We start from the raw sequence: 57,671 nt of genomic DNA on the forward strand, positions 1-57,671 counted from the left end.
GCAGGCGGCGCACCGGGACAGGGTCGGACGAGCGGTTCCGGCGGACCGGGGCAAGGCCAGGCTGGCGGACCCGGTCAGGGTCAGCAGAGTCCCGCGGGCGGACCGGGAAAGCAGGGCCCGGCCGGCGGGCCGGGACAGGGCTCGGGCGGGCCGGGACAGCGAGTCGGAGCCGGTCCGAACGGCCCGGCTCAGCAGGGTCCTGCCGGTGGCCCCGGTACGCAGGGCCGTGGACAGGGCCCTCAGCGTCCCGGCGGACCGAACCCGCAGGGGGCGGGTCCGCAGGGTCCGGGGGCACCGGGCCCGAACGCCCAAGGCCCGGGCGGGCACGGACCGCAGGGGCAGGGTTCACCGGGGCCGCAGGGCCCGGGTGGGCACGGTCCAGGGGCACCCGGACAGCGTCCGGGTGGGCCGGGGATGTCCGGAGCAGCCGCAGCGCTCGGCGCGCAAGGCCTGAAAGGCCCTGCGGCGCAAGGTGGTCAAACCCCGCGCCCCGGCGGCGCGCCGTCACCTGCCGACACCAAGATGACTGCGCCGGCACTGTCCGCACAGCCGAACGGGCCGGGCGCACCGGGTGGGCCGAACCAGCCGGGCGGACCGGGACAATCGGGTACGCCGAACCAGCCGGGCGGACCGCAGTCGGTCACCGCGCGCCCGATGGCACAACCGCAGCGGGTGCCGGCGGCGGAACCGGATGCGGCGCCGGGGCAGGCCGCGCGCACTAAGCGCTGGTTGTTGCTCGCCGGCGGTGCGGTCGTGGTGGTGATCGTCGCGATCGTGGCGGTGGTCGCCCTGGCCACCGGCGGTTCCGACAATTCACCGGAGGCAAAGGTCAAGGGCGCGGTCAACAGCTACACGAACGCATTGGCGTCCGGGAACCTGAGCCAGCTCCAGTCCGCGACGTGCGGCAAACTGCACGACTTCTACCAGAACATCGCACCCGATCAGTACGCCGGCGTGCACAAGCTGGCGGTGGATCAGAAGAAGATCCCGAAGGTCGCGGGCGTGGACGGCGTCCAGATCACCGGGGACAAGGCCGTCGCTCAGGTCGACGTCTACACCGATGCCGATCCGAGCCGCTCGACCGTCCGTACCTTCGATCTGCAGCAGACCGACGGTGGCTGGAAGGTGTGCGATCCCGCCGGCGCCGCGCAGTAGCCGCGCCGGAGTCGATGATGTGCGTCACCTCGGTGTCACATCGCGCCGGTTGCCGGCGATGCACATCACAGACACCTGGTCAGCGGTCCGGTACGCCGATAGCATGGCTCGGATTGTCACGCCGCCGACCCTCCACTGATCCGTTCCGGGGTGGTCGACCGGTGCTGTCGTTTACGCAGTAAGAATCGAGCAGGGAGCAAGGGACATGCCGGAGCTGGCACCCGACGCGCCGGCATCCACGGCACTGGCCGGTCGGCACTACCGGATTCGGGACCGCTACGAGGTGGGCAGGGAGAAGGTCCGCGAATTCGCGCGAGCCGTGCAGAATCATCACCCCGCCCACCACTTCGAGGCCGACGCCGCCAAGCTCGGCTGGGATGCCGTCATGGCGCCGCCGACCTTCGCCTCGGTGCTCGGCATGGCGACCACGCAGGCCCTGCTCGACAGCGTGCTCAGCGAATACGACCTGTCGCAGATCCTGCAGACCGATCAGGTGTTCCACATCCACCGCCCGATCCTGGCCGGCGACGTCCTGCGCAGCGAGGCCGAGATCGAATCGATCCGCCATTTGCGCGGAAACGATTTCATCACCGTGAAGGCCACCGTTCTCGATGCCGAGGACACCGTCGTCCAGGTGGGTATCACCACCATCGTGGCGCGCCTGGGCGCCGAGGTCGACGCCGATATCGTTCGGCTGGTCGACGGTGTGGTCATGCATCGCCGGGAGGTCGGCGCGACCACCCCCGAGGTGCTGATCCCGATCGGCGCCGAGGAGGCCACCCCCGAACCCGCGCGCGCCGACTCGCGCAGGGCCGTGACCGTCGACACCCAGCCGAATTTCGACGATCTCGCGGTCGGCGACCGGTTACCCGCGGCGACGATGCGCCTCACCCGCGGCGATCTGGTCAACTACGCCGGTGTGGCGGGTGACCCCAACCCGATCCACTTCAGCGATCGCGCCGCCGAACTGGCCGGCCTGCCCACCGTGGTCGCGCACGGCATGCTCACCATGGGTCTGGGCGCGCACTATCTGACCTCGTGGCTCGGGGATCCGGGGGCGATCCAAAGCTACAGCGTGCGCTTCTCCGGATACGTTCCGGTGGAACGTTTTTCGCCGGCCGCGATCGAATTCTCCGCCAGGATCAAGTCTCTGGACCCGGAGCGGCGGGTCGCGACGATTCTGCTGAGCGCCACCTCCGCGGGCAAGAAGCTGTTCGGCCGCGCGCTGGCCGAGGTCCAGTTGTCCTGAACCGCGATCGCGCGCGTCAGTCCAGCCGGGCGTGCATCAGGTAGACGTTGTAGTCGCTCCACGTGCTGATGGTGAAGTAGAGATCCGACGACGTCGACCACGGATGGATGAATCCGCCGTAGAGTTCGGGATATTCGGCCGAGACGGGCACCAGCGGCGAACTCGGTGACCACACCCCCTGCGGTGCATTCGATTCCCGCACCACGACCGCGGCCTTCGCGGTGTCGAGATAGCTCATCTGCCAGACACCACGAGCGCTGTCGTAGCGCACCGACAGCTCACCGACCGGCCCGTCGACGATCGGTGTGGCGGACGCGGCGCCACCGACCGGGGTCCAGTTTCCGTCGCGCCAGTACTGATAGGCCGAGGTGTCGAGCACCTCGTCCTTGGGCACCCGGGCGAGGCCGACCGCGCCGAGCCGCGTATTCGGTGTGCCGAACAGGTAGACGTAGTCGCCCTGCGGCACCATCGCCGACACCTGGAAATTCGCGAGCCCGAAGATGTTGTCCCAGTGCGCGTGCGGATCCTTGGTCCAGGTCTGCCCGTGGTCGTCGGAGTACGCGATGCCGCCGTAGTTGGTGTAGAAGGTGCCGGGCAGGCTGTTCCAGGTCCGAATCGACATGTAGCTCATGAACTGCCGGCTGCCGTCGGCCGAATCCCGATGCGGTAGCGCGAAACCCGAGGTCGGAATGGTGGTGATCTCGATATTGTCCTGCTTGCGACTGGCGAGCACCTCGGCGGCGTGACAGCGGTCGTCGGCGACCATGCGGTCGATGATCATGCCCTTGTCCAGGTCGCGATTCGTGCTGAACGCGAGCAGATTGCTGCGCCAGTCCTCACCCATCCCGCCCGGCGGATGGAAGTCGTGACCGACGGTGTCGCCGAAGGCCGTCGCGATCTCCCCCGGCCCGCTCTCCCACATGATGCCCAGGTCGGTGCCGGCGACCTGCCAGCGCTTGTCGGTGCGGTTCACCGAATTCGCGCCGGTCTCCTTGGCTACCTCGCGGACTCGGCTCACCTTCGGCGCCGGCCGCGCGGCCACCACCGGCCCCGGTTCGGTCGGCGGCGCGGCTCGCGGCGGCGCGGGCGGTTCGGGTTCGGGTGAGGGCCCGGGCGGCAGCGCGAAATAGAACGGCTTCGGCTTCAATAGCACTTCCGGCACGCCGAGCCGGTTCAGCAGGCCGGGCGGGGGCGGCGGACCGTCGGTGAGGTCCGGGCACGGGCTGACGCACGGATCGGCCGGCAGATCCACGCTCGTGCGCTTCGGAATCGCGGGCGGCGGTGCTTGATCGACGGTCACCACCGGATACGGGACCGGCACCTCGAGCTTCTTCGGCACCACCGGCTCGTGCACGGGGACGGGATCGGTGGCACACGGCCCGGCGCCGGGAACCTTTGCCGCCGAACCGGTCCCGGGCTCGGCGACGGCAGACCCGGGTAGCCCGACCAGCAGTCCGGCGCCCAGCAACACCACTGCGACCGAAGCCGGTACGCGCACACGCATCCGCAACCCCTCGCCGACCGATGATTTCCCCTACCCGCGACCTCGCTCCGCGGACAGCACCCGCGCCGACCCTACCCGGGCGATGCCGCGCCACGGCGGTTATCGCGCACCCGCGGGTGTGTCCGGCGCGGCCTATTCGGTCTCGGCCTCGAAACTCAGCACCGTCGAACCGATCCGGATGAGTTCCCCGCCGAACAGCATGGTGCCGCTGTCGACGACCACATCGTCGACGTAGATGCCGTTGGCCGAGGCCAGATCCTTGATCAGCATCCCGGCCCGGCTGGGCAGCACGTGCGCGTGATAGCGGCTGACCTTCGGATCGTCGAGGATCAGATCGTTGTCGGTCATGCGGCCGATCTTCAAGCCGCCCTTGGCGATCGGCACCACCCGGCCGTCCGCCAGCCGCAGCCGTCCGGCGCGTGCGCTGCGCGGGGTTTCGGTGACGGTTTCGGTCATCGCCTTGGCCATCCGCTCGACCTGGGCGATGGCCATCGTGTTGAGCGGTTCCTGGCGCAGGACGCGCTTCTCCAGTTCGGCCAGCGCCGGCCCCGGATCGATGCCGAGTTCGTCGGCGAGTATCGCGCGCACCCGGCGGCAGGCCTCCAGCGCGTCGGCCTGGCGGCCGGACAGGTACAGCGCGGTGATGAGCTGGACCCACAGCGGTTCCCGCATCGGATGCTCGTTCGTCATCGCCACCAATTCGCCGACCACCGACGAGGCTCGGCCACAAGCGATTTCGGCATCTATGCGGGCGGATGCGACCAGCAGGCGTTCCTCGTCCATCGCGGTGGCGAAGGTGTCGGCGAAGCGGGTACCGGACAGATCGTCGAGGGCCTTGCCGCTCCACTGTTCCAGTGCCGCACCGTACAACCGCGACGCGCCCTCGTGGTCGCCCGCCGCGGCGGCCTCGATCGCGGCCTTGTGGGTGGCCTCGAATCGGCCCAGATCGCACTCGTCGTCGGTGATCTCGAGTCGATAGCCGGAGGATTCGGTGCGCAGCACCGCGGCCGAGTCGACTCCCGAATTACGCAGCGCCTTACGAATATTGGAGACGAACACCTGCAGGCTCGCCTGATAGGAGTCCGGCGGTTCCTCGTTCCAGACGATATCGGCCAACGCCTGCGACGAGACCGCACGCCGCCGGTTGACCGCCAGGGCGGCCAGCAGCGCCCGCGGTTTGGGTCCGCCCACCGCGACGGCGGTGCCACCGACCGAGAGTTGTACGGGACCGAGTACGCGGACGTCGAGACCGGTGGGCGAAACAGGTTGGGGGCCGGTCGGATCGCTCACCGGTCTCGTTCCTCGCGTCGACCGGATATCCGGCACAGTGCCCATCTGCTCACGGAGATGATCATCCCGTGCCGCTCCGAATGGGACAACCCGTCACCACGGCGGCCGCGAATGCCGAGGGTGCGCCGCCCGCCGGGCGGCGCACCCTCGTTCCGCTTCCGGAACTACTACTTCGCGCTGACCGACTTACCGGCCGAACGCAGGTCGTTGCAGGCTTCGATGACCCGCTCGGCCATCGAGGTCTCGGCCTTCTTCAGGTAGCTGCGCGGGTCGTAGGCCTTCTTGTTACCGACCTCACCGTCGATCTTCAGCACACCGTCGTAGTTGCTGAACATGTGCGCCGCGATCGGACGGGTGAAGGCGTACTGGGTGTCGGTGTCGACGTTCATCTTCACCACGCCGTACTTCAGCGAGTCGTCGATCTCCGACTTCAGCGAGCCCGAGCCGCCGTGGAAGACGAAGTCGAACGGCTTGGCGCCGTCGCCCAGACCGAGCTTGGCCGCGGCCACGCGCTGCCCCTCGGCCAGCACCTCGGGCTTGAGCACCACGTTGCCCGGCTTGTAGACGCCGTGCACATTGCCGAAGGTGGCGGCGAGCAGATACTTGCCGTTCTCACCGGCGCCCAGGGCGTCGATGGTCTTGGCGAAGTCCTCCGACGAGGTGTAGAGCTTCTCGTTGATCTCGGCTTCGACACCGTCCTCTTCGCCACCGACGACGCCGATCTCGACCTCGAGAATGATGTTCGCCGCGGCCGACTGCTTCAGCAGTTCCTTGGCGATCTCGAGGTTCTCGTCGATCGGGATGGCCGAGCCGTCCCACATGTGGGACTGGAACAGCGGGTTCTGCCCGGCCTTCACCCGCTCCTGCGAGATGGCCAGCAGCGGACGCACGAAACCGTCCAGCTTGTCCTTGGGGCAGTGGTCGGTGTGCAGCGCGATCGTCACGTCGTACTTGGCTGCCACCACATGAGCGAACTCCGCCAGCGCGACCGCACCGGTGACCATGTCCTTCACACCCTGGCCGGAACCGAATTCGGCCCCGCCGGTGGAGAACTGGATGATGCCGTCACTGCCGGCCTCGGCGAACCCGCGGATGGCCGCGTTGATGGTCTCCGAGGAGGTGCAGTTGATCGCGGGGAAGGCGAAGGAGTTCTCTTTGGCCCGACCGAGCATCTCGGCGTAGACCTCCGGAGTCGCGATGGGCACTGAGTGACCTCCGTATGTGTGCTGCGAACAACAATTCTGTCAGCCCATACCCTAAGTTCATGGCCCGTTGTCGCGAAAGGCGGGATGCGGTCGGGCGCGCTTGCGGCGGGCTTGCCGGGCCCGGCGCGCACCCGCGTCGACCGCCGGGAGCGGTCCGAAACTCGGTTGACCGAAATTCGCCAACGCCTGAGAGGTTCCCGTGAGGTTCGGTGAGATCGCACGGTGACCGGTACTGTGGGGCCCGTGACCACGCTGGCCATCACGAATACCCTCGCCGACGGATTCTCCGTCCACAAGTTGCTCGACCCCATGTATCTGCTGACCGATACCTGGATGTCGAATGCGGTGCTGCCGGCCATTCTGGTCATCGTCTTCATCGAGACAGGGCTGCTGTTCCCGATCCTGCCGGGCGATTCGCTGCTGTTCACCGGCGGTCTGCTCGCGGCGGTCGAACATCCGCCGGTATCGATCTGGGTGCTCGTCCCGGCCGTGGCGGTGACCGCGATCGCCGGCGACCAGTGCGCCTATTGGATCGGCCGTGCCATCGGGCCCGCGCTGTTCCACAAGGAGGACGGGCGCTTCTTCAAACAGCGCTACATCACCGAGACACACGCGTTCTTCGAGAAGTACGGCCCGAAGACCATCATCCTGGCCCGGTTCGTGCCGATCGTGCGTACCTTCATGCCGGTGCTCGCGGGCGTGTCGAAAATGGATTACCGCAAATTCCTCACCTTCGACATCATCGGTGGCATTCTGTGGGCCGGCGGCATCACGGTCCTCGGGTACTTCCTGGGGAACGTCGGGTTCATTCGCGATCACGTCGAGGCCATCTTCCTGCTGATCGTGTTCGTCTCGATCCTGCCCGCCATCATCTCCGTGGCGAAGAAGCTGCGTAACCACGAGCCGGTGCTCGAGATCGAGGAGCCCACGATGTCCGTACCGACGAACGAACCCACGCACTGACACCATTGCCTGCTACGCCGTTACCCCTTGCACTGGGCGGATTCGATCCGCTGCAGTCCGCCGGGCCGGCACTCGTCTGGACCGTCGTCCTGGTCTTCGTCTTCCTCGAGTGCGCGGTGATCATCGGCCTGTTCCTGCCCGGCGATTCGATGCTGCTGACCGCCGGCATCATCTTCGCCTCCCACGAGACGGGGCATACGCAGGTATGGGCATTGGTGGTGGCGACCATGCTGGCGGCCATCGCCGGTAACCAGGTGGGGTATGTGATCGGCACCCGCACCGGCCATCGCCTGATAGCCCGCAAGAACGGCAAGTACGTCAACGCCGAGAATCTGGCCCGGGTATCGGATCTGCTGCATCGGCACGGGTTCGCGGCCGTGCTCATCGCGCGCTGGATTCCGTGGGTGCGCACGCTGTGCCCGCTGGTCGCCGGGGCGGCCGGAATGGACCATCGCCGCTACACCGTGGCCAGTTCGATCGGTGCGGTGATCTGGGCGCCGATTCTGCTGCTGCTCGGCTACTACACCGGCGGCTACCTGAACAAGGTGTCCTGGCTGATGCCGACCGTGAGCGGCTCGTTGATCGTGGTGCTGATCATCGGCACCGTGATCGGGCTGCGGCAGTACCGGGCGGAGATGTCGCGGCCGGCCGAGGACTTCGATGTGGACCTCGAGGCTCACGAAGGCCAGCCCTTCGACGCCCAGAGCTTCGACGCTTTCGATTCGGATGCCCTGGACACGCTGCCGCTCGAGATCAGGGCCGCCGACTATCCGGACACCGTGCCGCTGCGCACCGTCCGCCCCGAGCGCACGGCCGCCGCTGGGCCCGCGCGCATCGTGTGGACCGATCCCCGGCACTGACCGGGCCCGGCCGAGGGCGACGTCAGAGTCCGGCGGCCGTTACCACCTGCGCGGCCTCCATCAACATCCAGCCCGACAGCTGTACCGACAGATCTCGTTCCGGTGTCCGCGACGAGATGACCGAACCTCCCGAGGTCGACCGTCCGGCGCCGGCGATGCCGCCCGGCAGCCGTGCCGGTTCGTTCCAGTCGTGGCCGAACAGCGGGTCGCCCTCGACCTCGAGCCGGCGGTCCCAGGCCGCGCGGGCCGACGCCTTCACGATCGCGGCCGCCGAGCGACGGACCGATCGTTGCGGCATCTCGTCCCCGGGCAGCATGATCGCCACCAGCGCGAGATACCGGGCGAGAATTCCGTTGAACAGACCGCCGTCGCCCCCGCCCCCGCCGGTGACGACATTCCGTTCGGTCATGTGGTCCTCGACCGCGCGGAGCAGTAGCTGGACCCGCTCCAGGTGACGAGCGTCTCCGGTCCGGACGGCCAGTTCGGTTTCCAATCCGAGGACCACGCCCTGGCAGTAGCTGAACGTCGGCCGTTCGATCCGGCCCGAGGGCAGGTGGATTCCGTCGAGGATCAATCCCGTTTCCGGATCGCGCAGCGTGGCATCGATCCAATCGGCGATCTGCGCGGCGCGCTCGTGATGCCCCAGACGCGCGAGGGCGATGGCGGCCGGGCCGTTGGCGGGCGCGTTGAAATAGTCGGCGCCCTTACGCCACGGCACCGCACCGATCTCCGGCTGCCACCCCGCCATGAGCTGCTGCTCCAGCGCGATCAGCCCGCCGCGCACCTCGGTGAGGCCCCTTGTGCGTTCGGCCCGCTCCAAAGCAATTGCGAGCCACGCCATATCGTCGTAGTAGTTGTTGGTCCAGCCGGTGATGTTGCGCAGCCGGAGCCCATGCGCGACGGCGGCGATGCGCGCGGTGCGGGCCGGGGTGGGCTCTCGGTTGGCGGCATCGACCGCACAGTCGATCAGATGGGCCTGCCACCAGTAGTTCCAGCTGAGAAACAGCCGCTCCCCCCGGGTGGCGGGCCAGCCGACCACGCCCAGCTCGGCCCTCGGCAGCAGCCACAACCGCCGCAGATGCCGGGACACGATCGCCGATTCGGCCGCATCGGCTCGCTGTGCCCAGATCTCGGCGCCCGGCTCGGCAGCGGAATCGACTCGTGCGCGCCCCCGCCGCAGATGCGGACGCGGTTGCACGTCGTCGCTCCGCGAGTTCATGGGTACATCGTGCCAGTCCGAGCCCCGATTTCGCGCCCGATTTGTTACCCGATCGACTCGTGTCCGCGACGTGCCGAGCCGGCCCGCCAGCCACGGCGCGTCAGCCCGGTTCCGCGGCATCGGCCGCGCGATCCAAACGTGCTGCGAGAGCGCGGGATCGGTCGCGGAACGCGGGCGGCTCCTCGAGCACGAAATCGGCGTCGAGGAAGGCGAGATTGAGGACCAGCCATTCGAACGAATCCACCCACGTGGTGATCCGGCAGCGCTGCGGTCCGTGCGACTCGATATCGCAGTCCTGGAATTTCAGGATGTCGGCGACCGCCGCGGCGGGAGCGGCGACGGTGACGACCGCGCGATGCCGGCCGGCGGTGAGCTCGCGCCGCAGATAGCCAGCGGCTGTCTCGGCCGGTAGTCGTCGCGGCTCGAAAGTCGTTCCGGTGGCGGCGATATCGGCCATGCGATCCAGGCGGAAGGTGCGCCAATCCCCGCGGTCGCGGTCCCAGGCCAGCAGATACCAGCGCAGATGCTGATACACCTGCCGATACGGTTCGACCCGGCGGCGGGCAACGGCGCCGGTGCGGGTGCGGTAGTCGAAGACGAGCTGTTCGTGGTCGGCCGCGGCCTTGGCCACGAGTGCCAGCACCGCCGCATCGACAGCGGGCGCCGCCACCGCGGCCGTCTCCACGGTCGCCCGCACCGCGTTCGCCCGGCCTCGCAACCGCTTCGGCAGCAACTGGTCGATCTTGCCGAAGGCGCGCAGGGCGGCCGCGCCGATATCCGAGGGGCGCTGTGGTTCCGGCTGGCGCTGTGGTTCCGGCTGAGGCTGTGGTTCCGACGTCGCCGCGAGCATGCCGAGGGCGACGACCGTGGCGATCGCCTCGTCGTCGTCGAAGACCAGCGGCGGGAGGATGCGGCCGGCGGTGAGCTGGTAGAAGCCGCCCGGGCCGGGCTGGGCGGTGACCGGATAGCCGTATTCGCGCAGCCGCTCGACATCGCGGCGGACCGTACGCGGACTGGTCTCCAGGCGGGCGGCCAGTTCGGCGCCGGTGTAGCGGCGGCCGGTCTGCAGATAGGCGAGCAGATCGAGCAGGCGGCGAGTGGCGCTCATGACTCCATCCTCCGCGAATTGCGGTCACAAGTTGTCCACATCTGTCCTTAGCGTCGAGATATGACTTCGATCCGCATTCGCGCAGCGCGCACCAACAACCTCAAAAGCGTGGATATCGACGTGCCGAGGGGCCGGCTGGTGGTGTTCGCCGGAGTGTCCGGCTCGGGCAAATCGTCGCTGGTTTTCGACACCATCGCGGCCGAGGCGGGGTATCAGGTGAACGAGACCTATCCGCCGTTCGTGCGCAATCGGCTGCCGCGCTGGACGCGCCCCGAGGTGGACCTGATCGCCGGGCTCTCGCCGGTGGTGGTGATCGATCAGAAGCGGCTCGGCGGCAACGCCCGTTCGACGGTCGGCACCATCACCGACGCGTACACCTATCTGCGCCTGTTGTTTTCGCGTATCGGGCAGCCGTACGTCGGGGAATCCAATCACTTCTCGTTCAACGATCCGGCCGGAATGTGCCCCGCCTGTTCCGGTCTCGGCGAAACCCTCGTTCCCGATATGGAGCAGGTGCTCGACCCGGATCTCTCGCTGGAACAGGGCGCGATCCGATTGCCTGGCTTCGCCGCCGGCCAGTACTGGTACCGCCGCTACGCCGAACTCGGGGCCTTCGATCCGACGACGCCGCTGCGCGACTGGACCCCCGCCGAACGCGAAGCACTGCTGCACGGCGGGCCGGCCGCCGCTGCCCTGCGGCCACGCGCGCCGAAGGACTACGAAGGGGTGATCGAACTGTTCGAGCGGGTGTATCTGCACACCTCCGACAACCTGTCCGAACGCAAACAGGCTGTGCTGCAACGGTTCACCCGCTCCGGCCCGTGCCCGGAATGCGACGGGCAACGGTTGAATCCGGCGGCCCGCTCGGCGCGGGTACTCGACCGCACCATCGTCGAGATGAGCCGGATGGAGATCGGTGAACTCGCCGACCTGATCACCGGGGTGCGCGCCCCCGAGATGGTGTCGGTGGTGTCCGCGCTGCACGAACGGCTCCGGGCCCTCGCGCACATCGGGCTCGGCTATCTGTCGCTGTCGCGTCCGACGACGACGCTGTCCGGCGGAGAATCGCAGCGCATCAAGACCGTTCGCCATCTCGGCAGCAGCCTCACCGAAATGCTCTACGTCTTCGACGAACCCACGGTCGGATTGCATCCGCACGACGTGCGGCCGATGACCGAACTGCTGAAATCGTTGCGGGACAAGGGCAACAGCGTCCTGGTGGTGGAACACGATCCGGATGTGATGCGAGTGGCCGACCACATCGTCGAGGTCGGTCCGGGAGCCGGAGCAGAGGGCGGACGAATCGTGTTCACCGGCGACTTCGAGCGGTTGGCGACCGCGGACACGCCCACCGGGCAGGCGTTGCGGGTCCGGCGCACCGGCCGCACGCCGCGGGTGCCGACCGGAAAGCTGCGCATCGACAACGCGACTCGCAACAATCTGCGCGACCTCTCGGTCGACATCGCGACCGGTGTGCTGACCGTCCTCACCGGCGTCGCGGGTTCGGGTAAGTCGAGTCTGGCCGCGGAACTGGTACAGCGGCATCCGGCGACAGTGGTCGACCAGCGTCCGGTGGGCACCAATCGGAGGTCCACGCCGCTCACCTACGCCGGCATCGCCGGCGCGGTGCGCACCCTGTTCGCGAAGCGCAACGGAGTGAGCGCCGCGCTGTTCAGCGCGAACTCCGAGGGCGGCTGCCCGGTGTGCGAGGGCGCCGGCGTGATCTACACCGATCTGGCGTTCATGGACGGTCAGGAAACGGTGTGCTCGGCGTGCGGCGGTCGCCGGTTCACCGATCGGGTGCTCGGTTACACCGTCGACGGCCTGAGCATCGCCGATATCGACGATCTGACCGTCGCGGAGGCCATCCGGCGACTGCCCGCGGTCGCGCGCGGGCTGCGGCATCTCGACGAGGTCGGACTCGGTTATCTGCGGCTCGGGCAGTCGCTGACCACGCTGTCCGGCGGAGAATGCCAGCGGCTGAAGATCGCCAAGGAACTCGCGCGCGGTGACCGGCACACCCTCTACGTCCTCGACGAGCCGACGACCGGCCTGCATCTGCGCGATATCGATACGCTGATCCAGCTGTTCGACCATCTGATCGACCGGGGCAACACCGTGGTCGTCATCGAACACAACCTCGACGTCGTCCGCGCGGCCGATCGGGTGATCGACCTCGGACCGGGGCCCGGCCGGCACGGCGGCCGGATCGTCTTCCAGGGAACCCCGGACGATCTGCTGCGCTGCCGCGAATCCGCGACGGCCGCGGCACTGCGTGAATCGCGATGATCACCAAGAGCGTTCGAGGTCGGCGTGCTGGGTTATCCACGCGTGCATGGCGATTCCGGCGGCGACACCCGCGTTGATACTGCGAGTCGAGCCGAACTGCGCGATCGACACCGTCATGACCGCGGCCCGTTTGGCGGTCTCGGTGACGCCCGGTCCTTCCTGACCGAACAGGAGCAGGCAATCACGCGGCAGCGCAGCCGTTTCCAGCGGCACCGATCCGGGCACGTTGTCGACGGCCACCACGGTGAGATGCTCGCGCTCGGCGAACTCCAGCAGTTCGGCGATATCGCTGTGATGCACGATGTGCTGGTACCGGTCGGTCACCATCGCACCGCGGCGATTCCAGCGGCGCCGCCCGACGATGTGGACCGCCGCGGCGGCGAAGGCGTTCGCGGTGCGTACCACCGTGCCGATATTGGCGTCGTGCCCGAAATTCTCGATCGCGATGTGGAACGGGTGACGACGGGTATCGATATCGGCGACGATCGCCTCCCGCGACCAGTACCGGTAGGCGTCGACGACGTTGCGGCGGTCGCCGTGCGCGAGCAGTTCCGGATCGAGGCGCGGATCGCCGGGCGGCTCGGTGCCGAATTCGTCGCGCCACGGGCCGACGCCGTGCGGATGTTCACCCCACTCGGTCGGGCCCGGCACATCGCCGTCCGGTGGATCGGGCAGCGGCTGGAGCGGGTGATTCACGCCGGTCATCGTAGCCGCGCCCGGTACCGTCGGATCCGATGGTGGTGCTGTCCACACCGTCGATCCGCCGGTCTGCTCCCTCGTCCCGCGGATCGTTGCCGACCAGCATGGAAGCTATGACCGAGACACTCGCCGAACCGACGCTCGTCCTCGACCGTCCGGACTCGCGCCCGACCGCCGGGTCGGTGCTGCGGGCGATCCTGCGCGCCCCGTTCGAGGCACGGACCTGGAAAGAGCTGGCCTACCTGGTCGTCGCCGCGATCCTGGGCTGCCTGGTGCTGGCCTATCTGTTCGCCGGCTACGGCGTGGGGCTCTACAGTTCGATCCTGATCATCGGCGCTCCGCTGCTGGCCGGGGTGCTGCTGGGTGGCCGGATCTGGGGACGGATCTACCGCGCGGTGGGTGCGGCGCTGCTGACCGTCGATCTGCCGGCGCCGCCGGACTTCACCGCCCGGCCCGGACTGGTGGGCTGGTTCCGCAGTGTCTTCACCGATCGCACCGCGTGGCGGGCGCTGGTCTTCCTGGTCGCCGAGGCGATTCTCGGTGTGTTCGTCGGATATGTGGTGCTGACCGTGATCGCGGTGACGGTCTTCACCGCGATCTCCCCCATCCCGTGGGCCGTCTTTCACCCGGTCAATGTGGATCCGCAAGGGCGCGAACATCATTCGCTCGCGCAATTCGGCGACTACTACGTCGACACCTGGCCGCGGGTGCTCGGTCTGGCGGCGCTGGGGATCATCGGCTGCCTCCTCCTGCCCTGGCTGGTGCGCGCGGTGTGCTGGGCGCATCGCGGACTGATGCTGTCGCTGCTGACACCGACCGCCCGCGATCGGCGGATGGTCGAACTGCAGGAGAGCCGGCGCGTCGCGGTCGAGGATTCCGCGGCGACGCTGCGCCGGCTGGAACGCGATCTGCACGACGGCACCCAGGCGCGGCTGGTGAGCATCGCGATGACGCTGGGACGCGCCGAGGAACGGCTCGCCGCCGGCGCCGATCCGGCCGCGCTCATCGCCGATGCCCGCGCGAGCTCGAAGGATGCCATCGCCGAGCTGCGGGAACTGGTCCGCGGCATCCATCCCCCGGCACTCGAACTGGGGCTGGAACCGGCGCTGGAGACGCTGACCGCGCGGTGCGCGATACCGGTCGAACTGCGTGTCCACCTGCCGCAGCGACCCAGTCCGGCAATCGAGGCGATCGCGTACTTCTCGGTCGCGGAACTGCTCACCAATGTGGTGAAACATTCGGGGGCGAGCGCGGCGTGGGTGTCCGTCGCGCCGTCGGGTGCGGCCACGATGATGGTGAGTGTGCGCGACAACGGACACGGTGGGGTACGGCAGCCCGGTCCGGTCGCCCGGGAATCCGAGGCCGATGCCGATGCGCCGACCGAGCGGCTGGTCGGCGGCGGCCTGGCCGGCCTCGCCGCGCGGGCGCGGGCCGTCGACGGCAATCTGAGCGTCGACAGCCCGGTCGGTGGACCCACGAACATCACCGTCACCCTGCCGATCGCGGGGCCGCAATGAGTACGGCCGAGGCCGCGAGTGGACGCAACGCCGAGGCGCTGCGCATCGTGATCGCCGAGGACAGCGCGATCCTGCGGGACGGTCTGGCCGGGTTGCTCACCGATCGCGGGCACGAGATCGTGGCCATGGTCGGCGATGCGATGCGGCTGAGCGAGCTCGTGGCCGAGACCCGCCCCGACGTCGCCGTGGTCGACGTGCGGATGCCGCCCTCGTTCACCGACGAAGGTCTGCTCGCCGCCATCGAACTGCGCCGCAAATTCCCCGGCACCGGTGTCCTCGTCTTCTCGCAATGGGTCGAAACCCGTTACGCCACCGAACTTCTCGCCGGCGGTGCGGGCGGTGTCGGCTACCTCCTCAAGGACCGGGTGGCCGACGTCCGCGAATTCGTCGACGCCCTGCAGCGCGTCGCCACCGGCGGCACCGCCCTCGACCCCGAGGTGGTGAGCCAGCTGTTCGGCGCTGCCCGGCAACAGGATTCGCTCGCCCGCCTCACGCCTCGTGAACGCGAAGTCCTGGAACTGATGGCCCAGGGCCTCACCAACGCCTCCATCGCCACCACCCTCACCGTGACCGAACGCGCGGTGGAAAAACACATCGGCAACATCTTCCTGAAGTTGGATCTGCCCCCGTCGGACACCCACCACCGCCGGGTGATGGCCGTGCTGCGTCTGCGGGGATAGCGCGGCGACAGCGGCTCGCCGCTGGACTGCCTGGGGTTGTCGGTCACCTGTGGAACACTGAGTGGACCAGGGCATACGAGAGGAGGTGAGCACGTGGTTACGCATTGGCCCGATCGTCTACTGACGATGGCGGACTGGGAGGCGCTACCGGAGGACAACAGCCGTAGCTACGAGCTCGTGGAGGGGGTACTCATCGTGTCACCGAGGCCGGTGTCGAAGCACCAACGAGCGATGTGGCGCCTTGCGGCACAACTGGAGCCACAACTGCCGCCGACGCTCGGTGTCCTGACCGGGACCGAGGTTGTCATCGACCCGGTAGCTCCCCCGACTGTCCGAGTTCCCGATCTCATCGTCGTCCCCGACGCTGGAATCGAGACCAACCCGCGTTGGAATGCGGACGAGGTCTTGCTGGCGGTAGAGATTCTCTCCCCCGGGTCGCGGCGCACCGACCGGGTCGCCAAGTTCGCCGAATACGCCGAGGCCGGGATCGAACACTATTGGCTCGTCGACCTCGACGCCCCGACAACACTGACCGGATATCGATTGCTCGGCGACTACTACGAATTGATTGCCGACAATCAATCGACAGTTCGGATCGATTTGTCCGGCACTCCCGTCACAATCGATCTGACCGCGCTGACCGGATCACGGTCCGAATAGCCGGTCCCCGGCGGTGAAGGGCCCGGCTGCGGCCGGCGAAGTCGGGCGATCGGCGGGTGACCACCGTCTCGGCCGGTTGGCCGAAACGTGTCTGTCCGTTATGTGCTATCCGGGCCGGGTGGGAGGGGTGGGGCTTATTCTTGAGGTATCCGCGGGGTGGTGGAGGCGGTTATGGACCACGTACGCATTCTTCGGACCGTGCTCGGGGTGACGGTCGGGTATGTGATTGTGCTCGGGCTGTGGCTGGGGTGGGTGCATCAGCACACGCCGCCGGGGACCGAGCCGTATCAGATCATGGCGTTGGTGGGCGCGTTCGGATCGTGTGTGGGAATCGGAATGCTGCTGGCGCAGCGGCCGACGCGATCGGATCGGCGGTTGTTGCGGCACGGACTGGAGGGGTGGGCGACCATCGAGCGGGTGCATCCGCTGCAGTACACCGATCACCACACGGAACTGACCGAACTCGATCTGGAGCTGACGGTTCCGGGGTCGGAGACCTATCGGGGCACGGTCGTTTTCGATGTCGCGCCGATCGACCGGCCGAGAATGCATGTGGGCGAGACGATTTCGATTCGGGTGGATCCGGCCGACCGCGATCGGATCATGCTCTGCCTGTGAGCCGACCGCCCGCGTGGCGTGCAATGGCGGTGTGGCTCAGTCGAAGTCGGCCGGCGCGGTCAGCAGATACTGGGCGCCGGCATAGGTCGCGAGGATGACCGCTTCGCTCGCTCGGCGGGAGCGGGACGTGCGCGCGAACAGGCGGCGCAGCACGATCAGGCCGTCGGAGAGCGTGAACAACAAGGCGCCCAGAGCGAGGCGGCTGCGCGGATCACTTCCCGGAACCACGGTTCCGGCAACGACTTTCGCACCGGGAGCCAGTGCCGGGTCGGAGGCGAGGGTCGCCGCCGTGCCCAGCGTCGCACCGTAGGCGGTCAGCGGCGCGGCAATACGAGGCGCACGCGCCCGCAACAGAGTGGCCGCGCCGAGCCAGGCGAACACCCGCGGCACCGCGACCGTCGGATGCGGCCGCGCACCGCGTCGCCACCAGAGCGCCGAATATCCGCACTGCATGACCGCGAAGGCGGATGCGCCGGCGACCAGACGGCGGTCGTCGTCGGGATCGATCAGGAGTATGTCGCCGACGGTGGCCGCCGCCAGAGACCCGAGCAGCAGCGCCCGGTCGGAGTCCGCACCGGCGCTCGTCCCGCTCGCGGCGCGCCCCGAGTGCACCGCATCGGCCGCCAGCAGGGGCATGAGCAGCGGTTTCGTCGCCCACTGCCACCGATCCCGCCCGGTAGCCGCACCGAGCACGGTGATCACAGCGGCACCGACGTAGGCCGCACGGAACGGTCGCGCCATTCGGAATCCATCCTTCTCACTCGTCCGCGACGACTGGAGACCGGGTCGCGACCGGCCTGCTCAGAAGCTGGGTTCGATCGGCTTGGGCGGGAGGGTGACCACCTGCCCGGCGTAGCTGAGCCCGGCGCCGAAGCCGAGCAGCAGGGCCAGCTGCCCACCCTTGGCCTTACCGGTCACCAGCATCTCCTCCATGGCAAGGGGGATCGACGCGGCGGAGGTGTTGCCGGTGTTCTCGATGTCGTTGGCCATCGGGATGTCGTCGGCGAGGCCGAGGTTCTTCTTCATCAGCTCGTTGATGCGGGCATTGGCCTGATGCGGCACGAAGACCTCGATATCCTCCTTGGCCACGCCCGACACCTCCAGCGCGGTCGACAGGGCGCGCGGCAGGGTGACCGCGGCCCAACGGAACACCCGCGGCCCCTCCATCCGCAGCGCCATCCGGCCTACCGGTTCCACCTCGGGGTCGGTGCCCTGCAGTCGCTCGGCCCGGTCCATGTAGTCGAAGAAGTTGACGTCCTGGGAGATCGCCTCGGCACTCTCCCCGTCGCTGCCCCACACCGTCGGGGAGATGCCGTTCACGTCGCTGGGGCCGACCACGACGGCGCCTGCACCGTCGCCGAAGATCATGGCGGTGCCGCGGTCGGTCGGGTCGAGGCCGACCGTCATCGTTTCCGCGCCGATGACCAGCACGTATTCGGCGGAACCGGCCCGGATCAGGTCGGCCGCCACACCGAGGGCGTAGCCGAAGCCGCCGCAACCGGAGGTGAGGTCGAAGGCCGGGATGCCGTTCATCCCCAGATCGAAGGCCACCGAAGGTGCGCCGTGCGGGGTGAGCTTGAGCCAGCTGGAGGTGGCGAGGATCAGCGCACTGATCTTGGTGCGGTCGATACCGCTGTTGGTGATCGCCCGCTCACCGGCGGCCGCCGACATGGAGCGCAGAGTCTCGTCACCGCTGATCCAGCGACGATTGCGAATGCCGGTCCGCTCGAAGATCCACTCCGGGGTGGAATCGAGAACCTCGCAGACGTCGGCGTTGCTGACGATACGTTTCGGCCGGTATGCCCCGATGCCGAGCATCGCAACGTTCTTGCGACCCTCGTTCACTGCAATGCTCACCACAGGAGACTCACTCGACCCTTCACACTGTCCGACATAAGACCAGCGTCCAGGCTAACCCAGGCCCGAATGTCACCCCAGAGCCAGATCCTTCAGGCCCAGAATGGAGCGGTACTCCAGTCCCTCCGCGGCAATCACCTGGTCGGCGCCGGTCTCGCGATCGACCACGGTGGCGACGCCGACCACGGTCGCACCGGCCTCGCGCAGCGCCCGGACCGCGGTCAGCGGCGAATTGCCGGTGGTCGTGGTGTCCTCGACGACCAGCACCCGCTTACCGGAGATCTCCGGCCCCTCGATCTGCCGCTGCATGCCGTGCGTCTTGGCGGCCTTGCGCACCACGAACGCGTTCAGCGGGCGGCCGGGGGCGTGCAGCATCGCCAGCGCCACCGGATCCGCGCCCATGGTGAGACCGCCGACGGCGTCGAATTCCCAGTCCGACACCAACTCTCGCAGCAGGGTGCCGATCAGCGGCGCCGCCTGATGATGCAGGGTCGCCCGGCGCAGATCGACGTAGTAGTCGGCCTCCTTACCGGAGGACAGGGTCACCCGGCCGTACACGACGGCGAGCTCCCGGACCAGCTCGGCCAATCTGTCGCGGTCGGTGGTGGATTCGATCATGTGGGTTTATGTCCTTCCCCGTGCGTTGAACATGCCTCGGTTGAGCCGGGTGACCAGATTCCGCGGGATCAGCCCGGCGACGGTGGTGAGCGCCTTGTACTGCACCCCGGGCACGCTGATCACCCGGTCCTTCTCCAGATCCTGCAGCGAACCGGACACCACCTGCTCGACGTCGAGCCACAGGGGTTTCGGTAGCGACGACATCTCGATTCCGGCGCGCTCGTGAAATTCCGTGTGCACGAATCCCGGGCACAGCGCCTGCACCCGGACCCCGGTCCCGGCCAGTCCGCCGGCCAGACCCTCGGTCAAGGATATGACGTAGGCCTTGGAGGCCGAATAGGTCGAGCCGCGGCCCGGTACCAGCCCGGCCACACTGGCGACGTTGACCACCGAACCCTTGGCGGCGGCGATCATCGGCGGCAGTGCGGCACGCGTCAATTGCAGCACCGCGGTGACATTGACATCCAGTTGGGCCTGCAATTCCCGCGGTTCCACGGTCCAGAACTCACCCGAGATACCGAAGCCGGCATTGTTGACCAGGAAGTCCACGCCCGCACCGAGCCGGTCGGCCACGGTCTCGCGGTCCTGCGACCGGGCCAGATCCGCGGCCAGGATCTCGCTGCGGGTATCGAAGCGGTGCTGCAATTCCGCGGCGAGGGCCGTGAGGCGTTGCTCGTCGCGCGCCACCAGCACCAGGTCGTAGCCGAGGGAGGCCAGCCGGGTGGCGTAGCCCTGGCCGATACCGGAGGTCGGTCCGGTCACCAGGGCGACCGGCCGGGTGGCGCCGGGGAGGCGGGCGGCCCCCGAGTCTGCGGGGCTATCGGTCATGGGTCGTCAACCACCTAGTGTCGGGCGGATAATCCCGGCGCCCGGACACCGGTTCGCGAACCGGACCGGTCACCGCGGTGCGGGGCCCTGATAGGGACGGAACCCCGGATGGAACGGTCCGCCCGGACGCTGCGGCAGCTCGTCCTCGGCGTGCGGTTCGTCGAAATCCTCTGCGGCCGAATCGGTTTCCTCGCCCTCGAGGAATTCCTCGGCGGGCGGCCAGTTGCGCCGGACCCGGTTGCGGGGATCCGGCACGACCGCGAGCGCCGGGCGGCGCGGCGGCTGCTGCTCGGCCTCGCCCGCGGGATCGCCGACCGGTGGGGCGATCACGCCGCCCTCGCGGTCCACCGCATCGGATGCCGGACGCTCGCCGGAGTCGCGCGTGTCGCCGGGCCGGGGAGCGGCCGGTGCGTCGGTGCCGCCACGCCGGGTGTCCGCGCGGTCGATGCCGTCCACGTCGTCGTCGAAGCGCTCGAACCGGTCACCGCGGCGATCGTCGTAGTCGTCGAAGTCGTCGCCGCGCGGGACGATCGCCTCGTCGCGGTAGCCGTCGCCGTAACCCCGATCGGCTTCGCCCGGTTCGTCGGCGGCGTTCGGACGCGGACGACCGGGATCGTGCTGATCGGATTCCAGGCGGCCGCGGTCGCCACCGGCCACCGGCGGCAGCACATGCAGCAGACCCGAGAGCCGCAGCACGGAGTCGATCGCGGCTTCCCAATCCTTGGCCACGGTGCCGACCGGCAGCATGCCCAGCGTCCAGTTGCCCTCACTCCACAACTGCTGCACGGTCGACGGCAGCGTTTCGATGAAGTGGACCATCCGCTGGTCGACGGCGTGGCGAGCGACGTCCGGATTGGTCGCGAAGACCACGCGGTCGCCGATCGCGCCGAGCAGTTCGAGGTCGGCGTCCTTGGGCGGGGAGGCGGTTTTGAGACGCAGGTCGATATCGATGTCCGAGCCGATCTGGCGGCGCACGGCGACCAGCGTCGCGGCATCCTCCAGATCGAACAGAACGAACTTCTCGCCCTTGCGATTACCGGAAACCACATCGATCGCGGACAGATACCCCAGTTTGGCCATCGCGCCCCGCCGCCATGTCGATGCCAGCGAAGGTTCGACCGAAACGTAGGTGTATCCCTGGGATTTGGCCCAGACCTGCCGTACGTGTCCGGTCCGCTGCCGCTGCACGCGATCGAAATACAGCAATACGATCGCACCCACCAGTGCGATCGCCGCGAGGCCGAACCAGATTGCTGCTGTCATCGCCCCAGAGTCTAGTGGGTACACACTCGATTGCTCGCCCCGCACAAGCTGTGTTATCGGCGCCGCGTCGAACAGTGGCGTACTTCTACGAGCCGTTCGCCTTGGTGGGTGTCGGACCGCCTCGATTTCGGAGCGACGGAGCGAGGGAGCGCAGCGACTGAGCAGAGGAGTGAAATCGAGGCATAGGGGGCCGAGACCCCGCCGGAGCGAAGCGGAGGCAAATCAACGCGGCAGTTGGGTGCTGATGATGATCTTCGCCTTGATGGACCCGTCGGGGTTCTTGTCCCCCTGCACGACCACCATGTCGCCCTGTTTCAGATCGGACACCTTCCCGGTGCCCATCGAGATGACCTGGGTATCCGCATCGGTGTGCACGGTGACCGAGTTTCCCAGCAGCGACTGCAGCATGATGGTCGTCCCGTCGTTGCTGTTCACGGTGCCCATGGTCGCGCCGAGGCCGTCGATATCGCCGAGGCCCGGGAGCTGCGGGAGGCTGGGTTTCGCGCCGCCGGACGGGTTGGGCGGCACCACGGGGACGCGCGTCGGCGCGGGCCGGCCGGTGGCGGCCGCATCGGAGGACGAGGAGTCGTTGCCGGCGAGCAGCAGTCCGGCGGCGATCCCGCCCAGGACCACCAGGACGAAGACGGCCGCGGTCAGCGCGATCCACAGGCCGGTGCGGCTGCGGCGCGGCGGTTCGACGGGCAGCCCGGTCGGCCCGACCGCTCCCTGCGGGGCGGTGGTGCCGGGACCGCCGGAACCGTAAGGGGGGTATTCACCGGGTTCGCTGTACCCGGATTCGTACGCGCCCCATTGGCCGTCGTAGGGCGGAAGTTCGCGCGTCGCGTTCGGGCCGGGTGATTGTTCGAAGTACTGGCCCTGATATTCCGGGTGGGACGGGAATTCGTAGGGCGCGGTGTGTTCGTAGGGCCCGGGATGTCCGTAGGGGCGAGTGCTCTCGTACGGCTCGGGGCTCTGACCGTACGCTTCCGAGTATTCCGTCGTGTGTGACGCGCCGTCGTCCGGATGCCGGCCCGATGCGCCGAGCTTCTCGGTCGGCGTATCGGGTGAATCCGGACGCTGCGCCCACGGGTCGCTCGGATTCGTCATGCAAACCAGGGTAGGTGCAGATCGGCGTTGCTTCAGCGAAGTGCGCCAACCGGTGGATGGGGGCGGGTGGAATCGGGGGGATACGCCGAGGGCGCGGTGTGCGATCCACTCACACACCGCGCCCCGGCATCGAGCCCCCGAATCGAGCCCAGCATCGAGCCCGGTCGTCACCGTCCGACGATCAGCCCGTCGCCGTCGGGTGCGACGTTGACCTTCACCAGATCGCCGTCGGTGACCTCACCGGCCAGCAATTCCTTGGCCAACGAATCGCCGATGGCCTGCTGGATCAGCCGGCGCAGCGGCCGGGCACCGTAGACCGGGTCGTAACCGCGCACGGCCAGCCAGAACCGCGCCGAATCGCTCACGTCCAGCTTCAGCCGCCGCTGCGCGAGCCGCTTCTGCAGCTGCGCCAGCTGGATGTCGACGATGTTCTCGAGCTGTTCCTCGTCGAGCGCGGAGAACATCACGACGTCGTCGAGGCGGTTGAGGAATTCCGGCTTGAACGCCGAGCGCACGGCGTTCATGACGAACTCCTTGTCGCCACCGGCGCCCAGGTTGGAGGTGAGGATGAGGATGGTGTTGCGGAAGTCCACCGTGCGGCCCTGACCGTCGGTGAGCCGCCCCTCGTCCAATACCTGCAGCAGGATGTCGAAGACGTCGGGGTGCGCCTTTTCGATCTCGTCGAACAGCACCACCGTGTACGGCCGTCGCCGGACCGCCTCGGTGAGCTGGCCGCCCTGGTCGTAGCCGACGTATCCGGGCGGGGCGCCGACGAGGCGAGCCACCGAGTGCTTCTCGGAGTATTCGCTCATATCGATGCGGGTCATCGCCCGTTCGTCGTCGAACAGGAAGTCGGCCAGCGCCTTGGCCAGCTCGGTTTTACCGACACCGGTCGGTCCGATGAACATGAACGAACCCGTCGGCCGGTTCGGGTCGGCGACCCCGGCCCGGGCGCGGCGCACCGCATCGGAGACGGCGGTGACGGCCTCGGCCTGTCCGACGACCCGATGTCCGAGTTCCTCCTCCATCCGCAGCAGCTTCTGGGTTTCGCCCTCGAGCATGCGGCCGACCGGGATGCCGGTCCACGAGGAGACCACTTCGGCGATGTCGTCCGGTCCGACCTCCTCCTTGAGCATCACCTCGTCCTCGAGGCTGCCGCTGCCCGCCGTGCCGGCCTTCTTCTCGGCTTCGGCGAGCTGCTTCTCGAGCTGCGGGATGCGGCCGTAGCGCAGTTCGGCGGCCTTGCCCAGATCGCCGTCGCGTTCGGCGCGCTCGGATTCACCGCGCAGCGCCTCCAGCTGCTCCTTGATCGTGCGGACCGAGTCGATGGCCTGCTTCTCGTTCTGCCAGCGCGCCATCAGCTGGTTCAGCTTCTCGCGGTCGTCGGCCAGCTCCTGGCGCAACTTGTCGAGTCGCTGCTTGGACGCCTCGTCGGTCTCCTTGGCGAGGGCGACCTCCTCGATCTCGAGGCGGCGCACCGCCCGTTCGACCTCGTCGATCTCGACGGGCCGCGAGTCGATCTCCATGCGCAGCCGGGAGGCGGACTCGTCGACCAGGTCGATGGCCTTGTCGGGCAGGAAGCGCGAGGTGATGTAACGATCGCTGAGGGTCGCGGCGGCCACCAGCGCGGAGTCGGTGATCCGCACACCGTGGTGCACCTCGTAGCGTTCCTTGAGTCCGCGCAGGATGCCGATGGTGTCCTCCACCGACGGCTCGCCGACCAGCACCTGCTGGAACCGCCGCTCCAGGGCGGCGTCCTTCTCGATGTGCTGACGATATTCGTCGAGCGTGGTCGCACCGACCAGGCGCAGTTCACCGCGCGCCAGCATGGGCTTGATCATGTTGCCGGCGTCCATGGCCGATTCGCCGGTCGCGCCGGCGCCGACGATGGTGTGCAGTTCGTCGATGAACGTAATGATCTGTCCGGCACTGGATTTGATCTCCTCCAGCACCGCCTTGAGCCGTTCTTCGAACTCACCGCGATACTTCGCGCCGGCCACCATCGCGCCCAGGTCGAGCGAGACCAGTGTCTTCCCACGCAGCGACTCCGGGACGTCACCGGCGATGATGCGCTGGGCCAGTCCCTCGACGATGGCGGTCTTACCGACACCGGGTTCGCCGATGAGCACCGGGTTGTTCTTGGTGCGCCGGCTCAGCACCTGCACCACGCGCCGGATCTCGGTGTCGCGGCCGATGACCGGATCGAGTTTGCCTTCGCGGGCGGCGGCGGTCAGATCGGTGGAGTACTTCTCCAGCGCCTGATAGGTGCCCTCGGGGTCCGCACTGGTCACGCGGGTGTTGCCGCGGACCGCGGTGAACGCCTCGCGCAGCGCGTCGGCGGTGGCGCCGTACTTCAGCAGCAGCTGCGCGACGTCGGAATCGCCCTCGGCCAGCCCCACCACGACGTGCTCGGTGGAGACGTACTCGTCACCGAGTTCGGTGGCGAGGCGCTGACCCGCGGTGAGCGCGGCGAGCGCCTCCCGGCCGAGCTGCGGCTGGGTGGTGGCGCCGGTCGCGCGGGGCAGCCGGTCGACGATGTCCTGCGCCTCGCGCCGCACCGCTGCCGGGTCGACGGCGACAGCCTTCAGCAGGGGGGCGGCGATGCCGTCGGTTTGATCCAGCAGCGCCACCAGCAAGTGAGCCGGACGAATCTCCGGATTTCCGGCGGCCGAGGCCGCCTGCAGGGCCGCCGTCAGGGCAGCCTGAGTCTTGGTGGTGGGGTTGAACGAGTCCACGATCACCTTCCTACGGTCGTCTCGCGTGGTTGTCGGTCAGGTCCGCGCGGGCCGCACGAACTCTTCTGGACAGTTCAACGCGGTAGGAGTTGAGTCTGTTCCGCTCAAGTTTGACATATTCTCCGAACCTGTGGCCAATCGTTTCACCCTCGGCGGATCTGGGTAAAGTGATCCGCTCATCACCGTACGACCACGGTTTTTTCGGGGATACTGGTCCGCGGAGGCCGACGACGCGGCAGCGGTGGTCGGACACATTGACGGAAAGGAAGCTCGACGTCGTGGATGCGCGTTCGGCAGCGCTGGTCCGCGCCAACTTCCGATCGATCGTCGAGGCGCCGCAAGGGCCCGAACGACTGATCGGCGCGTTTTACAGGCATCTGTTCGCGGAGGCTCCCGGTCTGCGCGACTTGTTCCCGCACACGATGGATATGCAGCCCAAGCGGGTGTGCACCGCCATCCAGTTCGTGCTGGATCATCTGGAGAACTGGGATCGCGCCCAGGGGTTCCTGGAACAGTTGGCTCTCGACCACCGCAAATACGGTGTCGAGGCGGCACATTACGATGCCGCCGGACGCGCGTTGCTCGCCGCCTTCGTCACCTACAACGGCCCCCTCTGGACACACGAGCTGGAGGACGGCTGGCGCGATATCGCGATCCTCATCTCGGCCTCGATGGCCATCGGCGCCAATTCCGACACCTCGCGACCGTATTGGGAAGCGACGGTGGTCGGCCATCGGCGCGTACTCGACGACCTGGCGATCGTGCGCCTGCAGTCCGACGAGCCGATCCCCTATCAGGCCGGCCAGTACGTGCCGGTGTCGATCCCGCAGCGGCCGAAGATGTGGCGGTATCTGTCCCCGGCCATTCCCACGAACCCGTACGGCGAGATCGAATTCCACGTCCGCAAGATCCGCACCGGGTGGGTCAGTCCCGCGATCGTCGGCGAAACCGAGGTCGGCGACACCTGGTTGATCGCCGGGCCGCTGGGCGGTCTGCACATCGACACCGACTCACAGCGCGATGTGCTGATGATCGGCTCCGGCACCGGAATCGCGCCGCTGCGTGCCCAATTGATCGAGATGGGCCGGCGCGGCGTCAACCCGCGCGTGCACTTCTTCATCGGCGGCCGCTATCCGTGCGATCTCTACGACGTGGAGAACATGTGGCAGCTGTCGCTGAGCAATCCGTGGCTGACGGTGGTGCCGGTCTGCGAGAGCGATACGAATCCGTGGTGGCATCCGGATCCGCCCGCCGATCCGCCCTACGGCATGCATCGGCGGCTGATCGGGAATTTGGGCGCGGTCGTGGCCAGCTTCGGCTCATGGTCGGATCGGCAGATCCAGATCGCCGGATCGGCGCGGATGATCGCCGACACCAGGCGGGCGCTGCTGGCGGTCGGCACCCCCGAACACATCATCGCCGCCGATCCGGTGTGAGCGGCAATCGGTAGGCAACCGGGCGTCCACGGCGTACCTTGGTGGGCGGGCCCGCACGCACGGGACCGGGCCCGGCACAAGACTTTTCGGACGCGGCGGATATCCCGCGGAGCACAGGAGGAACGGTGACGTTGGGGCCGGATGAGACCGGGGAGATTCGGCTGGACGCGCCGACGGAATGGTCGTCGACCGTCGTCGGACATCATCGGCTGCGCCACGATCTCGCGGTGGTCCGGTTGATCGGCGAATTCGTCCCGTTCGAACCGGGTCAGTCGGTCGAGGTCCAGATTCCGCAGCATCCGGGTATGCGACGTCGGCTGTCGCCCGCACTGCCGCCCTCCCTGGACGGCAAACTGGAATTCCACGTCCGCACCGTCCCGGGCGGATGGTGCAGTGGATCGATCGTCACCGAAACGGCCCCCGGCGACGAGTGGCGGATCAGTGCCCCGGCAGGGTGGCTGAGCGTCGACCCCGGCACCACCGACCTCGTGATGATCGCCGGCGGAACGGGTTTGGCGCCGATGCGCTCACTGCTGCTGGATCTGTCCCGTCGCCCCCAGCCGCCGCGCACCCATCTGTTCATCGGCGGGCGTAGCCCGCGCGACCTCTACGCCTCCGACATGCTCTACCTGCTCGCCGGCGAGATGCCTTGGCTGACGGTGATCCCGGTGGTCGAGAGGGCCGAGGATCCGAACTGGGTCGACCAGTGGTACGAGAGCTGCCGCGTGGATGTCGGATTCGATGTCGACGAGATGCTCGAGGGCACGCTGGCCGATGTGGTGGGCGATATGGGCCCGCTGCTGCACCACCAGGTCCTGGTGTGCGGCTCGCCCGGAATGACCCAGGCCACGCTGGAAGTGCTGGTCAATACGGGAACGCCGGCGGAGGCGATTCGCTTCGACGGGCTCTGATCCGCTCCGGGACCCGCTTCGGCGGGCGTCTAGAGCAGCGGATCGTGGCGGATGTTCTCGGTGGGCGTGCCCGCCGCCATCAACCGGAATTTGGTGGTCTGCACCGTACTCGGTGATCCAACGATCTGGACATCGCAGTCCGACCAATCGCCGCCGCGAGCCACCACGGCTCCGATCTGTCCCGTTTCACGCGGCGCTATGCCCGGAAGATCGGATTCGACACGCTCGGGGTGGTAGTACCACCAGGGGTTGTCGTCGCTTTCGGTGACCGGAACGACGGTGAGCCATTTGTTCGCGACGGCCAGTTCGCTCAGCGTCGGCAGATCGTAGAGATCGCACGGATGGTGGCCGCCGACGAACAGGTGAACCTTCGGATTGGATCTACGTCGGGACATCGCCAGCAATTGCGCTCGCAGCGGCGCGATTCCGGTGCCGCAGCCCACCATCAGCATCTTCCGGCGCGTGTTGCGCGGCACCCCGAGCCCGCCCAGCGGCGCCCCGAGCAGCCACTGGTCACCGATCGTGGTGTGGCCGACCATCGCCGGACTCACCCATCCGCCGCTGACGCTGCGAATATGGAATTCGATCTCGCCCTGGGGATTCGCCGGAATCGCCGGGGACAGGTACCGCCACATCCGCGGGCGGGCCGGGATCTGCACGCTCACGTATTGTCCGGCCGCATAGGACATGGGCTGGTCGAGCCGCAGCCGGACGACGACCAGATTGCACAGCACCTCGCGATGTTCGACGACGGTTCCGGTCCAGACCGGCGGTGTCGTCTCCAGTTCGGCGGCGCCGATCATCGTCTCCGTGATCAGCCCGAGGCCGGCATCCCAGGCCTGCTCCACCTCGTCGGTCCACAATTCGGTTCCGGCGTGGGCTCGCAAGGCGCTTTTGAGCGAATTGCCCACGGCGGCATAATGTTCGGCTACGACGCCGTATTTGCGGTGGTCGCGACCGAGCTGGGCCAGGAAGGGTAGTAGCTGCTCGGGCTCCTCCAGCCGGTCCACGGCATACCCGATGGCCTTGACCAGCCGGTCGCGCTGCACCTCCAGTGCCGCGGGGAAGAAGTCCCGGAGCTGCGGATATTCGGTGAAGAGCAGGGCGTAGAAGGAGCGGGCGAGTTGTTCGGGGCCGCCGTCCTCCGCGGCCACCGCCTTGAACGTCGTTCTGATCAACGCGACGGTCCGCGAATCCATCTGTCCACAACCCCATTTCGCACGTCGAACACGGGCCGGTCCGGTGAGCGCGGTGCCGCCGGACACGCGGCGCAGCCGATGGAGACCGAGTGTAGGCGAGGTTTGCCAGGTGCGGGACGCACTGATGGAACAACAGGGAGGTAATTCGGCGGAACCAAGGTCCGCGGGTGTGTAGGCCCCTGGAAACCGACCCAAAGACCGTGACACGCTAAGTATTTCGGCGTGTTCGGGAGTAGTCGTGCATGGCTCGATACGCGATTTTCAGATTTGCCGGTCGCATGCTGGGCAACCATCCGGCATCCGCAGACGCGAACAGCGCCCCCGATCGGGGGCGCTGTCGCACAGTGTGTTCGGTCGCGGAACTGCGCCGCGCCGAACCCGCTTACCGCCGTTTGTTGCGCGGCTGCCACACCACCAGTGCGGTACTACGTTGCGGTGGAGCCAGATCGGGCCGGTGCCCGGCGCGCAGGCGGTCGACCTCGGCGGTCAATTCACCCACCCGCTGCTGCAGCGCCTCGACCTGATTGGTGAGTTCGATGATCCGCTTGATCCCGGCCAGGTTGACGCCCTCGTCCTGCGACAGGCGCTGCACCTCGCGGAGCAGTTCCACATCCCGTGACGAATAACGCCGGCCGCCGCCGGAAGTGCGTTGCGGCGTAACCAATCCCAGCCTGTCGTAGGTCCGCAACGTCTGTGCGTGCATTCCCGCCAGCTGAGCCGCCACCGAGATCATGAAGTACTCGGTGCCGGTTGCCCGATTCTTCGGATCACCGTTCATTACGCACCTGCCCAACCTGCGCGCGGGTCGAACCCGCCGGCCTTCTCCGCCTCCGCGTAACGCCGTAGCGCCTCGGAGGCTTCGTCGTCCAGCTTCTGCGGTACCGCGACCTTCACCGTGACCAGCAGGTCACCGGCGCCGCCGCCGCGCTTGGGCACACCGCGCCCACGCACCCGCAGCGTCCGGCCGTCGGCGGTGCCGGGTGGCACCTTCACTCCGACTCTGCCTTCCAGTGTAGGCACGGAAACCGTTGTACCCAACACCAATTCGCTGTAGCTGACCGGCAGCACCAGGGTCAGGTCGTCGCCGTTGCGGCCGAAGACCTTGTCCTGGCTGACGTGCACGGTGACGTACAGGTCACCCGCCGGCGCGCCGCGCAGACCCGCCTCGCCCTGACCGGCCAGCCGGATCCGCTGCCCGTCGCGCACCCCGGGCGGGATGCGCACCGTGATGGTGCGGGTCCGGTTCTGGATACCGGTGCCGTGACAGTCGGTGCAGGGATCGTCGATGATCGAGCCAGTTCCACGGCAGTCGTCACAGGGTTCGCTGAACCCGAACGCGCCCTGGTTGCGGCTGATCACGCCGGTTCCGTTGCAGTGCGGGCACACTCGCGGGCTGGTGCCCGGCTTGGCGCCGCTGCCGTGACAGGTCGTACACGGCGACGGACTGGTCATCCGCAGCGGAACGGTCACGCCCTGGGCCGCTTCACGGAACCCGAGAGTCGTCTCGGTCTCCACATCGCTGCCCCGTCGCGGGCGCGACGTGGTCCGTGTGCCACCGCGGTTGAACAGGCCGCCGAGGATATCCCCCAGACCGCCGTCACCCGCGCCGGCGGCCGCACCGCCGAAGATGTCACCCAGGTTGAATTCGTTGGAGAAGCCACCACCGCCGGTGTAGCCGCCACCCGGTGCGTAGCCGCCGCGGCCGAAACCGCCGCTGGCGAACAACCGCCGGGCCTCGTCGTACTCCTTGCGCTTCTCCGGATCGGCCAGCACGGCGTGCGCCTCGCTGACCGCCTTGAAGCGCTCCTCGGCCTTGGTATCTCCCGGATTCTTGTCCGGATGCAGATCCCGGGCCAGTTTCCGGTAGGCCTTCTTGATCTCGTCCTGGGTCGCGCCGGAGGAAATACCCAGCTCTTTGTAGAAGTCCTTTTCCAGCCACTCCCGATTCACCGGGCATCTCCTCCTTCCGTCACGTTGCGCGACTGTGTGTTACTCGGCACCGTCGGCATCTCGGCCGGCATTCGCAGTGTCCGACGAGTCGGACAGATCCGCTACCCCATCGGTGACTCCGACCAGCGCATGGCGCAGGACGCGGTCGCCGAAGCGGTAACCCTTACGCATGACCACCCCGATCACCGGGTTGTGTCCCTCACCCTCGTGCTGCACGGCCTCGTGCAGGGTCGGGTCGAAAGGTTCACCCTCGGCACCGAACTCCTCGAGGCCCTGCTTCTGCAGCGCGTCGGCGAGCTTGTCCGCGACCGACTTCAGCGGTCCGGACTCGAGATCGCCGTGAGCACGGGCACGATCCAGATCGTCGAGCACACCGAGCAATTCGGTGACCACCGCGGCCTTGGCCGAATCGATGGCGGCCTTGCGGTCGCGATCGACGCGGCGGCGGTAGTTCGCGTACTCCGCGGTCAGCCGCTGCAGATCGGCAGTGCGCTCCGACAATTCGGCGCTGATGCTGTCGGCGAGGGCGTCACCCTCGGCGGCGGGGGCCGCGGCGGAATTCGCCGCGGCCTCGCTCACATCACCCTGCGGAGCGGACGGTTTCCCGTCCTGGTCGATCTTCCGGCTGTCGACGATGGTGACCGGCTCCTCTTTCGGGCCGTGGTTATCGAGCGGCCCGCCGCTGTGTTCCGTCACTTCTTCTCCGGCTCTTCCACGACCTCTGCGTCGACAACGGTGTCGTCACCGGCGGACGCGTTGCCCGCACCGTCGGCGGCGGCGCCACCCTCGGCGGCCGAAGCCTCGTAGATCGCCTGGCCCAGGGCCTGCGATTCGGTGGCCAGCTTCTCCACCGCGGACTTCACCGCGGCGATGTCGCTGCCCTGCAGGGCCTGCTTGGCCTCGGCGATGGCCGCTTCGACCTTCTCCTTGGTCTCGGCCGGCACCTTGTCGGAGTTGTCCGCGATGAACTTCTCGGTCTGGTGGACCAGCGACTCCGCCTGGTTGCGGGTCTCCGCCTCCTCGCGACGCGACTTGTCCTCGGCCGCGTGCGCTTCGGCGTCCTTGATCATCCGGTCGATCTCCTCCTTGGACAGGCCGGAGCCGTCCTGGATCTTGATCGTGTTCTCCTTACCGGTGCCCTTGTCCTTCGCGGTGACGTGGACGATGCCGTTGGCGTCGATGTCGAAGGTGACCTCGATCTGCGGCACGCCGCGCGGGGCCGGCGGGATGCCGGTCAGCTCGAAGGAGCCGAGCAGCTTGTTGTGCGAGGCGATTTCGCGCTCACCCTGGAAGACCTGGATCTGCACGGACGGCTGGTTGTCGTCGGCCGTGGTGAAGGTCTCCGACCGCTTGGTCGGGATGGTGGTGTTGCGCTCGATGAGCTTGGTCATCACGCCACCCTTGGTCTCGATACCCAGCGACAGCGGGGTGACATCGAGCAGCAGGACGTCCTTGACCTCCCCCTTGAGCACACCGGCCTGCAGGGCGGCGCCGACGGCGACGACCTCGTCCGGGTTCACGCCCTTGTTGGGCTCCTTGCCGCCGGTCAGTTCCTTGACCAGCTCGGAGACCGCGGGCATACGGGTGGAGCCACCGACGAGCACGACGTGGTCGATGTCCTTGACCGAGATACCGGCGTCCTTGATCACCGACTGGAACGGCGCGCGGGTGCGATCCAGCAGATCGGAGGTGATCTTCTGGAACTCGGCGCGAGTCAGCTGCTCGTCGAGGAACAGCGGGTTCTTCTCCGCGTCCACGGTGATGTAGGGCAGGTTGATCGAGGTGCTCTGCGAGGAGCTCAGCTCGATCTTCGCCTTCTCGGCGGCCTCACGCAGACGCTGCAGGGCCATCTTGTCCTTGGTCAGGTCGATGCCCGAGCTGGCCTTGAACTTGTCGACCAGCCAGGTGACGATCCGGTTGTCCCAGTCGTCGCCACCGAGGTGGTTGTCACCGGAGGTGGCACGAACCTCGACGACGCCCTCGCCGATTTCCAGCAGCGAGACGTCGAAGGTGCCGCCACCGAGGTCGAAGACCAGGATGGTCTGCTCTTTGTCGCCCTTGTCCAGGCCGTAGGCCAGCGCGGCGGCGGTCGGCTCGTTGACGATGCGCAGGACGTTCAGACCCGCGATCTGGCCGGCCTCCTTGGTGGCCTGGCGCTGCGCGTCCTCGAAGTAGGCGGGCACGGTGATCACCGCGTCGGTGATCTCCTCGCCCAGGTAGGACTCGGCGTCGCGCTTGAGCTTCATGAGGGTACGGGCGCTGATCTCCTGCGCCGTGTACTTCTTGTCGTCGATCTCCACCGTCCAGTCCTCGCCCATGTGGCGCTTGACGGACTTGATGGTGCGATCGACGTTGGTCACCGCCTGGTTCTTGGCCGGCTGCCCGACGAGAACCTCTCCGTTCTTGGCGAACGCGACGACCGACGGGGTGGTGCGCGAACCTTCCGAGTTGGCGACGACGACCGGCTCACCGCCTTCGAGAACAGCGATGACCGAGTTCGTGGTCCCGAGGTCGATACCGACCGCACGAGCCATAGTGGTTCCTCCTAGGTGATGTAACTGTGTGTGGTGCAGGGGGCGACCCTGCGCGCGGCACTTGTTCGTGCCGGTCGGACCTCGCCCCTGACACCGCACGGAGCACGGTCCTCAGCAACACTGAGCGTGGTCGGCTCAATCCTGCCCCCCGATCCCGTCGGAGTCAACCAGAGACTTGAGCCGATTGCACTCAACCTTGCGTCGAACAGCTCAACGAGCGGGGCGGACGGTTCATTCCCGCCGGGGCGAAAAATTTTCCCGCCCCGGCGGCGAACACCCGGCCGGATACCGCGATACGCGGATGACCAGGCGTTTCGATCTCTTGCGAGCTCAGCCGGCGGCCGCGAGCACCTGATCGGCGAGATCCTTGTCGAGGCTCACCCGGACCAGGGCGGCGGCCAGCTCCGCGTCGTGGCCGGAACGGCCCAGGCGATCGAGCCGCTGCGGATCGGTCGACAGATGCAGGAGATCGGCGCCCTTACGGGCCCGGTCGTCGAAATGCGGGCGCACCCAGGTCCACACGTCCTGCACCTCACGCAGGAAGATCTCGGCGCCCGTCGGCCCGATCCCCTTGAACTGCTGCAGCAGTTCGGCCAGCCGATCCGGGTCGCGATCCGCTTCGTCGGCCAGTTTCCGCAGATCGCCGTGATAGCGGTCGAGCAGGATCGTGGCATTCTCACCGAGCCGGGTGGCGGTCGATTCGTCGTAGCGGCGGTAGTGGCCGCGTCCCAGCGCGTCGACGAGGTCCTGCCACTCGGCCTCGGCGACGCGCTGCGGGGTGCGGTAACCGCTCGATCTCAGTTCGCGCGCGGCGGCGACGGCGATATCGGCGGTGATCCGGGCGCTCATCAGTTGAGCCAGCACCAGGAGCTGGAACAGCGGAGCCGGTTTGTCGGCGAGGGAGATTCCCGCCTCGGCCGCATAGGTGGTCCCCGCTCGGTCGAGCAGTTCCCTGGCGATCCGATCCTCGTTCCCGCTCATCTGCGAACCCCACTTTCGTCGACCCGGCGATTCACTTCCCGGCTAACCCGAGACGCGCAGGTGAAACCCGCCGGGGAGGACGGGGCCGGCGTTCACTGCCTCACAGCTGGAGACATCACTGCCTCACGGCTGGGACTTGAAGATCACCAGGGGTTCGCCGGACGGCGCGACCACCAGGTGGCCGCTGCGAGCGCCTTCGGTGAAGATCGTGACCGTCGGCGGGTGGTCGGGTGCGGAGCTGTCGCGCCCGATGATCAGATGGCTGACCTTCGTCTGTGGAGACCCGACGGTTCGCGGAGCGCCGGCCAGCAGTGCCGCCAACTTCGGCACATCGATCGTGCCGAGGTCGATCGGCGCGAGTTTCGGATCGCGGCTGCTGGTCGTCCAGGTGTCGAATTCGCCCTTGTAGGAGGCTCTTTCGGTGGTCGACGGATCCCCCGGGCGGGGCCGCTCGATCGAGGCGTGCTCCGGCATCAACGTCACGTCGTCGGCAAGCAGATCGCCGTAGTGCTGACGGTAATCGGAGAGGAACACTTCGATGCCGGCGGCGGTCGTCATATCCGGCGGCGTGCGATCGGCGAGCGGACCGTTGTCACTGCTCACCCAGCCGCAGAACATTCCGATCAGTGCCGCGGCCGCCACGGCCCCACCGGCCACCATCCAACGCCTGGACCGTCGTCGCCGGGCCGGGCGCACGACGGGAGCGTCGACCAGATTGGCCGGAATCTGCAGATCGCCGATCACCTTCTCCACATCGGCGAAGGTGCGGGCGCTCATCGCCGCGGCGGTGCGCCGCTGGTGATCGCCATCGGAGAGCTGGCCGTCGTCGCGGGCGGCGTCCAGCAGTGCGCAGGCGTCGACGCGATCCGAATCACGCACGCGTAAAGCACTGTTCGCGGCGCCGGAGGACGCGCCGGTACGGCGGGATGTGTCGAAGGTTCCCATCGGCGGCACCTATGTGTGGAATGGATAGACGCGAATCGGATCGCCCGCGGGCGTGGCCTCCAGGTACGCGTTCTCGTTGAACGAATTGCCGACGTAGATGCTGATCGTCGGCACCTTGCTGATGGTGTCGATGCCCATGCCGATATGACTCACCGCGCCGCCGGGGACCCTCAGCAGCGGTACCGCCCGCGCGATCAGCTCACCCAACGCGGACGTGTTCACCGCGGCGAGGTCGAAGATCGGCTTGTCGGCCGAACGGGTGGTGATGGCGGTCGACTGCATGAAACCACCCCGATAGGAGTAGTCGGCCACTCGATTCGGCTGGCCCGCCGACGTGCGGTCGACCGAAGCATGATCCGGGAAGAGCGACAGATCATCGACGGTGGTGTCGCCGAATTTCGCACGATAATCGGCGCGGAACTTCTCGAAGCCGGCCACCGTGGTGAGGTCGGGCGTCTCGATCACCATGGGCCGCACCACCTGTGGCGCCGCGGCCACCACCGGTTCAGGCGTGGGGGCGACCCGATGCGTCAGCAGATATCCACCCACCGCCGCAGCCGTCACGGCCACCGCCACCGCGCCCGCGAACCACGCCGTCCGGCTTCGCATCCCCGCCCGCGGATCGATCGGCGCCTCGGCGGGGCGTTGCAGATCCGCGGTCAATTCGGCCAGATCGCCGAGGGTTTCGGCGGCCGCGGTCAGATCGGTGAGGGTCTGATGTTCTTCCGCCGAGAGCTGGCCGTCGGCCAGGGCGGTGTCGAGGGCGCGGCAGGTTTCGGCCCGGTCGGCGTCGCGGGCACGGATGTGGGCCGGATAGCGGCCTGCCCGCCGGGGCGGGCCCGGCGGCTGCTTCCATTGCGCACCGCCTGCGGGCGGTTGCAGGTCGTCGACCAGGTTCCGCAGTTCGCCGACGGTCTTGGCGGTGGCCGCGCGGTCGGATCGGTCGTGATATTCGTCGGCGCCCAGTTGGCCCTCGTCGAAGGCGGCATCGAGCAGGGTGCGCGCTTGAACCCTGTCCATATCGCGGGCCCGCATACTGCCGGATGCCGGCATACCCGGCATTCCGGACCCAGAAGAGCTCACCCCTGGATGGTAGCGACTCGGCATCAGCAGCTCGGCGTGTCGCAGCGCGACAGGGGCGACCCCCGACCTCCGGGGTCTTTCCGGTCGCTGGGGCGTTCCTCCGCAATCCCGCTGAATCGGCACATCCCGCGCGGTACCGTGCGGATATGAAGGCCGTGGTGTGTTCGGAAGGCAAGCTGGACGTCGCGGAAATCCCGGCGCCGAAACCCGGGCCCGGACAGCTGGTGATCGCGGTGTCGCGATGCGGGATCTGCGGATCCGATCTGCACGCCCGCCTGCACTGTGACGAATTGGCCGAGCTCGCGGCCGTCACCGGTTATCCGAACTTCATGCGCTCCCATCAGCGTGTGGTGCTCGGGCACGAATTCGTCGGGGAGATCGTCGAATACGGCCCCGGCTGCCGCAAACGCTGGCAGCCGGGCACCCGTGTGGTGGCATTGCCGATCGTGCGCAACGGGCGCACCCCCGAACTGACCGGGCTGTCGGAGCAGGCGCCCGGCGGCTACGCCGAACAGGTCGTGGTGCAGGAATCCATGACGTTTCCGGTACCCAACGGCCTGGCCACCGACCATGCGGCACTGACCGAGCCGATGGCCGTCGCCTGGCATGCGGTGCGTAAGGGGCGCGTCGGTCGCAACCAGCCGGCGTTCGTGGTCGGCTGCGGGCCGATCGGCCTCGCGGTCATCAGTATGCTGCGCGCCGCCGGCGTGAAAAATATTGTCGCCAGCGACTTCTCACCCCGCCGCCGCGAACTGGCGCGCCGGTGCGGCGCGAATGTGGTGGTGGATCCGAATCTGGAATCGCCGTGGACGGCCAACCCCGCGAAGGGCCGCATCTCCGGCGTCACCGATATCCTCAATCTCGGTTTCGACACCATGACGCGACTGCGCAGCATCCCGAAACTGCCCTGGTGGTACCTGTTCCGCCTCGCGCACAGCCTGGACGCGGCGCCGGGCGGGCCGGTGGTGTTCGAATGCGTGGGCGTACCGGGCATCATCGACCAATTGCTCACCGACGCACCGCCTTTGACCCGCATCGTGGTCGTCGGGGTCTGTATGGAGACCGACCGTTTCCGGCCCGCGATGGCGATCAACAAGGAGATCGAACTGCGCTTCGCCTTCGGCTACGACCCGGGCGAATTCCGCGACACCCTGCACATGATCGCCGACGGTAAGGTCGACCCGGCCCCGCTGATCACCGGAACGGTGGGATTGGCGGGTGTCGACAATGCCTTCACCGCTCTGGGCAGTCCCGAACAGCACGCGAAAATCCTTGTGGACCCGTCGAGTTCACTGATCGACGTGTGATCGTTCAGCGGTCGAGCAAGGGGAAGCGTCCGGAGTCCAGCAGGGTCGCGATCGCCTCCAGCCGGGCCGGGGGCAGCGCGTAATCCGGATGGGCCCGCAGGATCGACGCGGCGTCGTGCAGGCCGGCCATCTGCGCTTCGGCATCGGCAGCGCTGCGACCACCGGGCGTCACCGGGTGTCCGGCGAGGCCGGGCCTGCCGGGCCGCACCCGGCCCTGATCGACGGCGGTCCGCACGCGGCGCGAACATCGGCACGGCGCTGCCGGATTCGCCACCCCGCAGGTGGAGTCGAGGAAGTTGCCGAGCCGAGTGCGCGCCCGTTCCAATCGTTTTCGATAGGCAGCCGCGCCGATGCCGAGAATCCACGCGGCCTCGGCCGAGGACAGTTCGAAGACATCGGCGAGGACGAACGCGACCCGTTCGTCACGAGCGAGACATTGCAGCATCGCCTGGCTGCAGACGAGCCGGACCTCCCGGGTGAGCACCGTCGCCTCGGGGCCCCGGTACTCCTGTTCGGCCAGTCCCTCCAGCAGATTGGCCCCGAAGCCGTCCAGATCCAGAAGTGCCGATTCCTGCGGGCTGCGGCGGCGCTGATTCAGCAGATAGTTGACCCCGATGCGATAGGCCCAGGTCGTCAGCTTCGCCTCGCCGCGCCAGCTCGCGAGATTGCCGACGGCGCGCAGCAGGATCTCCTGCACCGCGTCCTCGGCGTCGGACGGATTGCCGGTCATCCGTAATGCCAAGCGGTACAGCGGATCCTGCAGCAGTCGCACCACCTCGGTGACGGCGCTGCGGTCACCGGCCACGGCGCGATCGACCAGGGCGGTCTCGGCCACCCGCTCGTCGGCGTCGTCAACGCTCATCGCCCTATCGTGCGGTGCCGCGGACGGCACCGCAACGGCGCAGGTCATCGCCGCGTTGTCCGGACCTCGGTTCGGGGTGCCGTGAGCCGCGAGCCGCGCAGCCAGGTCGCGACGGCCGCTCCGATCGCGTCGGGACGGTCCTCGGGTGCGTGGTGTCCGGCCGCACCGATTCCGACGACCTCGACCGCGGCGAAGGTCTGCCGCGCCCATTCCACCGCGTCCGCCGATCCGAGGCCGACGCCGGCATCCACAGCCATCACCAGCTTGGGGATATCCGGTGTGGAGGCCATCCAGCGGCCGTAGTTCTCCATGACGGCGGCGACGTCGGCGGGCGCCCCGTCGAACGGAATCTCCCTCGGCCACACCAACATCGGCCGCCGCGACTCCGGCGTCGGATAGGGCGCGCGATACACGTCGAGGTCGGCCGGAGTCAGGCTGCGGGCGCCGAACGGGAGATTGAACTCGATGAACATGTTGTCGCGCAGGATCATCTGTTCGCCCTCCGGTGAGCGGAACCGCCGGAACAGCTCCGCGCCCTGTTCGGGCATCTCGGACCAGCGCAGCGGGCGCAGGAACGTCTCGAGCACCGCGACGCCGCGCACCCGGTCGGCATGCCGCGCGGCCCAGTCCATCCCCAGCGCACCACCCCAGTCGTGCCCCACCAGCACGACCTCCTCCAGTTCCAGGGCATCGAACCAGGCGTCGAGGTAGCGGGCGTGATCGGCGAACCGGTAGGCGATATCGGGCTTGCCCGACTCACCCATCCCGATCAGATCCGGCGCCAGCACCCGGGTCAGCGGGTCGACGTGCGGAATCACGTTGCGCCACAGATAGGACGAGGTCGGGTTGCCGTGCAGGAAGACCACCGGAACCGGTCCGGTGCCGCTCTCGCGGTAGTTGACGAAGGAATCGAGAGTCACGACGGTCGGCATGATGTGTCCTCGGATCGGTGCCCGGCCGGCTATGCGGCCCTTACATCCGGTTTCGACACCGGCCGGACGAGGTTGTGACAGACATCCACTGTGATGCGGGACACATCGCAGTGCCGAGGGATCAGCGGGCGCGCGGCGGACGCACCCGGCTCATCGGCGTGGTTTCCGGTTCCCGCAACTGGTCGACGATTCCCTCCGCACTCCGCGCCGCGATCAGACATGCCTCGGTGGTGAATCGGTCGGCCAGCGGATGGCGCGCCCGGCCACGCCACTTCCGCACCGCCGCCACAGCGTGTGCCCGCACTTCACCGCCCGGAGCGTCCGGCGGCAGCCCCAGGCGCAGGTGCGGTGCCACCCCGGATCCGCCGATCAATCGGTACAACTCGGTGACATCGTCCGCGGGCAGCGGCAATTCGTCGGTGCGCAACCGCCCGAGCAGACGCAGCTCGGCGAATCCGTGCACATCCGCCAACAGGCTGTTGATGTGCGGCAGCAGGTCGTCGGCGCGCGTGCCCGGATGGGCGGCCACGATGCGCGCCACCGCCGTCAACGCCGAATGCGCCTTCAGCTGGTCGGCTCGCTGGGCGAACTGCACATCCAGCACCGTGCGCAGTTCCTCCACACCGCTGCGCTCGGCGAGTTCCCGTGCCAGCGTGGCGGAATCGCGCACACCCAAGCGGATCAGCGTCACCGCCATGCGGATGCCGAACAGGCCGAACCGGGCCGCGAGGTGCGCCCGCAGATCCGCCGGTACGGGCAGCGGCAACTCCGGATGGGCGAATCGGTCCGCGGACAGCAACGCGATGCTCAGATCGTCCACCGAGATCCGCGCCAGCGCCTCGAAGGCGTCGAATTCGCGCTGCCGCAGCGTCGCGCCGGCGAAGGCGAGCAGACCGGCGACCGGAATGACCGCCTGGCACAACCCGGTTCGCTCCAGTTCGGTGGCGAACCTGGCCGAGACCTCGCGCGCCGAATGCAGGGCATCGATGCGGCCGGCGCCGATCTCGTCGGCCCGGGAGACCACCCCGATCACGCCGAGCGGACCCGAAACACCCTGCCGGGCAGCACCTCCGGAGCCGATGCGCTCCAGGAATCCGATATCGGAGGCGTCCAGCCGGCGCAGCAGATAGACGACCGCGTCGGCCTCGGGCACGGTCACCGCCGCATCCTCGTCGGGCGTCAGCAGGCGCGAGGTGCGCAGCGACACCTCGCGCGACAGCGACGAGGTCCCCGGGGTATCGATGATCGTGGTGCGGGCCAGGGTGGCGGCCGGCCACTGCACATCCAGATGGTCGACCTCGTGCTCACCGGCGGCGTTCCAGCGCAGCGCCGACAGATCGAAACTCAACCCGTGCGCCCCGGGCAGACCGTCGGCGCCGGGGGTGCGCCGCACCACCACATCGGCGCTCGCGCCGTCGGTGGCCAGGGCGCTCACCCGCGGCGCCGGGCCGTGGCGGTACCAGGTCACCATCCGGGTGCATTCGGTGGCATCGGTCGGCGCGATGTCCTGTCCGACGAGCGCATTCAGCAATGTCGATTTACCCGCCTTGAGCTGCCCGGCCAGCGCGACCCGCAGCGGTTGGTCGAGACGGCGCGCACAGTCACCGAGCATCGCGGCGGGGCGCGAACGCGGCGCGTAGGCCTGGCGGGCGGCCGAAACCAACCGGCGCGCCTCCCCCACGATGCCCGGCGTCTGGTCGCTGACCTGGTAACTCACGCGTCGACCGTACCCGAGCAGTCTGGGAATCCCGGTGCCGTGGGTTACGACTGCGCCCCGCGCGCATGACGTCCGGACGCACCCGCAGGCGGCAGCATCACATCGGCATGACGTCGCAGTTCGGCTACCACGCGCAATTGCCGCTCGAGTTCCGCGCACCGCTCGGCGCGCTGGGCGTTGGCCACGCCGGCGGCGTCCTGCGCGGCCTGCAGCGAATCGTTGATCGAGCGCAGGCTCCGGTCGGCGATTCCGGTGAAATGATCGCGCAGAATGCGATGAATGCGATGCAGCCGGTCGCGCGACTCCTTACCCGCCTCGAAACTCACATCGTCGAGGTAGCGGCGCACCGCCATCTTCGCCTCGCTGCGCTTGCGGGCCAGCCGCTCCCGCTTGTCGTCACGAAACGCCTTGCCGCCCAACAGCACACCCGCGCCCAGTGAGACCGGATTGATCAGGGCCAGGCCGGCGACCGTACTGGCCAGACCGATCATCACCATGCCGCCGTAGGAACCACGCATACCGACGAGCAGTTTGTGGCCGATGCCGAGATCCGGCTCGAGATCGGCCAGCGTCACCCCCGCCACGCGCGATTCCTCCAGCTCCGAACCCGACCGCACCGCGGGCAGATCCACCGCGCCGAACTCCAGGAAGTGCTCGGCGACCCGCTCGGCCAAGTGGATGGCGCGATGATGCGTCCACAGCAGATTGTCGCCGATGGCGGTGTCGGTCGTCTGCATCAGCCACTGCTCCAGTTGATCCCACAGCCTCCCGGGGTCGTTCTCGTCGACCCACTCCTCGGCGGTTCTGCCGATGGCGCGCAACCGATCTCGCAGATCGTGATCGATATCGCCGGCCAGATCGGTGATGCCGTCGCCCAGCGTCTGCTGCCAGGCGGCGGTCCGGCGATGCAGCTCCTCGGCCTGCGCCTTGGCGGTGCGCAGTTCGCGGATGGCCGCCGCACCGCGTTCGGGGTCGCGCAGAGCGACCAGCTCGCTGCTCAGGGCCAGCGCGAGATGCTCTGCGGCAGAGGAGATATCGAGCGCCACCGCGCGCTGCGCGGCCGCCTGATCCCGGGCGACCACCTGTTCCCGCAGGAAGTCGAACAGCACACCGAAACCGGATTCCCGGCCCAGCTGCTGGTCCTGCAGCCGCATGGCGTGACTGCGCAGCAGCGCCGATACCGGAATGATCGGCAGGGCCAGGCGATTACGTTCCAGATGCGCCTGATCGGCCTGCATGACCTGGCGCCAATGCGGATACAGGTCGATCTTGCTGAGTATCAGGGCAACGGCCGGGCACAATTCGCGCACCTGCCGCAGGAAGTCGACCTCCGGTTCGGTCAGTTCGGTGGAGGCGTCCGAGAGCACCAGCACCGCGTCGGCGGCCGGGGCCAGGGCGAGAACCGCCGCGGCCGTGGCTGTCGCGTGACCGCCGACCGGCGGGGTGTCGATGACGACGATCCCGTCGGCCAGCAGCGGATTCGGCAGCTCGATCTCCACCCGCGCCACCCGGCCGTGCGGAGACCGCGGCGTGACGGTGTGAATATCGCCGAGCGGCACCGATATCCGCCGATTGTCCCGCTCGTCACCGGACGGCGTGGTGATGACGATCTCGGCCCGGGCCTGCGGGCCGTGAGCGAGCACGATCGGCACCCCGGTGGTTGCATCGTCACCGACCGGGCTGATGTCGAGATTCAGCAGCGCGTTGACGAACTGACTCTTGCCCTGGTTGCCCAGCCCCACCACCACGATGCGGCGGCGGGGGTCGCGGATCCGGCCGGCCAGCACCTCCAGCCGGCCGACCAGATCGTCGCGATCGGCGGTGCGCGCGGCGGTGATGGTTTCGGCGAGAATCCGCGACAGCGGTGAGGCAGGCACCTCCGGGGCGGTGTTCGCCGCGACCACACTGCTCATTTTCGTTGCACCCCAACCTGTTTCGTTACCGAATTCAGTACTTCGCCGCTACCCTCAGTGCAGCAGTCCGCCGGTGATGTCACCGGAGGCGTGCGTATCGGTGACGGTCGAGGCATGGCCGGACGCGTCGCCGAACAGGCTCGAGTCGGTGTGACCGCCGGTGTCGAGCCCGCCGGACAGCGAGCCGTTACCGCCCGCCGCCAGCGTGCTGTCGATGCCGCTGTGCGCAGTTCCGCCGAGGGCGCTGTCCACGCCGCCGCCGATACCCGAGGCGCCGACGCCGGAGATATCGGTCCCGACGCCGCTGCCGAACGCGTGCGACACATCGACACCGGACCAGGTGCCCGCGGCCGTACCCGAGAGCGCCGACGAAGCATCCGTACCGGCGTGCAGTCCCGAGTCGACCGAGCCCGCCAGACCCGAACTCGCATCGGCACCCGCGTGCAATCCCGAATCCGCCGCGCCCGACAGCGAGCTCGACAGACCGCCCGCACCGTGCAGACCGGACTCCGCCGTACCGGACAACGACGTGCCCAGATCACCGGCACTGTGCACACCCGACGCCGCGGTCCCGGACAACGACGTACCCAGGTCACCGGCACTGTGGACGGCTCCGGCGCCGGCACCGGACAAAGACGCGCCGAGATCGCCCGCACTGTGGACAGCCCCCGCACCCGCGCCGGACAACGACGTCCCCAGGTCGCCCGCACCGTGCACGGCCGATGCGCCGGCTCCGGAGAGCGAGGTCGCCAAGTCGCCGGCCGTGTGCGCTCCCGCATCGGCCGATCCGGACAGCGAGGTTCCCAAGCCGGTCGCGCCGTTCAGACCGGACGTCGCCGCACCCGACAGCGAGGACGACAGATCCCCGGCCGCATGAGCACCCGAAGCCGCGGCCCCGGACAGATCTGCGCCGCTGTGCACCGCGCCGCCGAGACCACCCGACAACCCGGTCTCCAGCCCGGTAGCGCCCTGCGCCCCCGAGGCCACCGCCCCACCGAGCCCGGCTCCGATGCTGGTAGCACCCCCGAGCCCCGCGGCAGCGTTCGCCGCGCCCCCCAGCGCACCGCCGAGCCCGGCACCGGCGTTCGCCGCACCGTTCAAGGCACCGCCCAGCCCGGCACCAGCGTTCGCAGCACCACCCAAGGCACCTCCGAGCCCGGCACCGGCATTCGCCGCACCGTTGACGGCACCGCCCAGTCCGGCACCGGCATTCGCCGCACCGTTCAAGGCACCGCCGAGACCTGCACCAGCGTTCGCGGCACCGTTCAGGGCACCGCCGAGACCTGCACCGGCATTCGCCGCACCACCCAGCGACTCACCCAGTCCCCCAGCCACATTCGCCGCTCCACCGAGCGCACCCCCGAGTCCCGCGCCCGCATTCGCGGCACCCCCGAGTTCACCACCGAGTCCCGCACCCGCCTCGGTCGCACCCCCGAGAGCTCCACCGAGGTCTGCTCCGGCCTGCGTCACACCACCGAAAGCACCACCCAGATCGCCACCCGAGTGAGCCGCGTCCCCGAGCGAACCCTCCAGTCCCGCACCGGCATTCGCAGCACCGTTCAGGGCACCACCGAGACCCGCTCCCGCGTTGGCCGCCCCACCCAGCGCACCACCGAGTTCGGAGCCGACCCCGGTCGCCGCACCCGCAGCACCGGACAGCCCCGCACCCAAATCACCAGCCGCGTTCAGCGCACCACCGAGACCAGCACCTGCACTGGCCGCACCACCCAGTCCGGCGTCCGCCGCACCACTCAGTGCACCGCCCAGTCCGGCACCCGCGTGGGCGGCACCGCCCAGGGCACCACCGAGTCCGGCACCCGCCGCTGCCGCGCCGCCCAGGGCACCTCCCAGGCCGGCACCGGCTTCGGCCGCACCACCCAGCGCTCCTCCGAGACCAGCACCCGCGTTGGCGGCACCACCCAGCGCTCCTCCAAGATCAGCTCCGGCGTTGACAGCACCACCCAGCGCACCACCGAGACCCGCACCCGCGTTGACCGCACCACCCAGGGCACCGCCCAGTTCCGAACCCACGCCGGTCGCCGCGCCTGCAGCGCCGGACAGGCTCGCACCCAGGTCACCGGCCGCGTTCAGGGCGCCACCGAGGGCACCGCCGAGGCCCGCGCCGGCTGCTGCCGCACCGCCCAGGGCGGCACCGAGTCCCGCTCCGGCTTCCGCCGCGCCGCTCAGGGCACCGCCGAGGCCCGCGCCCAGTCCGGTTTCGAGTCCGGTGCCGAGTTCCCCGCCGGCGTTCAGTGCTCCGCCGAGGGCTGCGCCCAGGCCGGCGCCGGCTTCGGCTGCGCCGCCGAGTGCTCCGTTGAGTTCGGCGCCCAGGCCTGCGCCTGCTTCGGCCGCGCCGCTCAGCGCTCCGCCGAGCCCGGCACCGAGTCCCGCAGTGGCTTCGGTCAAACCGGTTGCGGCGGAGGAGATTCCGGCCTGGATGCCGGTTCCGATCTGAGTGGAGAGGTCGGCGCCGACCTGCGCGACGGTGTCGGCGGCGCCTTCGATCCCGGCGGAGAGGCCGAGATCGGTACCGGCGGTGCCGGTGCCGGAGACCGCGCCGCCGAGGCCGACCGCGACCCCGGTCAAGGCGCCCAGTCCGGCGGTGAGTCCGGCCGCGGCGCCCGCACCGAGCGATGCGGCCGCGCCCAGACCGGCGGACAGCCCCGCCCCCAGGTCGGCGCCGAGTCCCGCGCCGAGTCCGAGGCCCGTACCGGCCTCGATTCCGGTTTCTCCGCCGAGCGCGGCCCCGGCTCCCAGGTTGGCTTCACTGATCGCCCCCGCCTCGCCGGCCACACCACCGGCGAGCCCGCCGCTACCACCGGCCGCCGCGCCGAGTCCACCGTTGGCGGCCGCCCCGCCCCCGGCCGCCACGATGGCGGCGAGCTGCGAGCCGCCGGTGACCAGGGCGGATTCGGCGACCATCGGCGCCACGGCGGCGATATCTTCCGGCGTCACCGCCTCCAGCCCGGCCGCGCACAGCGATTCGGTCGGGTTGGTGCAGTAACCGACGGCGGCCTCGTGGTCGCGCAACAGGTTGAGGATGAATTCGAGAATGGCGTTCGGGGTCATCGCAGATCGTCTCCTGGATCGGCGGACCATCGTGTCGATCCGCAGCAGTCGAATTGCCTTTCACGCTAAGAAGCTCCGGCGTTACGCGAAACGGGGCGAATCCCCTGATTTCCGTATCGGTGCCGATAGGGGATTCGGGAGCATTAGGGGACTTTCCCCGAACCTTCCGGATCAGCGGTAACGACGGCCCCCCGGCAACCGACAGTGGGATAGATCGTGACGACCGTAAATATTCGTGACGACCGCAAATACCAACGACAGGGGTTCTCGAATGACACAGGGCCTGACGCTCGGCATCACGGTCGGGTCGTCGCGCACGGTTGCCGCGACCGGCTCCACTTCCGCGAGCGCCGACCCGGAAAATGTCTCTGTTCACATTCGTCGCCACCGTTTCGGATCGGCGCCCGAATTGTCGGAGAATCTATTGTCCCGCGTGGGCGATCCGGTCGATATTCTCCTGCCCGACGGCTCCTCGGTCGCTGCCGCCGATCTGGTCGCCGAAACGATCTCCCAGGTCGTCGCCGATTTCGATCCGGATTCCACGGTCGCGACGGTGCCGGCGTGGTGGCCGGCACACATCGTCGAGGCCCAGCGCCGCGCGCTCGACCGCGCCGGCGCAGAGGCGGTGGTCCTGGTCTCCGAACCGCTCGCCGCGCTCCGCCGGCTCGAGGCGAGCACTCCCTTCCCGGCCGATACCCCGGTTGTGGTCTACGACTCCGGCGCCACCGGTACCACGGTCTCGGTGGTCGGTTCCGGTCCGCACTCGGGACTACTGGGCGAACCGGTTCGCTCCACCGAGGTGTCCGGCGCCGAATTCGATCTGCTGACGATGCGCTACGTGCTGGCAAATGCATTGGGAGAAACGGATTTCGATCCGTTCGACCCGGTTGTCGAACGCGAATTGTCGATACTGCGAAACCGTTGCGCCGATGCGAAACACCGGCTTTCGACCGACACCGCCACGGTGGTGCCGGTCCGCCTGGCCGGTATCGCGCGCGATGTACGCCTGGTCCGGGACGACGTGGAGGATCTGTTCCGCGGTCCGCTCGCGGATTCGCTGAGCCTCGTGCACGAGGCGGTCCGGCGCGCGGGGGTGGGCATCGACCAGGTGGGCCGAATTCTGCTCACCGGCGGCGGCGCTTCGATCGGCCTGCTCACCGAACTGATCTCCGGCGAGTTCGCGATCCCGATCGCCCCCGTCGCCGATCCCGGTTCGCTCAGCGCGCGCGGAGCGACCTTGCTCGCCGCGGACCTGTACACCGAGTCTCGGCGTCATGCCGCGGCCCTGGCCGTACCCGATTTCCAGCCCGATTTCGCTGCGGCGCAACCGGTTTCCGACGACGCCACGACCACAGCCCTACCGGCGGTCGGCGACCGGGCCACCGTCGAACCGCCGCCGGCCGATACCGCGCCGTCCGGAACCAGCCGGTGGCGCCGCGTCGCCTTCATCGCCGGCGCCGCGATCGCCGTGGGCGCGGTCGCCACCGGCACCCTGGCCCTGGGCACCGCGGGAAGTCCCTCGAACTCGTCGCCCTCCCCCGCGGCGGCGACATCCGCGGCTCATGCGGCGTCGACCTCGGCCGGAGTCGCCCCGGCCGGCGCCACCGACCCCGCGCATCCGAAGGCGGGCAACCCGGCGACGGCCGCGAACCACACCGGCACGAACCACACCGGCACGGCCGCCGACAACTCCGCGGGGACCCCGGCCGCGGGCACGGCAGCGGCGAACTCGCCCGCTCCGAATTCGGCGGGGGCGAATGCGCCCGCACCCGAATCCGCCGCGGCGCCCGCGCCGAACGCTCCGGCACCGAATTCCCCGGCGCCCGATTCCCCCGCGCCCAACAGCCCCGCACCGCAGGCGCCGCCGCAGGTGCCGGTGCAGACTCCCTCGGCGCCGTCGGCTCCCTCCCAGCCCACAGTGCCGAGCTCTCCCGGCGGTTCACTGGGCAACGTCTTGAACAACGGGCTCGATCAGGCGGGTAACGCAGTCGACACGGCCGTGCAGCTCCCAGGCCAAGTGCTGCCCCACAAAGGCAACTGAGGATCGGTGACAGTGGTCGGCAACCTCGCGGTCGCATTCGGCGCCATTCCGGGCGCGCGGGAGATTCTCCGGGAATTGGATTCGGGCTCGCCGGATCCGCTCGTCTACCTGATTCGGGGACGGGGCGGCACCGGGAAGACCACGCTGCTCACGGCCATCCGAAACAGATTGCGGCGCAGCGGTATCGGCTGTTTCGACGATGTGAGCGCGACGACCACGCCGCCGGACACCCGCGCCGCCGTGGTCGTCGACGACGCGCACACCCTGGACCAGTTGCAGCTGGAAAAGCTCTGTGCCGCCGTGGAATCGGATCCGCGCACGATCATCGTCGCGACCCGGCCGCAACCGCACGACACCGCCCTGCGCGCCCTGGCGGACGCGGTGTCGCGGCGCGGCCGGGTGGTCGAACTCCGCCCGCTGGGGACCGCCGATATTGCTCCGTTCGCCCGCGAATTGGGGATGACCGTGCCGCGCGCGGTCGCCGACCACATCCACCGGCACACCGGCGGCATCCCCGGTGGTGTGGTGGCGGCGCTCACGGCGGCGTGTGCCACCCGGCTCGAAGGCGGAATCGAGGCGGTCGATCAGGCCGTGACCTCGTGGGCGCGAACGCTTCTCGACGACACCGAACCGCAGCTGCTCGAGGTCCTGACGGTCGCCACCACCGGCGCCGGCCTCGATCCGAGTGAGCTGGCCGAGGTGCTCGGCACCGACGAGGCGACGGCGGTCGGACTCGTCGACCGGGCCCGCGCCGGAGCCCTGATCACCGACGCCGACCTGTTGCTGAGTCCCGCCATCGAACCGCTGCGCACCCTGGTCGGCGAACGCCGGTTCGTCTCGATTCAGCGCCGCCTGCTCACCGCCCGTCTCGAGGCCGGGCTCCTGCGCGACCACACGGCCCTGCAGCTCGCCGAATCCGGGGTCCGCGACGAGCGACTTGCCGAATTCCTCCGCGCCGCGGCCGACAACGCGGGCAGTGAGGCGAGTCGCTACTACACCGCCGCCGTGGCCAGTGGGTACGAGGCGCAGCGAATCGCCGTCCCCCGCGCCACCGCGGCGGTATTCGGCGGCGACGACGAATCCGCCTTGCGTTTGGCCGAACCCGTGCTCGCGCGCACCGACGCCGAACCCGCGGAACTGGCCGCCGCCGTGCGGATCTGCGCGAGCGTCCAGGCTCGCCGCGGGCTGATCGGCCGGGCCGTACAGCTGTATTCGTGGCTCGGCACGACCCGTACCGGCGCCGACTGGGCGACCGCCGCGGCGGTGTTCCACCTCGCCGGCGCGGTCGGCGACGCGCGGGCGGTGTCGGGTTCGGCGGCACAGTGGCCGCCCACGGAAACCAACGCCCGCACCGGTCGGTTCGCGACCGCGCTGGCGCAGAGCATCACCGGCGAATCCCGCAGTGCCGCAACCTCGGCCGCGGCCGCCCTGATCCAGCTGGCCCGCACCGCGGCGCAGGAGGACCGCATGCTGCCGTGCGCTCCGGTCGCGCTGGCGACACTGCTGTGCCTGAGTATGGGCGAGCCCCGCCGCGCCGCCGACGCTCTGCGCGGCACCGATCCGCACGATCCGCAGATCCGGGTGCTGACGGCCTGGACGGCGATGCTCGGTGGCGACGAACAGACCGCGGCGAAGACGGTCGCGGCCGTCGACACCACCGCTCTGCCGCCGCGCGATCGGCTGCTCGCGCACGGCGTCCTGGTCGGACTGGCCCGCCGCGCGGGTGATCACGGCGTCCTGCTGCGCGCCTGGGAGGCCGCCTATCCGACCTTCGACGAGGTCGACGCCGACCTGCCCGCCCTGCTGCCGATCGGTGAACTGTGGCTGGCCGCCATCCGCCTCGGTGAACAGGAGCGGATAACCCGGCTGGTGGAGGCGGCGCGAGATGTGCTGCGCAGCGCGGGAAATCCCCCGGCGTGGGCGAATGTATTCCACTGGTACGAGATTCAGGCCGCGATCGCGCACGAGCGCCCGGACGAACTGATGCCGCCCGCTCGACTGCTGAAAACGGCTGCGCAGGCGGGTGATCCGCATGCCGCGATCCTCGCCGACGCGGGACGCACCTGGGTGCTGGTGCTGCGCGGTGAGGTCGCCGAGGATCGGGTGACGGCGGCGGTCCGACGCCTGGCCGCGATCGGCATGGTCTGGGATGCCGCCCGGCTGGCCAGTGAGGCGGCGTTGAGCGCGGGCGATCCGGCCACCGCGACGGCCCTGCTGAAACTGGCCCGCACGGTGCGCACCGGCTCCCGGCCCTCGGCCGCGCCCGAGCGGACCCCGGCCGCCCCGCGCGCCGCGACGACCCCCGAACCGGCAGCCGCCTCGGTCCTCAGTGAACGCGAGCGCGAAGTGGCCGAACTGGTCCTGCTGGGCCTGACCTACCGTGAAATCGGCGCTCGGCTGTACATCTCCGCGAAGACGGTGGAGCATCATGTCGCGCGGATCCGGCGTCGAATCGGGGCCGGGTCGCGCTCGGAGTTATTGTCGATGCTCCGCGCAATGGGACACGGTTCGTTACTCGTGTGATCGGCGCGCTCGAGACACCGAAGCGAGGTATTGAGGATGGCCACAGGGGTGGGCCTGCGGATCGCCGAGGACGAATGCGTCGCGGCGATCGTCACCAGCGGTGGCGAGACCGACGAGACGCCCGAACCCCTGTACATCGCGCGCGAGTCGGTGCTGCACATGTCCGACGACGGCGACACCGCACTCGGCGGTGAGGCGCCGCCCGGACATACCCACTCGATCACCGGATTCGTTCGCGCGGTCGGCGATCCCGCCGGTATCACCGTGGACGACGGGGAGGCCTACCGCGCCGAGGATCTGGTGGCGACCGCGATGTTCTGCCTGATCAACCTGGCCGCCGAACATCTGAACGGCCCGGCCGAGTTCTACGCCACCCACCCGGGTGACTGGCCCGCCGAACATGTGCGCGGTTTGCGCGAGGCCCTGGACTACCTGGGTTTGCGGTCGGTGGTTCTGGTCAGCGAGGCCGACCTGCCCGCGGCCGGCGACAGCCGCGGACCCGCGCGCGATGCCGCCCGGGCGGCCCTGGCCGCCGTGCTCGCCACCCCGGCCGGAACCACTCCGCCCGATCCGGCCGGCGCCGAGAACGCGCTGGTGGTCACCGATGTGCTGCCCGCGGTGCAGGCCTCCGACGCCACCATGCAGGCCTATTCGGCGGCCGTGCCGGCGGTCGAACCGCCGCCCGCCCCCGCCACCCCGACCGTGGCCGTTCCGGCGGCAGAGGTGGTCCCACCGCCCGAACCGGTGAAGAAGCGTCGCGTACCCCTGCTGATCGCCTCGGCGGCGGCCGTCGTGGGACTGATCGTCGGCGGGATCGCCGTAGCACTGATGTATCGCGACAGCAGCCCGACGCAGGTGCCCGCCTCCGATGTCTCCGGACAGGCCGACGCCCGCACCCAGCCGGTGACGACGACGATCCAGCCCCCGCCACCGCCACCACCGGCCACCACGGTCGAGCAGCAGCCGCAGGAGTATCCCGAAACCACCACGGAGACCACACCTGCGCCTCCGCCGCCACCGGCCGTCACCCCGACCACTGCGCCGCCCAGCTTGCCCACGACCACGTCCAGGCGGCCGACGACCACACCCCGGACCACCACGACCGCCCCCGGCGGCCTGCCGGAGTTACCGCTGCCGGGCTTCCAGGTGCAGTAGTCCGCCAACTCCGTGATGATTTCGTAGCGAAACTCACGCCGTTGTGCCCTAAAGTGATGCGCTGACCGGTCGTCCCGGACTTTGCACCGGGCGGACGGTCTGCTTGATGGTCGAGGGCTGTTGCCACCCAATGGTTTACCGCCCACGGGTGGCCGGCACGTATGTGCCTGACGAAGGGACTCCATGCGCAAGTTGGCGGCGCGTCGCGCCACGATCGGACGCGCCTCGGTGGCACGCGCGTCGATGAAAACCGCTGCTGTCGCCCTCGCTTCGACCCTTCTGCTCGGCCCGTGGATCGCCACATCGCCCGCGTTCGCCGATCCCGCGCCCGCCCAGTCGGCAGCCGACCAGCTGCCGCCGGAACTGGTGCAGGCCATCGGCCGCGATCTGAAGATGTCGCCCGCGGAGTATCTGGACCGCGCCGCCCGCGCTCAGCAGTTGCGCGACTACGCCCGCGACTTCCGGTCCTCACATCCGCAGGCCTTCGCCGGTGCCTGGCTCGGCGCCGACGGTAAGCCGGTGATGGCGGTGACCTCGCTCGACGCCGCGCGCATCGCCAACTCCGCCGGCTATCAGACTCGCCTGGCACCGATTTCGGCCGACAACTTGGAGAGCTCACTCGACCAGCTCGTCAAGTGGATCGGCGGGCTGCCGCGGGAACTGTCGGCCGGAATCAATTCGGTCGCCATCGATTTCCTGAACAGCCAGCTGGTGCTGAGCGTCGCGAACACCCCGGCCGGTCACCTGCTGAACCTTCCGACGCTGATCGCCAACGTCAAGGTCGTGCTCTCGCCCGACGGCGGCGGTCCGGTCGAGCATCGCCCGATGGCCGGTGACACCTACATCAGCGCACCCACCTCCCTCGACGATTCCGCGCTGAAGTCGGTGGACGTCTGCTCCTTCGGATTCAACAGCATCGACGCCGCGGGAAACGCGCTGAACATCAGTGCCGGACACTGTGATCCGAATGTGGGCAAGGGCGACTCCGAGGCCGGGGTCTACCTGCCGAATCTGCGCAATCTGAAGGCCAGCCCGCAATTCGGCACCTTCGTGAAGGCGCAACTGGGCGGCAGCACCGGACTGGACTACTCGGTGATCAAGCTCAACGAGCGCGCGATCACCGCCGGGATGGATCAGCCCTCGGTGCGCGGCGCCAACGGCACCACCCTCACCCTGACCGGAGTCGCCGAGCCGATCACCGGCGCCCCGATCTGCAAGTCGGGCCAATCGTCCACCTTCACCTGCGGATTCGTGGTCGCCGACCGGGTCGAGACGGCACTGTTCACCGCCGAGGGCGAATCCAAGACGGTGCGCGGCTTCGCCAGCTCGGCGTGCACCCTCGGTGGCGACAGCGGCGGCGCGATCGTCTCGGGCACCCTCGCCCTGGGCATCACCAGCGGTTCCAACGCCGCCGACGCACCCGATTGCAAGGCCGCCAACATGGACCTGGCGCAGTACGGCGGCACCGCCACGCTGGGCATCCCGATCCGGCAGATCCTCAGCGATATCGACGCCAATTCCGGTGGCGGACTGGGCGCCGGCATCACGGTGCGTACTCGCCCGAACGTGGGCTGACGATCCTTCCATCGCGCCGAGGGGCACGTTCGCAGGCCGAACGTGCCCCTCGGCGCGATCCGGGCCGGGTGAACAGCGGGTATCGATTTCCGGTATGCCCGGTGTGAGTTCGGCCAAAGACCGCGACAAGTAGGCATAGCCGCGCAAACCCCATATAGTCGCCTCATGCTCCTGCCACGCATCCGACTTTCGTCCGCCGCGGGACGTGCCCCGCGCACCCGCCTCCGCAGCGCGGCGGTCGCCGCCTCGGCGGCGGTTCTGGTTCTCGGGCCGCTCGCGGCGACCTCTTCCGCGGACCCCGCGCCCGCCCCGGCGCCCGCCCTGCCCGCCGAGCTGGCTGCGGCGGTACAGCGCGACCTGAAGATCTCGCCGGAGGAGTATCTGCACCGCGCCGATGTGGCGCAGCACGTGGCGGCGTTCGCGGCGACCGCGCAGCGTCAGTTCCCGCAGGCGTTCGCGGGCGCGTGGCTCGACGACGCCGGTAAGGCCGTGGTGGCACTGGCCCCGGGCCAAGGCCTCGACGACGCGAAGAAGGCCGCTCAGGACGCCGGATTCGGCGTGAAGGACGTGGCCAAGAGCCAGACCGTGCTGCGCAGCGAGAAGAACGCCTTCCAGCAGTGGCTGTCGGGCCAGCCCGAGGGTGTCGCGCAGGCCGTGCGCGGTGTCGTGATCGACACCGTCAACAACAGCATCGCGGTGCGCGTGGACAAGGCCGGCGTGCCGATGCCGGGCTTCGTCGACCCGGCGCACGTGATCGTGATGGCCGCACCCCCGGTCGGCCCGCCGGAGTCGGACCCGCAGGTGAAGCCGATCGCCGGTGAGCAGCCCAACGCGCCCCGCGCGGGCGGCGACTCCTACGCGTCGGTGGCCGGCAAGATGCAGCTGGTCTGCTCCACCGGATTCAACGGCGAGGACCGCAACGGCAACCCGGTGAACATCACTGCCGGACACTGCGATCCGAACATCCCGGCGGCCGGTACCGCGAACGCGCCGGGCATGTTCGAGCTGCTGCCGGGCAACCACATCGGCGCCCAGCTGGGCTCGTTCCAGAAGTCGATCCTGGGCAACCAGGACTACTCGATCGTCTCGATCGACGCCGGCAGCCGGGATCGCTTCGCCAACAACCTCGTTCGGGTGCCGGGCGCCGCGCCGATCGCGATCACCGGTGTGGCCGACCCCGTCGTCGGCGCCCCGGTCTGCAAGTCGGGTTCGCGCACCGGCTTCAGCTGTGGCGTGGTGAACGCGGTGGATCAGACCGTCCAGGTCGGTGACCGCGATCTGACCCAGTCGTTCTCGGCGAACATCTGTGCGCTGCCGGGTGATTCGGGCGGCCCGATCGTCACCGGCACCCTGGCACTGGGCATCTCCAGCGCCTCCTCGGTGGCCGACTACCCGATCTGCGAGATCCCGAACCTGATCGGTGCCCTGACCGGTGATGCGCCGCAGCTGTTCGCGCAGCCGGTGAACCAGGTGCTCTCCGACAACCCGGGTCTGCGGATTCGCACCAACTGAGCGCTTCGAGCATCGTCGAGGGCCCGGCAGAAATGCCGGGCCCTTGTCGTTTCCGCGGAGCTGTCGTCTCTGCGGGAACTGTCGGCTCCGCGGGAGCTTGCGATGGCCCCACCCGCCGGCTGCCGTCCCGAACTCGTGTTCACCCGGCTGGTGCATGCTGGAGTTATGTGTCTGGTGTTGATCGGGTGGCGCGCGCATCCGGAGTATCGGCTGATCGTGGCGGCCAATCGGGACGAGTTCTACACGCGCCCAACCGAATCGATGCGATGGTGGCCGGAGCGGCCGAATCTGCTGGCCGGACGTGATCTCGGAGCCCCGAACGGCGTGCCGGGCACCTGGCTGGGAATCGTCCCCGAGGCCGGTCGTTTCGCGACCGTCACCAATGTGCGCGGCCCGGCCGAGAAGCGCATCGATGCCCGCTCCCGCGGCGCTCTGCTGATGGATTATCTGACCGGCTCCGCGGCACCGGAGAAGTTCGTTCGCACCGCTGCGGCCGATCTGGACGACTACAACGGTTACAACCTGGTCGTCTCCGATCTGGAGACACTGTGGTGGCACAGCAATCGCAGCGCGGCCACTCCGCTGGCCCTGCCGCCCGGAGTGCACGGGCTGTCCAATGCCGCCCTGCTCGGCTCGGCCGCACCCGGCTCCGGACGGCCGACGGGCATCGCGGATCGTCACACCGCCGCAGGCGTGGGCGGCGTGCACACCGACACCGGTGCCACGGCGTGGCCGAAGGTGCGCGACGGCGTGCGCGCGCTGGGCGCGGTGGTCGGTTCCCCGGCGGTGGAGGACTACTTCGACGTCTTGGCCGACCGCACCATCGCACCCGATGCCGAACTACCGCACACCGGATTGTCGCCGGAGCAGGAACGCTCGGTATCGGCCCGCTTCGTCGCCAACGACTGGCACGGAACTCGTTGCAGCACAGTACTTCTGGTGCGCGAGGACAGGCGGTTCGAGATCGCCGAACGGTCCTTCGCGGAATTCGGGAAACCGCTCGGCGAGGTGAGTTACACGGGTCGGCTCCGGATGCACACGGCCTGACCGCCGCAACGACGAGCCCAACGACAACGGCCCGTCTTCCACGAGGAAGACGGGCCGTACACGTCCCGGAGCCGGCTGATCACCGGCTCCGCGCCGTGAATTACCTGGGCTGGTTGGCCTGCTGCGGCTGACCGCTGGCCGCCGCCATGGCCGCATCCGACCACTGGGTGCTGCCGTCGGCAGCCTGCATGGTGTTGACCAGCTCGACGCCCGCGGCGACGAGAGCAGGGCCGCCCACGGCGACGGTGCCCACGATGCCGCCGACGCCCGCGCCGGTGACCAGACCCGGGATGCAGCCCGCGACGATCGTGACGACACAGCCGATCACGGCGCCGATGGCGGTGCCGACGAAGCCACCGATCGCGGTCGCCAGACCGAACTTGGTGGCGAAGTCGCTCATCGCGCGCTGGTTCTCGATCGGCGAGGCGACGTCCTTGGCGACCAGAACCGGCTTGTCGGCCTGGATCGGCGTCTGCTGGTCGGCCTTGGTCTCCGCGACCGCGGCCACGGGGGCGGCGGCAACCGGCTTGGTCAGGTCGACATTGCCCGGCTTGTCCGGGGTCAGCTCGAGCACCGTGCCGTTGTCCTTGAGCACGGGCTTGATCGGAATCTGAACGCCCGCGATCCGGTAGTCGATCGGCATCTCCAGGGCGACATTGCCGGCCTGATCCTTGATGTCGACGACCTGCTGCTTCTGATCAGGAGTCGCGCCGTGCTTCTCCACAAGCTCGAACGTGCCGTTCTTGAGCTTGGTGACGACCGTCTTGTCGACCAGTTTGGTGGAGTAGTCGATCCCCGGCTTGGCGTCGGCGGCCGGAGCCGGGGCTGGTGCAGGGTCGGCGTTGGCAGTTCCCAACGCCACGGTCATTGCGCCGATGACCATAGCGGCGACCGCAGTACCTCTGCGGAGCTTCATTCGGTTTTCCAATCCGTCATCAGGGTTTGCCGCACGCAACTTCTCCGCGAGAGCCCACGCATCCGTCAGGCCATCAACCCCGACTTCAAACCTGACGGACCTCCCCGAGCAGTGTGAAGGTGCACACAGCAAGCAGGACGAGGTGAGCTTAGTCGAATACCCCGACCGAAAGCGAGAATTGTTATGTGCCCTAACAATTAAGGACCGATTCGCCAACTGTTCGTCTTTGCGGCGAGTAAGCCTGACCTGGCTCGAACACCGGATTTGCCGGGATTTACCGTGTCAGACGACCGCGACCACGCCAAAACCGCAGGCCAACACGTGAGAACGGTCACACCCTGAGTACGGTTGGACCCCACAACCTGGGATAGACCACTCGTGCATCATACGATGGACAGATAAGTTACCGGCGGGTAACTTACTGCCCGTTACGATACGAGCAACCAACGGCGACCCCAGCCCGGTCGCCGGAATGCTCGTGGAACCGAAGGAAGGTCGCGACATGAATGCCCTGACAGTGACGCTGGGCACGATTGGAGCGGTGCTCAGCCTGGTGTGCTGGGCGTCGTTCATCGGCGGCGCGTGGAAGATCTTCAGCGCGATCAGGGTCGGGCAGCCGGCGCCGGATCGTTGGCGACC

Annotated in this window: 45 protein-coding genes and 1 pseudogene (1 of these 46 running past the window's edge); 19 read left to right on the top strand and 27 right to left on the bottom strand. The window is 68.7% G+C overall.

Going from position 1 to position 57,671, the window contains the following annotated elements:
• Positions 1–522: 522 nt before the first annotated feature.
• A complete protein-coding gene (locus AC5592_RS31770) occupies positions 523–1,155 on the top strand; it encodes an Rv0361 family membrane protein (RefSeq protein ID WP_198163986.1) in 633 nt (210 codons plus the stop codon).
• A 205-nt stretch (positions 1,156–1,360) separates the two neighbouring features.
• On the top strand, positions 1,361–2,404 hold the full coding sequence (locus tag AC5592_RS31775) for a fused (3R)-hydroxyacyl-ACP dehydratase subunits HadA/HadB (RefSeq protein WP_036506502.1): 1,044 nt from the start codon (positions 1,361–1,363) through the stop codon (positions 2,402–2,404).
• 16 nt (positions 2,405–2,420) lie between these two features.
• Here AC5592_RS31775 and AC5592_RS31780 read toward each other — a convergent pair whose 3' ends face one another.
• From AC5592_RS31780 to fbaA, 3 genes are all read right to left on the bottom strand, one after another.
• On the bottom strand, positions 2,421–3,908 hold the full coding sequence (locus AC5592_RS31780) for a glycoside hydrolase family 183 protein (RefSeq protein WP_063066309.1): 1,488 nt from the start codon (positions 3,906–3,908) through the stop codon (positions 2,421–2,423).
• A gap of 132 nt (positions 3,909–4,040) precedes the next feature.
• Positions 4,041–5,198: a BTAD domain-containing putative transcriptional regulator gene (locus AC5592_RS31785; protein WP_063920431.1), complete on the bottom strand. Its 1,158-nt coding sequence runs from the start codon at positions 5,196–5,198 to the stop codon at positions 4,041–4,043.
• A gap of 167 nt (positions 5,199–5,365) precedes the next feature.
• Positions 5,366–6,403 carry a class II fructose-bisphosphate aldolase gene (gene fbaA / locus AC5592_RS31790; protein WP_036506510.1) on the bottom strand — a complete coding sequence of 346 codons (1,038 nt, stop codon included), beginning with the start codon at positions 6,401–6,403 and terminating at the stop codon, positions 5,366–5,368.
• 309 nt (positions 6,404–6,712) lie between these two features.
• Between fbaA and AC5592_RS31795 the strand changes: the two genes are divergently transcribed.
• Together AC5592_RS31795 and AC5592_RS31800 are read left to right on the top strand one after the other, a co-directional pair.
• Positions 6,713–7,366 carry a DedA family protein gene (locus tag AC5592_RS31795; protein ID WP_051025246.1) on the top strand — a complete coding sequence of 218 codons (654 nt, stop codon included), beginning with the start codon at positions 6,713–6,715 and terminating at the stop codon, positions 7,364–7,366.
• A pseudogene (locus tag AC5592_RS31800) lies at positions 7,363–8,034 on the top strand (DedA family protein); the annotation flags it as partial. The gene AC5592_RS31795 and the pseudogene AC5592_RS31800, both read left to right, overlap by 4 nt.
• Positions 8,035–8,248: 214 nt before the next feature.
• Here AC5592_RS31800 and AC5592_RS31805 read toward each other — a convergent pair.
• Both AC5592_RS31805 and AC5592_RS31810 read right to left on the bottom strand, forming a co-directional pair.
• Positions 8,249–9,445, bottom strand: coding sequence for a glycoside hydrolase family 76 protein (locus AC5592_RS31805; protein WP_084507496.1), 1,197 nt, complete (start codon positions 9,443–9,445; stop codon positions 8,249–8,251).
• 100 nt (positions 9,446–9,545) lie between these two features.
• The gene (locus AC5592_RS31810; RefSeq protein ID WP_063066311.1) at positions 9,546–10,553 is read right to left on the bottom strand and encodes a helix-turn-helix transcriptional regulator; all 1,008 of its coding nucleotides are present in this window, start codon (positions 10,551–10,553) and stop codon (positions 9,546–9,548) included.
• 60 nt (positions 10,554–10,613) lie between these two features.
• Here AC5592_RS31810 and AC5592_RS31815 point away from each other — a divergent pair, with 60 nt between their 5' ends.
• A complete protein-coding gene (locus tag AC5592_RS31815) occupies positions 10,614–12,842 on the top strand; it encodes an ATP-binding cassette domain-containing protein (RefSeq protein ID WP_063066312.1) in 2,229 nt (742 codons plus the stop codon).
• Here the strand turns inward: AC5592_RS31815 and AC5592_RS31820 are convergent, their stop codons facing one another.
• On the bottom strand, positions 12,843–13,547 hold the full coding sequence (locus AC5592_RS31820; RefSeq protein ID WP_051025241.1) for a TrmH family RNA methyltransferase: 705 nt from the start codon (positions 13,545–13,547) through the stop codon (positions 12,843–12,845).
• A 107-nt stretch (positions 13,548–13,654) separates the two neighbouring features.
• Between AC5592_RS31820 and AC5592_RS31825 the strand changes: the two genes are divergently transcribed.
• From AC5592_RS31825 to AC5592_RS31840, 4 genes are all read left to right on the top strand, one after another.
• Positions 13,655–15,058 (top strand): sensor histidine kinase, encoded by a 1,404-nt coding sequence (locus AC5592_RS31825; RefSeq protein ID WP_232329644.1) that lies wholly within the window; start codon positions 13,655–13,657, stop codon positions 15,056–15,058.
• Entirely contained in the window at positions 15,055–15,738 is a 684-nt protein-coding gene (locus AC5592_RS31830) for a LuxR C-terminal-related transcriptional regulator (protein WP_232329645.1), read from the top strand. The genes AC5592_RS31825 and AC5592_RS31830 overlap by 4 nt, the downstream gene beginning before the upstream one ends.
• Positions 15,739–15,831: 93 nt before the next feature.
• Positions 15,832–16,398 carry a Uma2 family endonuclease gene (locus tag AC5592_RS31835; RefSeq protein ID WP_198163987.1) on the top strand — a complete coding sequence of 189 codons (567 nt, stop codon included), beginning with the start codon at positions 15,832–15,834 and terminating at the stop codon, positions 16,396–16,398.
• A 171-nt stretch (positions 16,399–16,569) separates the two neighbouring features.
• Complete coding sequence (locus AC5592_RS31840) at positions 16,570–17,016, top strand: DUF3592 domain-containing protein (RefSeq protein ID WP_036506520.1); 447 nt, start codon at positions 16,570–16,572, stop codon at positions 17,014–17,016.
• Between the two features lie 36 nt (positions 17,017–17,052).
• Here the strand turns inward: AC5592_RS31840 and AC5592_RS31845 are convergent, their stop codons facing one another.
• The 7 genes from AC5592_RS31845 to clpB form a co-directional block, all read right to left on the bottom strand.
• Positions 17,053–17,757 carry a lysoplasmalogenase family protein gene (locus tag AC5592_RS31845; RefSeq protein WP_063066314.1) on the bottom strand — a complete coding sequence of 235 codons (705 nt, stop codon included), beginning with the start codon at positions 17,755–17,757 and terminating at the stop codon, positions 17,053–17,055.
• Between the two features lie 60 nt (positions 17,758–17,817).
• Positions 17,818–18,876, bottom strand: a complete 1,059-nt coding sequence (locus tag AC5592_RS31850) for a beta-ketoacyl-ACP synthase III (protein ID WP_036506525.1) — start codon at positions 18,874–18,876, stop codon at positions 17,818–17,820.
• Between the two features lie 69 nt (positions 18,877–18,945).
• Positions 18,946–19,491 (bottom strand): orotate phosphoribosyltransferase, encoded by a 546-nt coding sequence (gene pyrE / locus AC5592_RS31855; RefSeq protein ID WP_036506528.1) that lies wholly within the window; start codon positions 19,489–19,491, stop codon positions 18,946–18,948.
• A 6-nt stretch (positions 19,492–19,497) separates the two neighbouring features.
• The gene (locus AC5592_RS31860) at positions 19,498–20,319 is read right to left on the bottom strand and encodes an SDR family NAD(P)-dependent oxidoreductase (RefSeq protein ID WP_051025243.1); all 822 of its coding nucleotides are present in this window, start codon (positions 20,317–20,319) and stop codon (positions 19,498–19,500) included.
• A gap of 69 nt (positions 20,320–20,388) precedes the next feature.
• Positions 20,389–21,582 (bottom strand): TtfA family protein, encoded by a 1,194-nt coding sequence (locus tag AC5592_RS31865; protein WP_063066315.1) that lies wholly within the window; start codon positions 21,580–21,582, stop codon positions 20,389–20,391.
• Between the two features lie 222 nt (positions 21,583–21,804).
• Positions 21,805–22,689 carry a DUF5666 domain-containing protein gene (locus AC5592_RS31870; RefSeq protein WP_063066316.1) on the bottom strand — a complete coding sequence of 295 codons (885 nt, stop codon included), beginning with the start codon at positions 22,687–22,689 and terminating at the stop codon, positions 21,805–21,807.
• 167 nt (positions 22,690–22,856) lie between these two features.
• Positions 22,857–25,424, bottom strand: coding sequence for an ATP-dependent chaperone ClpB (gene clpB / locus AC5592_RS31875; RefSeq protein WP_063066332.1), 2,568 nt, complete (start codon positions 25,422–25,424; stop codon positions 22,857–22,859).
• A 278-nt stretch (positions 25,425–25,702) separates the two neighbouring features.
• Between clpB and AC5592_RS31880 the strand changes: the two genes are divergently transcribed.
• Positions 25,703–26,860: an FAD-binding oxidoreductase gene (locus AC5592_RS31880; protein ID WP_063066317.1), complete on the top strand. Its 1,158-nt coding sequence runs from the start codon at positions 25,703–25,705 to the stop codon at positions 26,858–26,860.
• Between the two features lie 125 nt (positions 26,861–26,985).
• On the top strand, positions 26,986–27,771 hold the full coding sequence (locus AC5592_RS31885) for an FAD-binding oxidoreductase (protein ID WP_083871327.1): 786 nt from the start codon (positions 26,986–26,988) through the stop codon (positions 27,769–27,771).
• Positions 27,772–27,800: 29 nt separating this feature from the next.
• Here the strand turns inward: AC5592_RS31885 and AC5592_RS31890 are convergent, their stop codons facing one another.
• From AC5592_RS31890 to AC5592_RS31925, 8 genes are all read right to left on the bottom strand, one after another.
• Positions 27,801–28,970, bottom strand: coding sequence for a globin domain-containing protein (locus AC5592_RS31890; protein ID WP_036506535.1), 1,170 nt, complete (start codon positions 28,968–28,970; stop codon positions 27,801–27,803).
• 382 nt (positions 28,971–29,352) lie between these two features.
• On the bottom strand, positions 29,353–29,748 hold the full coding sequence (locus tag AC5592_RS31895) for a heat shock protein transcriptional repressor HspR (protein WP_036506537.1): 396 nt from the start codon (positions 29,746–29,748) through the stop codon (positions 29,353–29,355).
• A complete protein-coding gene (gene dnaJ / locus AC5592_RS31900) occupies positions 29,748–30,920 on the bottom strand; it encodes a molecular chaperone DnaJ (protein WP_036506540.1) in 1,173 nt (390 codons plus the stop codon). The genes AC5592_RS31895 and dnaJ overlap by 1 nt, the downstream gene beginning before the upstream one ends.
• Before the next feature lie 39 nt (positions 30,921–30,959).
• Positions 30,960–31,616 (bottom strand): nucleotide exchange factor GrpE, encoded by a 657-nt coding sequence (gene grpE / locus AC5592_RS31905; RefSeq protein ID WP_063066318.1) that lies wholly within the window; start codon positions 31,614–31,616, stop codon positions 30,960–30,962.
• Positions 31,613–33,454: a molecular chaperone DnaK gene (gene dnaK / locus AC5592_RS31910; protein ID WP_036506545.1), complete on the bottom strand. Its 1,842-nt coding sequence runs from the start codon at positions 33,452–33,454 to the stop codon at positions 31,613–31,615. Before dnaK ends, grpE begins: the two co-directional genes overlap by 4 nt.
• Positions 33,455–33,784: 330 nt before the next feature.
• Positions 33,785–34,435, bottom strand: a complete 651-nt coding sequence (locus AC5592_RS31915; protein ID WP_036506546.1) for an HhH-GDP family DNA glycosylase — start codon at positions 34,433–34,435, stop codon at positions 33,785–33,787.
• Positions 34,436–34,558: 123 nt separating this feature from the next.
• A complete protein-coding gene (locus AC5592_RS31920) occupies positions 34,559–35,380 on the bottom strand; it encodes a DUF1707 SHOCT-like domain-containing protein (RefSeq protein WP_063820444.1) in 822 nt (273 codons plus the stop codon).
• 9 nt (positions 35,381–35,389) lie between these two features.
• Positions 35,390–36,463 (bottom strand): DUF1707 SHOCT-like domain-containing protein, encoded by a 1,074-nt coding sequence (locus tag AC5592_RS31925; protein WP_198163988.1) that lies wholly within the window; start codon positions 36,461–36,463, stop codon positions 35,390–35,392.
• 146 nt (positions 36,464–36,609) lie between these two features.
• Here AC5592_RS31925 and AC5592_RS31930 point away from each other — a divergent pair, with 146 nt between their 5' ends.
• Entirely contained in the window at positions 36,610–37,770 is a 1,161-nt protein-coding gene (locus AC5592_RS31930; RefSeq protein WP_036506549.1) for a zinc-binding dehydrogenase, read from the top strand.
• A gap of 4 nt (positions 37,771–37,774) precedes the next feature.
• Here AC5592_RS31930 and AC5592_RS31935 read toward each other — a convergent pair whose 3' ends face one another.
• The 5 genes from AC5592_RS31935 to AC5592_RS31955 all read right to left on the bottom strand — a co-directional run bounded on the left by AC5592_RS31935 (position 37,775) and on the right by AC5592_RS31955 (position 46,263).
• Positions 37,775–38,632: an RNA polymerase sigma factor gene (locus AC5592_RS31935; RefSeq protein ID WP_063066320.1), complete on the bottom strand. Its 858-nt coding sequence runs from the start codon at positions 38,630–38,632 to the stop codon at positions 37,775–37,777.
• A 44-nt stretch (positions 38,633–38,676) separates the two neighbouring features.
• Positions 38,677–39,564 (bottom strand): haloalkane dehalogenase, encoded by an 888-nt coding sequence (locus AC5592_RS31940; protein ID WP_063066321.1) that lies wholly within the window; start codon positions 39,562–39,564, stop codon positions 38,677–38,679.
• A gap of 121 nt (positions 39,565–39,685) precedes the next feature.
• The gene (locus AC5592_RS31945; RefSeq protein ID WP_232329647.1) at positions 39,686–41,281 is read right to left on the bottom strand and encodes a dynamin family protein; all 1,596 of its coding nucleotides are present in this window, start codon (positions 41,279–41,281) and stop codon (positions 39,686–39,688) included.
• 44 nt (positions 41,282–41,325) lie between these two features.
• Positions 41,326–43,194: a dynamin family protein gene (locus AC5592_RS31950; protein ID WP_063066322.1), complete on the bottom strand. Its 1,869-nt coding sequence runs from the start codon at positions 43,192–43,194 to the stop codon at positions 41,326–41,328.
• A 54-nt stretch (positions 43,195–43,248) separates the two neighbouring features.
• Positions 43,249–46,263: an IniB N-terminal domain-containing protein gene (locus tag AC5592_RS31955; RefSeq protein ID WP_063066323.1), complete on the bottom strand. Its 3,015-nt coding sequence runs from the start codon at positions 46,261–46,263 to the stop codon at positions 43,249–43,251.
• Positions 46,264–46,696: 433 nt separating this feature from the next.
• Here AC5592_RS31955 and AC5592_RS31960 point away from each other — a divergent pair, with 433 nt between their 5' ends.
• From AC5592_RS31960 to AC5592_RS31985, 6 genes are all read left to right on the top strand, one after another.
• Positions 46,697–48,304, top strand: coding sequence for an Hsp70 family protein (locus AC5592_RS31960; protein ID WP_198163989.1), 1,608 nt, complete (start codon positions 46,697–46,699; stop codon positions 48,302–48,304).
• A gap of 6 nt (positions 48,305–48,310) precedes the next feature.
• The gene (locus AC5592_RS31965; RefSeq protein WP_232329648.1) at positions 48,311–50,827 is read left to right on the top strand and encodes a LuxR C-terminal-related transcriptional regulator; all 2,517 of its coding nucleotides are present in this window, start codon (positions 48,311–48,313) and stop codon (positions 50,825–50,827) included.
• Between the two features lie 36 nt (positions 50,828–50,863).
• On the top strand, positions 50,864–51,982 hold the full coding sequence (locus tag AC5592_RS31970) for a hypothetical protein (protein ID WP_036506597.1): 1,119 nt from the start codon (positions 50,864–50,866) through the stop codon (positions 51,980–51,982).
• 183 nt (positions 51,983–52,165) lie between these two features.
• Positions 52,166–53,557, top strand: coding sequence for a S1 family peptidase (locus tag AC5592_RS31975; RefSeq protein WP_083871330.1), 1,392 nt, complete (start codon positions 52,166–52,168; stop codon positions 53,555–53,557).
• Positions 53,558–53,722: 165 nt separating this feature from the next.
• Positions 53,723–55,069: a S1 family peptidase gene (locus AC5592_RS31980; protein WP_063066326.1), complete on the top strand. Its 1,347-nt coding sequence runs from the start codon at positions 53,723–53,725 to the stop codon at positions 55,067–55,069.
• 102 nt (positions 55,070–55,171) lie between these two features.
• Positions 55,172–56,116: an NRDE family protein gene (locus AC5592_RS31985; protein WP_371507557.1), complete on the top strand. Its 945-nt coding sequence runs from the start codon at positions 55,172–55,174 to the stop codon at positions 56,114–56,116.
• 100 nt (positions 56,117–56,216) lie between these two features.
• Here the strand turns inward: AC5592_RS31985 and AC5592_RS31990 are convergent, their stop codons facing one another.
• The gene (locus tag AC5592_RS31990) at positions 56,217–56,984 is read right to left on the bottom strand and encodes a DUF8020 domain-containing protein (protein ID WP_051025253.1); all 768 of its coding nucleotides are present in this window, start codon (positions 56,982–56,984) and stop codon (positions 56,217–56,219) included.
• Positions 56,985–57,534: 550 nt separating this feature from the next.
• On the opposite strand from AC5592_RS31990, the gene AC5592_RS31995 reads away from it, so the two are divergent.
• On the top strand, positions 57,535–57,671 hold part of the coding region annotated (locus AC5592_RS31995; protein ID WP_063066333.1) for a (Fe-S)-binding protein (this coding region is incomplete at its 3' end). The annotated region continues 2,470 nt past the right edge of the window; 137 of 2,607 annotated nt are visible.

Origin of the sequence: Nocardia violaceofusca NBRC 14427 (genome assembly GCF_963869435.1) — a bacterium.
Lineage (GTDB): Bacteria > Actinomycetota > Actinomycetes > Mycobacteriales > Mycobacteriaceae > Nocardia > Nocardia aobensis.

Bases quoted from the DNA above. Each gene is read 5' to 3' on its own strand.
- AC5592_RS31770 (WP_198163986.1), top strand. From the start codon at position 523: ATGACTGCGCCGGCACTGTCCGCACAGCCGAACGGGCCGGGCGCACCG.
- AC5592_RS31775 (WP_036506502.1), top strand. From the start codon at position 1,361: ATGCCGGAGCTGGCACCCGACGCGCCGGCATCCACGGCACTGGCCGGT.
- AC5592_RS31780 (WP_063066309.1), bottom strand. From the start codon at position 3,908: ATGCGTGTGCGCGTACCGGCTTCGGTCGCAGTGGTGTTGCTGGGCGCC.
- AC5592_RS31795 (WP_051025246.1), top strand. From the start codon at position 6,713: ATGTATCTGCTGACCGATACCTGGATGTCGAATGCGGTGCTGCCGGCC.
- AC5592_RS31805 (WP_084507496.1), bottom strand. From the start codon at position 9,445: ATGAACTCGCGGAGCGACGACGTGCAACCGCGTCCGCATCTGCGGCGG.
- AC5592_RS31810 (WP_063066311.1), bottom strand. From the start codon at position 10,553: ATGAGCGCCACTCGCCGCCTGCTCGATCTGCTCGCCTATCTGCAGACC.
- AC5592_RS31815 (WP_063066312.1), top strand. From the start codon at position 10,614: ATGACTTCGATCCGCATTCGCGCAGCGCGCACCAACAACCTCAAAAGC.
- AC5592_RS31820 (WP_051025241.1), bottom strand. From the start codon at position 13,547: ATGACCGGCGTGAATCACCCGCTCCAGCCGCTGCCCGATCCACCGGAC.
- AC5592_RS31825 (WP_232329644.1), top strand. From the start codon at position 13,655: ATGACCGAGACACTCGCCGAACCGACGCTCGTCCTCGACCGTCCGGAC.
- AC5592_RS31830 (WP_232329645.1), top strand. From the start codon at position 15,055: ATGAGTACGGCCGAGGCCGCGAGTGGACGCAACGCCGAGGCGCTGCGC.
- AC5592_RS31840 (WP_036506520.1), top strand. From the start codon at position 16,570: ATGGACCACGTACGCATTCTTCGGACCGTGCTCGGGGTGACGGTCGGG.
- AC5592_RS31845 (WP_063066314.1), bottom strand. From the start codon at position 17,757: ATGGCGCGACCGTTCCGTGCGGCCTACGTCGGTGCCGCTGTGATCACC.
- pyrE (WP_036506528.1), bottom strand. From the start codon at position 19,491: ATGATCGAATCCACCACCGACCGCGACAGATTGGCCGAGCTGGTCCGG.
- AC5592_RS31860 (WP_051025243.1), bottom strand. From the start codon at position 20,319: ATGACCGATAGCCCCGCAGACTCGGGGGCCGCCCGCCTCCCCGGCGCC.
- AC5592_RS31865 (WP_063066315.1), bottom strand. From the start codon at position 21,582: ATGACAGCAGCAATCTGGTTCGGCCTCGCGGCGATCGCACTGGTGGGT.
- AC5592_RS31870 (WP_063066316.1), bottom strand. From the start codon at position 22,689: ATGACGAATCCGAGCGACCCGTGGGCGCAGCGTCCGGATTCACCCGAT.
- AC5592_RS31890 (WP_036506535.1), bottom strand. From the start codon at position 28,970: ATGGATTCGCGGACCGTCGCGTTGATCAGAACGACGTTCAAGGCGGTG.
- AC5592_RS31895 (WP_036506537.1), bottom strand. From the start codon at position 29,748: ATGAACGGTGATCCGAAGAATCGGGCAACCGGCACCGAGTACTTCATG.
- dnaK (WP_036506545.1), bottom strand. From the start codon at position 33,454: ATGGCTCGTGCGGTCGGTATCGACCTCGGGACCACGAACTCGGTCATC.
- AC5592_RS31915 (WP_036506546.1), bottom strand. From the start codon at position 34,435: ATGAGCGGGAACGAGGATCGGATCGCCAGGGAACTGCTCGACCGAGCG.
- AC5592_RS31920 (WP_063820444.1), bottom strand. From the start codon at position 35,380: ATGGGAACCTTCGACACATCCCGCCGTACCGGCGCGTCCTCCGGCGCC.
- AC5592_RS31930 (WP_036506549.1), top strand. From the start codon at position 36,610: ATGAAGGCCGTGGTGTGTTCGGAAGGCAAGCTGGACGTCGCGGAAATC.
- AC5592_RS31935 (WP_063066320.1), bottom strand. From the start codon at position 38,632: ATGAGCGTTGACGACGCCGACGAGCGGGTGGCCGAGACCGCCCTGGTC.
- AC5592_RS31940 (WP_063066321.1), bottom strand. From the start codon at position 39,564: ATGCCGACCGTCGTGACTCTCGATTCCTTCGTCAACTACCGCGAGAGC.
- AC5592_RS31950 (WP_063066322.1), bottom strand. From the start codon at position 43,194: ATGAGCAGTGTGGTCGCGGCGAACACCGCCCCGGAGGTGCCTGCCTCA.
- AC5592_RS31955 (WP_063066323.1), bottom strand. From the start codon at position 46,263: ATGACCCCGAACGCCATTCTCGAATTCATCCTCAACCTGTTGCGCGAC.
- AC5592_RS31970 (WP_036506597.1), top strand. From the start codon at position 50,864: ATGGCCACAGGGGTGGGCCTGCGGATCGCCGAGGACGAATGCGTCGCG.
- AC5592_RS31975 (WP_083871330.1), top strand. From the start codon at position 52,166: ATGCGCAAGTTGGCGGCGCGTCGCGCCACGATCGGACGCGCCTCGGTG.
- AC5592_RS31980 (WP_063066326.1), top strand. From the start codon at position 53,723: ATGCTCCTGCCACGCATCCGACTTTCGTCCGCCGCGGGACGTGCCCCG.
- AC5592_RS31985 (WP_371507557.1), top strand. From the start codon at position 55,172: ATGGCCCCACCCGCCGGCTGCCGTCCCGAACTCGTGTTCACCCGGCTG.
- AC5592_RS31990 (WP_051025253.1), bottom strand. From the start codon at position 56,984: ATGACCGTGGCGTTGGGAACTGCCAACGCCGACCCTGCACCAGCCCCG.